This is a genomic window from Novacetimonas cocois (assembly GCF_003311635.1).
Lineage (GTDB): Bacteria > Pseudomonadota > Alphaproteobacteria > Acetobacterales > Acetobacteraceae > Novacetimonas > Novacetimonas cocois.
Genome location: NZ_QEXL01000014.1, coordinates 1 through 57,671 on the forward strand (window position 1 = coordinate 1; position 57,671 = coordinate 57,671).

At 61.5% G+C, this 57,671-nt stretch carries 43 protein-coding genes, 1 tRNA gene and 1 riboswitch (1 of these 45 running past the window's edge); of the genes, 20 read left to right on the plus strand and 24 right to left on the minus strand.

The genetic code is table 11. The features are described from left to right. The first annotated feature begins 1,177 nt into the window (after positions 1-1,177). From rfbB to rfbD, 4 genes are read left to right on the plus strand one after another with little or no spacing between them, the layout of a single operon-like run. The gene (gene rfbB / locus NJLHNGOC_RS10955; RefSeq protein WP_113596398.1) at positions 1,178-2,233 is read left to right on the plus strand and encodes a dTDP-glucose 4,6-dehydratase; all 1,056 of its coding nucleotides are present in this window, start codon (positions 1,178-1,180) and stop codon (positions 2,231-2,233) included. Then, positions 2,233-3,120 carry a glucose-1-phosphate thymidylyltransferase RfbA gene (gene rfbA / locus NJLHNGOC_RS10960; protein WP_113596399.1) on the plus strand — a complete coding sequence of 296 codons (888 nt, stop codon included), beginning with the start codon at positions 2,233-2,235 and terminating at the stop codon, positions 3,118-3,120. Before rfbB ends, rfbA begins: the two co-directional genes overlap by 1 nt. A gap of 33 nt (positions 3,121-3,153) precedes the next feature. Beyond that, positions 3,154-3,714 carry a dTDP-4-dehydrorhamnose 3,5-epimerase gene (rfbC, locus tag NJLHNGOC_RS10965; RefSeq protein ID WP_113596400.1) on the plus strand — a complete coding sequence of 187 codons (561 nt, stop codon included), beginning with the start codon at positions 3,154-3,156 and terminating at the stop codon, positions 3,712-3,714. Continuing rightward, complete coding sequence (gene rfbD, locus NJLHNGOC_RS10970; protein WP_113596401.1) at positions 3,707-4,606, plus strand: dTDP-4-dehydrorhamnose reductase; 900 nt, start codon at positions 3,707-3,709, stop codon at positions 4,604-4,606. Before rfbC ends, rfbD begins: the two co-directional genes overlap by 8 nt. Before the next feature lie 118 nt (positions 4,607-4,724). On the opposite strand, the gene NJLHNGOC_RS10975 is transcribed toward rfbD, so the two are convergent. The 3 genes from NJLHNGOC_RS10975 to NJLHNGOC_RS10985 form a co-directional block, all read right to left on the minus strand. Continuing rightward, the gene (locus NJLHNGOC_RS10975) at positions 4,725-5,219 is read right to left on the minus strand and encodes a hypothetical protein (RefSeq protein WP_133258733.1); all 495 of its coding nucleotides are present in this window, start codon (positions 5,217-5,219) and stop codon (positions 4,725-4,727) included. 411 nt (positions 5,220-5,630) lie between these two features. Beyond that, positions 5,631-8,729, minus strand: a complete 3,099-nt coding sequence (locus NJLHNGOC_RS10980; RefSeq protein ID WP_113596403.1) for a type III restriction-modification system endonuclease — start codon at positions 8,727-8,729, stop codon at positions 5,631-5,633. Positions 8,730-8,737: 8 nt separating this feature from the next. After that, positions 8,738-10,675: a site-specific DNA-methyltransferase gene (locus tag NJLHNGOC_RS10985; protein WP_113596404.1), complete on the minus strand. Its 1,938-nt coding sequence runs from the start codon at positions 10,673-10,675 to the stop codon at positions 8,738-8,740. 704 nt (positions 10,676-11,379) lie between these two features. On the opposite strand from NJLHNGOC_RS10985, the gene NJLHNGOC_RS10990 reads away from it, so the two are divergent. After that, positions 11,380-12,072: a glycosyltransferase gene (locus NJLHNGOC_RS10990; protein WP_113596405.1), complete on the plus strand. Its 693-nt coding sequence runs from the start codon at positions 11,380-11,382 to the stop codon at positions 12,070-12,072. A 201-nt stretch (positions 12,073-12,273) separates the two neighbouring features. Here the strand turns inward: NJLHNGOC_RS10990 and NJLHNGOC_RS10995 are convergent, their stop codons facing one another. The 5 genes from NJLHNGOC_RS10995 to NJLHNGOC_RS11015 all read right to left on the minus strand — a co-directional run bounded on the left by NJLHNGOC_RS10995 (position 12,274) and on the right by NJLHNGOC_RS11015 (position 22,723). After that, positions 12,274-15,252, minus strand: a complete 2,979-nt coding sequence (locus NJLHNGOC_RS10995; protein ID WP_113596406.1) for a glycosyltransferase — start codon at positions 15,250-15,252, stop codon at positions 12,274-12,276. Positions 15,253-15,277: 25 nt separating this feature from the next. Beyond that, positions 15,278-18,130, minus strand: a complete 2,853-nt coding sequence (locus NJLHNGOC_RS11000) for a glycosyltransferase (RefSeq protein WP_165837923.1) — start codon at positions 18,128-18,130, stop codon at positions 15,278-15,280. A 220-nt stretch (positions 18,131-18,350) separates the two neighbouring features. Then, the gene (locus NJLHNGOC_RS11005; protein WP_113596408.1) at positions 18,351-18,788 is read right to left on the minus strand and encodes a hypothetical protein; all 438 of its coding nucleotides are present in this window, start codon (positions 18,786-18,788) and stop codon (positions 18,351-18,353) included. A 500-nt stretch (positions 18,789-19,288) separates the two neighbouring features. Then, positions 19,289-19,365 (minus strand) — tRNA-Arg (locus NJLHNGOC_RS11010). A gap of 58 nt (positions 19,366-19,423) precedes the next feature. Next, complete coding sequence (locus NJLHNGOC_RS11015) at positions 19,424-22,723, minus strand: efflux RND transporter permease subunit (RefSeq protein WP_113596409.1); 3,300 nt, start codon at positions 22,721-22,723, stop codon at positions 19,424-19,426. A gap of 175 nt (positions 22,724-22,898) precedes the next feature. Between NJLHNGOC_RS11015 and gmk the strand changes: the two genes are divergently transcribed. Together gmk and NJLHNGOC_RS11025 are read left to right on the plus strand one after the other, a co-directional pair. After that, entirely contained in the window at positions 22,899-23,558 is a 660-nt protein-coding gene (gene gmk, locus NJLHNGOC_RS11020) for a guanylate kinase (protein ID WP_113596410.1), read from the plus strand. 51 nt (positions 23,559-23,609) lie between these two features. Beyond that, positions 23,610-25,133, plus strand: a complete 1,524-nt coding sequence (locus NJLHNGOC_RS11025) for a replicative DNA helicase (protein WP_113596411.1) — start codon at positions 23,610-23,612, stop codon at positions 25,131-25,133. Positions 25,134-25,251: 118 nt separating this feature from the next. On the opposite strand, the gene NJLHNGOC_RS11030 is transcribed toward NJLHNGOC_RS11025, so the two are convergent. The 5 genes from NJLHNGOC_RS11030 to NJLHNGOC_RS11055 all read right to left on the minus strand — a co-directional run bounded on the left by NJLHNGOC_RS11030 (position 25,252) and on the right by NJLHNGOC_RS11055 (position 30,589). Further along, entirely contained in the window at positions 25,252-25,833 is a 582-nt protein-coding gene (locus tag NJLHNGOC_RS11030) for an IMPACT family protein (protein WP_113596466.1), read from the minus strand. Between the two features lie 42 nt (positions 25,834-25,875). Next, the gene (gene radA, locus NJLHNGOC_RS11035) at positions 25,876-27,270 is read right to left on the minus strand and encodes a DNA repair protein RadA (protein ID WP_113596412.1); all 1,395 of its coding nucleotides are present in this window, start codon (positions 27,268-27,270) and stop codon (positions 25,876-25,878) included. Between the two features lie 220 nt (positions 27,271-27,490). After that, positions 27,491-28,282: an ABC transporter ATP-binding protein gene (locus NJLHNGOC_RS11040; RefSeq protein WP_113596413.1), complete on the minus strand. Its 792-nt coding sequence runs from the start codon at positions 28,280-28,282 to the stop codon at positions 27,491-27,493. Continuing rightward, positions 28,279-29,064: an MlaE family ABC transporter permease gene (locus NJLHNGOC_RS11045; RefSeq protein ID WP_113596467.1), complete on the minus strand. Its 786-nt coding sequence runs from the start codon at positions 29,062-29,064 to the stop codon at positions 28,279-28,281. The genes NJLHNGOC_RS11040 and NJLHNGOC_RS11045 overlap by 4 nt, the downstream gene beginning before the upstream one ends. 250 nt (positions 29,065-29,314) lie before the next feature. Continuing rightward, complete coding sequence (locus NJLHNGOC_RS11055) at positions 29,315-30,589, minus strand: multidrug effflux MFS transporter (RefSeq protein ID WP_113596468.1); 1,275 nt, start codon at positions 30,587-30,589, stop codon at positions 29,315-29,317. Between the two features lie 257 nt (positions 30,590-30,846). On the opposite strand from NJLHNGOC_RS11055, the gene NJLHNGOC_RS11060 reads away from it, so the two are divergent. Next, positions 30,847-31,083 carry a DUF3297 family protein gene (locus tag NJLHNGOC_RS11060; protein ID WP_113596415.1) on the plus strand — a complete coding sequence of 79 codons (237 nt, stop codon included), beginning with the start codon at positions 30,847-30,849 and terminating at the stop codon, positions 31,081-31,083. Between the two features lie 202 nt (positions 31,084-31,285). On the opposite strand, the gene NJLHNGOC_RS11065 is transcribed toward NJLHNGOC_RS11060, so the two are convergent. The 7 genes from NJLHNGOC_RS11065 to NJLHNGOC_RS11100 form a co-directional block, all read right to left on the minus strand. Then, positions 31,286-33,880, minus strand: a complete 2,595-nt coding sequence (locus tag NJLHNGOC_RS11065) for an MMPL family transporter (RefSeq protein WP_113596416.1) — start codon at positions 33,878-33,880, stop codon at positions 31,286-31,288. Between the two features lie 209 nt (positions 33,881-34,089). Then, on the minus strand, positions 34,090-35,106 hold the full coding sequence (locus NJLHNGOC_RS11075; protein WP_113596418.1) for a lysylphosphatidylglycerol synthase domain-containing protein: 1,017 nt from the start codon (positions 35,104-35,106) through the stop codon (positions 34,090-34,092). Positions 35,107-35,174: 68 nt separating this feature from the next. After that, the gene (ribH, locus tag NJLHNGOC_RS11080) at positions 35,175-35,660 is read right to left on the minus strand and encodes a 6,7-dimethyl-8-ribityllumazine synthase (RefSeq protein ID WP_110530626.1); all 486 of its coding nucleotides are present in this window, start codon (positions 35,658-35,660) and stop codon (positions 35,175-35,177) included. 21 nt (positions 35,661-35,681) lie between these two features. Then, positions 35,682-36,950 (minus strand): 3,4-dihydroxy-2-butanone-4-phosphate synthase, encoded by a 1,269-nt coding sequence (gene ribB / locus NJLHNGOC_RS11085; RefSeq protein WP_113596419.1) that lies wholly within the window; start codon positions 36,948-36,950, stop codon positions 35,682-35,684. Next, complete coding sequence (locus NJLHNGOC_RS11090) at positions 36,950-37,564, minus strand: riboflavin synthase (protein WP_113596420.1); 615 nt, start codon at positions 37,562-37,564, stop codon at positions 36,950-36,952. The genes ribB and NJLHNGOC_RS11090 overlap by 1 nt, the downstream gene beginning before the upstream one ends. Then, complete coding sequence (gene ribD / locus NJLHNGOC_RS11095; protein WP_113596469.1) at positions 37,546-38,619, minus strand: bifunctional diaminohydroxyphosphoribosylaminopyrimidine deaminase/5-amino-6-(5-phosphoribosylamino)uracil reductase RibD; 1,074 nt, start codon at positions 38,617-38,619, stop codon at positions 37,546-37,548. The genes NJLHNGOC_RS11090 and ribD overlap by 19 nt, the downstream gene beginning before the upstream one ends. A 91-nt stretch (positions 38,620-38,710) precedes the next feature. Continuing rightward, a riboswitch (FMN riboswitch) is annotated at positions 38,711-38,873 on the minus strand. 103 nt (positions 38,874-38,976) lie between these two features. Further along, the gene (locus tag NJLHNGOC_RS11100; RefSeq protein ID WP_113596470.1) at positions 38,977-39,876 is read right to left on the minus strand and encodes an MIP/aquaporin family protein; all 900 of its coding nucleotides are present in this window, start codon (positions 39,874-39,876) and stop codon (positions 38,977-38,979) included. Positions 39,877-40,195: 319 nt separating this feature from the next. Here NJLHNGOC_RS11100 and NJLHNGOC_RS11105 point away from each other — a divergent pair, with 319 nt between their 5' ends. After that, positions 40,196-42,067: a hypothetical protein gene (locus NJLHNGOC_RS11105; RefSeq protein WP_408890834.1), complete on the plus strand. Its 1,872-nt coding sequence runs from the start codon at positions 40,196-40,198 to the stop codon at positions 42,065-42,067. Here the strand turns inward: NJLHNGOC_RS11105 and NJLHNGOC_RS11110 are convergent. Next, positions 42,039-42,593 (minus strand): hypothetical protein, encoded by a 555-nt coding sequence (locus tag NJLHNGOC_RS11110; RefSeq protein ID WP_239021486.1) that lies wholly within the window; start codon positions 42,591-42,593, stop codon positions 42,039-42,041. The genes NJLHNGOC_RS11105 and NJLHNGOC_RS11110 overlap by 29 nt on opposite strands. Before the next feature lie 275 nt (positions 42,594-42,868). On the opposite strand from NJLHNGOC_RS11110, the gene NJLHNGOC_RS11115 reads away from it, so the two are divergent. Beyond that, the gene (locus NJLHNGOC_RS11115) at positions 42,869-43,096 is read left to right on the plus strand and encodes a DUF3126 family protein (protein WP_110095138.1); all 228 of its coding nucleotides are present in this window, start codon (positions 42,869-42,871) and stop codon (positions 43,094-43,096) included. Between the two features lie 79 nt (positions 43,097-43,175). Here the strand turns inward: NJLHNGOC_RS11115 and NJLHNGOC_RS11120 are convergent, their stop codons facing one another. Then, positions 43,176-43,799, minus strand: coding sequence for a DUF2939 domain-containing protein (locus tag NJLHNGOC_RS11120; protein ID WP_110530674.1), 624 nt, complete (start codon positions 43,797-43,799; stop codon positions 43,176-43,178). Between the two features lie 163 nt (positions 43,800-43,962). Here NJLHNGOC_RS11120 and NJLHNGOC_RS11125 point away from each other — a divergent pair, with 163 nt between their 5' ends. The 4 genes from NJLHNGOC_RS11125 (at position 43,963) to pyk (ending at position 47,881) form a co-directional block, all read left to right on the plus strand. Beyond that, complete coding sequence (locus NJLHNGOC_RS11125) at positions 43,963-44,796, plus strand: HesA/MoeB/ThiF family protein (RefSeq protein ID WP_113596422.1); 834 nt, start codon at positions 43,963-43,965, stop codon at positions 44,794-44,796. Beyond that, the gene (locus NJLHNGOC_RS11130) at positions 44,793-45,215 is read left to right on the plus strand and encodes a DsrE family protein (RefSeq protein WP_113596423.1); all 423 of its coding nucleotides are present in this window, start codon (positions 44,793-44,795) and stop codon (positions 45,213-45,215) included. Before NJLHNGOC_RS11125 ends, NJLHNGOC_RS11130 begins: the two co-directional genes overlap by 4 nt. 17 nt (positions 45,216-45,232) lie before the next feature. Continuing rightward, complete coding sequence (locus tag NJLHNGOC_RS11135) at positions 45,233-46,297, plus strand: SH3 domain-containing protein (RefSeq protein WP_113596424.1); 1,065 nt, start codon at positions 45,233-45,235, stop codon at positions 46,295-46,297. Positions 46,298-46,438: 141 nt separating this feature from the next. Continuing rightward, positions 46,439-47,881, plus strand: coding sequence for a pyruvate kinase (gene pyk / locus NJLHNGOC_RS11140; RefSeq protein WP_113596472.1), 1,443 nt, complete (start codon positions 46,439-46,441; stop codon positions 47,879-47,881). Positions 47,882-48,056: 175 nt separating this feature from the next. Here the strand turns inward: pyk and NJLHNGOC_RS11145 are convergent, their stop codons facing one another. Beyond that, the gene (locus tag NJLHNGOC_RS11145) at positions 48,057-48,965 is read right to left on the minus strand and encodes a prephenate dehydrogenase/arogenate dehydrogenase family protein (protein ID WP_113596425.1); all 909 of its coding nucleotides are present in this window, start codon (positions 48,963-48,965) and stop codon (positions 48,057-48,059) included. Positions 48,966-49,037: 72 nt separating this feature from the next. After that, entirely contained in the window at positions 49,038-50,108 is a 1,071-nt protein-coding gene (locus NJLHNGOC_RS11150) for a lysylphosphatidylglycerol synthase domain-containing protein (RefSeq protein ID WP_239021487.1), read from the minus strand. A gap of 188 nt (positions 50,109-50,296) precedes the next feature. On the opposite strand from NJLHNGOC_RS11150, the gene hpnA reads away from it, so the two are divergent. The 6 genes from hpnA to shc all read left to right on the plus strand — a co-directional run. Next, entirely contained in the window at positions 50,297-51,292 is a 996-nt protein-coding gene (hpnA, locus tag NJLHNGOC_RS11155) for a hopanoid-associated sugar epimerase (RefSeq protein ID WP_113596426.1), read from the plus strand. Between the two features lie 9 nt (positions 51,293-51,301). Further along, positions 51,302-52,537, plus strand: a complete 1,236-nt coding sequence (locus NJLHNGOC_RS11160) for a glycosyltransferase (protein WP_113596427.1) — start codon at positions 51,302-51,304, stop codon at positions 52,535-52,537. Continuing rightward, positions 52,534-53,400 (plus strand): squalene synthase HpnC, encoded by an 867-nt coding sequence (gene hpnC, locus NJLHNGOC_RS11165; protein WP_113596428.1) that lies wholly within the window; start codon positions 52,534-52,536, stop codon positions 53,398-53,400. The genes NJLHNGOC_RS11160 and hpnC overlap by 4 nt, the downstream gene beginning before the upstream one ends. 96 nt (positions 53,401-53,496) lie before the next feature. After that, positions 53,497-54,378, plus strand: coding sequence for a presqualene diphosphate synthase HpnD (gene hpnD, locus NJLHNGOC_RS11170; RefSeq protein ID WP_113596429.1), 882 nt, complete (start codon positions 53,497-53,499; stop codon positions 54,376-54,378). Between the two features lie 20 nt (positions 54,379-54,398). Beyond that, positions 54,399-55,700 carry a hydroxysqualene dehydroxylase HpnE gene (gene hpnE, locus NJLHNGOC_RS11175; protein ID WP_113596473.1) on the plus strand — a complete coding sequence of 434 codons (1,302 nt, stop codon included), beginning with the start codon at positions 54,399-54,401 and terminating at the stop codon, positions 55,698-55,700. A 75-nt stretch (positions 55,701-55,775) separates the two neighbouring features. Continuing rightward, positions 55,776-57,671, plus strand: the 5' portion of a protein-coding gene (gene shc, locus NJLHNGOC_RS11180; protein WP_113596430.1) for a squalene--hopene cyclase. Its footprint extends 135 nt past the window's final position; only the first 1,896 of its 2,031 coding nucleotides appear in the window; its start codon is at positions 55,776-55,778; its stop codon lies beyond the right edge, outside the window.

Genomic DNA, 57,671 nt, shown 5'->3' on the forward strand with positions numbered 1-57,671 from the left:
TACACTGCACAGACAGGCCGCATAATCAAGGCGGCCCAGAGCGGCCGGTTACCGTTCAAGCCATGCGACGGCTCGTGAAGGAATGATACAGCAAAAGAGTCTATCATGATCAAGAATCTGTAAGGCATCTAAAAAATTCGAGAAAAAAGTATAAGCGTAATAGGCATGATGCATTACGATACGGTGTCTGTCTCTAAAGACTTGTCGAAGAATACAAACCGAAATCCCATGTAAGAATCATATAAATTGATCTTGTTGGTGATCTCAGGATCCTCTTCATGTGGTAAACCTCATGCACGAGATATCAATGGTTGGAGGGGATTATCTGCTTATGGCACGGTATAGGCAGTCTGCTCATTCAAACTCTCCATGGAAAAACAGGAAATGTCTGGCATAGCTAAGCGAATAAAGTATTTATATTTTGCATGAAAGCACGTTACCTGCTTGTCAGCTTCCAAAAATACTTCCTGGATACTCTGTCGCAAGTGCGCTTGCATGCATTACGCCGGAACTTGTGAGAATCAATAGCAATACGGCGCCGCTATTTTATCGCAAGTTACGCGAGACGATCGCAGAACAGATTGCCCATGAAGCTTGTGAAGACCCTCACCCAATGGGTTAACCTGCCACCAGAACATTTTAGATAAATCGCTTACCTACGCCAGTTTCAACAGGAATTACATAGGAAACATGTCGTAAAGAAGTCAGATTTCGAGAATCAGCTTTGTAATAGGTGTTGAGTGGGCTTCCAGGCGAACTCTCGCAAGTTGTGACGTTTGGCTTTCAGCCTGATCCAGAACTGGCCCGACTGGCCTCATCGACGAAACCAGCATCTCGACAAAAATAATCTGACGGTTGTTCCTGCCATTCCATCAAAAGCATTTTTGGCAAAATGAAGTCTTGGCTCAGGTGAATGATCCGTCGAATCCTTGGTGCTTTGTAGGATGTGGTGCGCATTGCAATAGATGCTGCAGTCAAACAGGCGCTTGCTTTGCCAACATGGGATATGAACCTGATCACTCAGTTCATGCTTTAGTATATTGGTAAAACATTACGTACATAGTCTGCCTCACAACAGGAGGATGTTTTTGTAAATTTTTTCTGACCTTATTCGTGGAAGGCAAAACTATAATATGCCTGAGCAAAGTTGGCCCTATGTGCTAAGGAGATAAAATATATGCGGATTTTATTGACGGGTGGCTGCGGCTTCATAGGGTCGGCTGTCGTTCGCCATCTCATCCGTCATACCGGGCATAGAGTGCTGAATGTCGATTGCATGACCTATGCGGCGTCCGAGGCAACAGTTGCCGAAGTAGCAGGGGATGAACGCTATCGTTTTGCAAACGCCAGCATTGTCGACAATGCCGACATGCGACGCCTGTTCGATGCGTATCAGCCCGACGCCGTCATGCACCTTGCCGCGGAAAGTCATGTCGACCGTTCGATCGATGGTCCCGGCGTCTTCATCCAGACGAACGTGGTCGGAACCTATTCCCTTCTTGAGGCCGCGCGCTCCTACTGGAACGGCCTGTCCCCGGAGCGCCGGAAGGACTTCCGTTTCCATCACATCTCCACGGACGAGGTCTTTGGCCATCTTGGTCCGTCTGACCCGCCGTTTACGGAAACCACGCCGTACGATCCCCGCAGCCCCTATTCCGCCTCCAAGGCGTCGTCCGATCATCTTGTCCGTGCCTGGCATCATACATATGGCCTGCCGACCTTTGTCACGAATACGACGAACAATTACGGAATCTGGCATTTTCCAGAAAAGCTCATTCCGCTGGTGACGATCAACGCCATCGAAGGCAAGGAGCTGCCGGTTTACGGCAAGGGAGAAAATATCCGCGACTGGCTGTTTGTCGAGGATCATGCGGAAGCGCTCGTCCGTGCTGTCGAATGTGGCCAGCCGGGTGAAACCTACGCCATTGGCGCACGACAGCCGCGCACCAACCTGCAGGTCGTCAGGACCATCTGCGCCACGCTTGATGAACTGCGTCCCGATCCGGCGGGCCCCCGTGAACGGCTGATCCGCTTCGTGACGGATCGTCCGGGACATGACTTCCGCTACGAGATTGATCCCCTGCATGCCGAAACGGCGCTGGGCTGGAAAGCGCGGCATGGTTTCGAGGATGGAATTCGCAGGACGGTGCAGTGGTACCTCGATCACCGTTCATGGTGGGAAGAAATCCGCGCCTGCCGCCATGCGGGACAGAGACTGGGAACAAAAGCCTGATGTCTACAAATTTCACGACGCCCATGAAGGGCATCATCCTGGCCGGTGGGGCGGGCACCCGCCTGCACCCCATGACGCTGGCGAGTTCCAAGCAGCTTCTTCCGGTTTACGACAAGCCGATGATCTACTACCCGCTCTCCACCCTGATGCTGGCGGGGATCCGTGACATCCTGATCATTACCACCCCCCACGACATGGCGCAGTTCCAGCGCCTGCTGGGTGACGGGACGCAGTTCGGGGTGCGGTTCACCTACAGGGTCCAGCCCTCTCCCGACGGGCTGGCGCAGGCGTTCCTGATCGGGGAGGACTGGCTGGACGGGACGCCAAGCGCGCTGGCGCTGGGAGACAACCTCATCTTCGCCGATCATCTGAGCGTCATGCTGCGGGCCGCCGCCCAGCGTGAACATGGCGCGACGGTGTTCGCCTATCCCGTGCGCGATCCCGAACGCTATGGCGTCGTCACGTTTGATGGGCGGGGGAAGGTTCTCGATATTGTCGAAAAACCGGAAAAGCCGACCTCCAACCTCGCGGTGACGGGGCTTTATTTTTACGACCATCGTGTCGTGGAATTCGCCCGCAAGGTGAAGCCCAGCGCACGTGGCGAACTGGAGATCACCGCGCTGAACCGGATGTATCTTGAGGAAGGAAGCCTGCGGGTGGAACGGCTTGGGCGTGGTTGCGCCTGGCTGGACGCGGGCATGCCCGACAGCCTGATGCAGGCCGGCATGTTTGTGCAGACCATTCAGTCCCGTCAGGGAATGCTTGTCGGATCGCCCGAAGAGGTCGCCTATCGCATGGGATATATCGATGCGGCGCAGTTGCAGGAACTGGCGCGGCGCGTGGGCAAGACGGACCTTGGCCGGATGCTTCTGCAACTTGTGAAATAGGAATGCCGCAGGCATCGGATTTGGGAATAACGGATGAAAGTCGAACGTCTTGCCATTCCAGACGTGATTCTGGTAACGCCGCCCCGCTTTGGCGACAATCGTGGTTTTTTTTCCGAAACCTATAACCTGCACCGGATGACCGGGGCAGGGATCGACGCGACGTTCGTGCAGGACAACCAGAGCCTGTCGCGACAGAAAGGCGTCGTGCGCGGGCTGCATTGCCAGCTCGCACCCTATGAACAGGGAAAGCTGGTACGGTGCAGCAGGGGCGCGATCTGGGATGTCGCCGTGGACGCACGCACCGGCTCGCCAACATATGGGCAATGGGTGGCGGCCGAACTGTCAGAGGAAAACTGGTCGCAGCTGTGGCTGCCGCCGGGGTTCCTGCATGGCTTCGTCACGCTGACCGAGAATGCGGAAGTGCAATATAAGTGCACGAATCTGTATGATAAGACATCGGAACGGGCGGTGATATGGAACTGTCCCGAACTGAAGATCGACTGGCCCATTGCCCCGGAAGAGGCGATCCTGTCGGACAAGGACAGGATCGCGCCGAACTTTTCAGCAGCGGCGGGATGGTTTGCATATGAATGAGGATGCGACCGGCGGCCGGATTCTTGTAACGGGCGGCAATGGTCAGCTTGCCGTGTCGCTTGCAGCCGCGGGCGGGCCACGTGTCGTAAAGACAGGTCGTCCCGAATTCGATTTTGACCGGCCCGAGACAATTGCCGCAGCGGTTGCCCGTCATAAGCCCGCTTTCGTTGTGAACGCGGCCGCGTGGACGGCCGTTGATGCGGCGGAAAATGAAGTCGAGGCCGCGCGACGGGCCAACGAGACGGGGCCGGGGATTCTCGCGATGGCCTGCGCGGCGCAGGATATTCCCTTGATCCATATTTCCACGGATTACGTGTTTTCCGGGGACAAGGGGGCTCCTTACGTGGAAACGGACCCGATTTCACCGCAGACGGTGTATGGCGCGACCAAGGCTGCGGGCGAAAAAGCTGTTCTTGCCGCCAGTCCCAGGGCCATTATCCTGCGGACCGCATGGGTGTATTCGGCCCATGGCAGGAATTTCGTCAAGACGATGATCGCGGCAGGCGCCAAAAACCCGAAGCTGCGTGTCGTGGGCGATCAGCATGGAAATCCGACCAGTTCGGATGACCTGGCGGATGCCATTCTCGCCATTCTCGCGCGGATCGGGCAGACCGGCTGGCTGCCTGGGTATGCCGGCATTTATCATGCAACGGCGCAGGGCGAGACGACCTGGTATGGGCTGGCGGTTGCGGCACTGGAAGAAGCCGCCCGTCATGGTCGGTCCATGCCGCAGATTGAGGCCATCCGGACCGAGGACTGGCCAACCCCCGCGAAGAGGCCAAAGGATTCCCGTCTGGAATGTGGGAAGCTGAAGCAGGTTTTTGGCGTTCAGCTTCCGCACTGGCAGCCAGCAGTCGTGCGCACGGTCGATAAAATCATTTCCACGGACTGATGGAAGATGCCGTCAATCCAGTGGACGTCGTAGAGAAGGTTTTGGTGAAGCTTTTTTCAAAAAGCTTCGAAGAATGCTGCTTTCCTGATAATCCAGTTGCCGGAACATCTTTCATCCGTCACCTTACATATGAAGCGACAGTCGTGCCCTTGGGGATATGATCAGAGGGTGCGGTTAGATGGAAAGACAGGCGGGAAACCTGCCCCGACAGCTGTGCGCCACGGGTATTCGCATGCAGGTGTATGTCAACACCCCGGGCATTTTCCATGACGATACCTGCGGTTCCGTGATGGATCGTCGCCGTTCCCCCCACGGTCCAGTAAGTGCCATTGAAATCCTGCAATCGCGCCAGATTACGCGCGCATCCCTGACCGGACAGGGTCATGCCGCCAAGGCTCAGCATCCCTCCTCCACGCACGGTGAAGCGATAAGTCTGCCCTCCTTCCGAAAGGGTGCCATGTCCCCACAGATATCCGACCCCTACCCCGATCTGGCGCGCGGACAGGGTCAGTCGTACGTCAGGACTGGCACAGGCTTCACGTGCCTGAACCGTGCCATGAACAAGCAGGAAACCCATCAGGAAACAGAGGCCGATGCTTCTGGAAAAAATCATTGCGTGCCGGATCCTGACCGGCACCGTGCGTGTCAGCAAGGCTGCCGGTCCGATAAAAGTCTGAATGTCGGGTTTCGTTGTTGCTAAACGATCCCGTATCGTTCATTATGTGCATAAAAGTACGATGTCAACATGAAATAAATGACTGTCATGCCTGATGGATGGAGAGAGGCCATGACGTCATGGGGAGGAGAGGATTATTCCCGGTCCGCGATGGCATATAGCGTTGCCAACCTGAGAGACTGTTTCAGAAGCAACCTGTTGATAAAAGTTTTTGGGTGCCGCCTTTTTTTAAAAAGGCGGCGTTCCCTGAAGCTTTTTGCAAAAAGCTTCACCAAAAACTTTTTTGGATTTAGAAAAAGATGTTTGAAACAGTTTGTGACGCAGCATGGGCGTCAGGGTTGGGAATGCTCAGTCCTGTTTCATGGAAGAGACAATATCCATCAGTTGTGAATAGTCTGTCACGACATCGTATCTGATTTCATCTTTCCTGATGTTTTTCCCAATTTTCCTGAAAAACTTCCGCGCGCATTCGATTTTTGTTTTTTCGATTTCGCGCAGCTTCATGCTGGACATCGACCCTTTTGTTTCCGCTATGAAGTAAATATGCCTGACATCCCTGGATTTGAACGAAATCGCCCAGTCGGGATTGTAATCCCCCACCGGGGTCGGGATCTGGAAACCCCGTGGCAGCTTGGCATAGACGGCGACTTCCTCGCTTATGTCCAGTTCCTTGACGAATTCCGCTTCTATTCGGGAGTCCGTGATGGCGTAGTCATAAATATGGTTTCTGAGCTTTCTGCTGACCCGTGAAAAGTCCTGGCCCATCTGGGCCGCGGTGAAAATATCGGTATCGTATCGCGCGCTGGTTTCATCGTAGGTCAGATGTTCGATCACCATCGTGGCCTTCTGTTCGGCAATAAGGCGCGATGTCTCTGAAATAAAATGCTCCGGATTGATGGTGAACTGTCGGAAAATGACCGGTTCAAGTTGTGACAGGATCCGCGCGATTGTCTCCCGGGTCAGCTGCGCGCTTTCCGCCACCTTGCCGATCAGGTCATATTTTACCAGGGAATGGATTGATCCCCCCTGTTCCGTCCGGGTCCCTGTCGCGGAAAAACCGGTCCCGCCATGAAGTTCTCCATGGGTAAGGTTTTCTTTCTGCATCCCGACCTGAACCGTGTATTGCAGCGGCGTGACGCGGAGATTCCTGTTCAGGGCATCGATAGATTTCCGTACCAGTTCATCTGAATCGAATTCAACGCGATAAATGGCTTTCCTGTTGATGCGGGACCATAGTTCCTGAAATTCCTTCTTCATGAAATTGGCGTTCAGGGGATTGGTCCTGTCCTTTCGTCCGTCTTCTGGCCGGGGGAACTGTCCGTCAGTGAATATATTGTCGATCAATTCGAATATCTGATCGGCATACGGTGCCAGTTCCGCAGGCAATGCGGATAATGTCCCGGCACTCCTCGCCTGATGATAGGTTGGCGAAATCCGGTCATTTTCGTCGATATAGTCAGATTTTATCAGATATTTATGGATCTGTTTCGCCATGTCGGCGGTGATTTCGACGTTGTTCGTATCGGTAAAGAGCATCTTGCCCGTGAAGTAATCCTGGCTTGCTTCCTGCGGGCGTGAAGACAGGGTTTCCGTGATCTCTTTCTGAAGCCCGGCGACAAAATCCCGATAGCTTTCACTCGCGATCACCGTCAGCACATTGATGTCGTGTACGGTAAGTGGATTGTTCATGCGCTCGCCATGCTGGTCCACGCTCAGCCGCAGCCCACGTCCCACTTCCTGCCGACGCGAAATGGCGCTGCTGGCGTGCTTGAGCATGCACATCACGAAAATATTCGGATTGTCCCATCCCTCCCGCAATGCGGAATGAGAGAAGATGAAGCGGGTCGGCTCCGCGAAGGAAAGCAGCCGCTCCTTGTCCTTCAGGATCAGGTCATAGGCATCCGCATCGTCGGAAGCCGTGCTGCGCGCGCCAACATGCGGGTTCCTGAAACGATGGGTTTTCCGGTCCATCGCGAAATAGCCATTATGCGTCCGGGATGCGGAAATCCCGGCAAGGTAATCGCGATAGGCCGCATTATCAATCGGCAGACCGGTCAGGTATTCATCCTTCAGCAGGGCATACTGCTCTTCAAAGATGCGGGCATATTCGCCTTTTTCATCAGGCCGGTCGTAATCGCGATACTTTGCCACCTCGTCTATGAAGAACAGGGACAGAACCTTGATCCCCTGGGAAAAAAGCTGCTTTTCCTTGTCCAGATGCGCCTTGACCGTTTCACGGATCTGGATGCGCCTGATATCGGAATCGGAAACATCGCCGTTCGCTTCACCTGATTTCAGGATAATGCCATTCGTGAATTCGATCGTGTTGGTGTTATAATCAACCTCGCTGATGGTAAAGCCACGATACTGCTCCAGCCCGCCGGAGGCTTTGAACAGGTCGTCGCGGCATTTCCGGCGCTGGAACTGTCGCCTGATCTCGCCAGATTTCAGTTTTACTTCCAGCTCGATCCGCGCCATAGGCGTCTTTTGTGAAATATCAATCCCTTCGAGATAGAGATAGGCGCCGGTTCCCGCCAGTCCGCGTGTCTGGATGCCCCGCACCGCGATCCGCTTCACCAGCTTCTGGTTATAGGCATCAAGCGCATCAAGCCTGAAGACGCGCTTGTGCTGCGTCTTGTGCGTGGCCGAATAACGCAGGATCATCAGCGGGTAGAACTTTGGCAGGGCTTCCTGCGTGGCCGCCCCCATTTTCTGCGGTTCGTCAAGGATCAGGATGGGACGGTTCGCGGCAATGATGTCGATTGGCCTGCGGGACTGGAAATCATCCAGCTTTTCGTAAATCCGGAGATTATCCATGCTTCGTGAGTTGAAGCTCTGGATGTTGATCACCATCACATTGATCCCGGCATCCGAAGAAAAGCTTTCCAGTTCATGGAGGCGCTTCGAATTGTAAATGAAGAACCGGGCTTTTTTCCCATAGCTTTCGGCGAAATGGTCCGCCGTGATCCCGAGCGTTTTGCAGACACCTTCGCGAATGGCGATCGAAGGGACCATGATGATGAACTTCGACCAGCCATAAAGCTTGTTCATCTCGAAAATGGTCTTGATATAGCAATAGGTTTTGCCCGTTCCCGTTTCCATCTCCACATCCAGGTGGATACGGGTCGCAGCCAGTGCATGCTTCCGGTAGGCTGCGCTGACAGGCACGGTTGCGCCGTGCCCGTTCACGGTGGTGAAATCCGTCAGCGACTGCGAAACGGGCAGATTCCGGCGACGCTGGACCTGCTGGACATTATGGAGGATCCGGGCCTCATCCAGCACAAGGCTGGCATTGCCAACCCCGTCCTCAAAGGTGCTGGCCTGCGCCGTTCTGCCCCGGTCAATGCGATAGGACAGGCTATCTTCCTTCGGCTGTCCCATAAAGCAGTCAATGACAGAGGAGACCGCCTCTGCCTGATAAGGCTGGTTCCTGAATTTCAGCTTCATGACAGGCCTCAGATTGCCCGGACTTCGGTTGAGGGGGAGAATTGCCGGAAAATCTGTTCGGCATTGATCCTGACCGCATCGGATACAAATCCGTTGTCGCGGAAAACGATACGCTGGGGTTTATGCCGGGCAAGCGCCTTGACCAGATCCTCCGTAATGCCCCGATCGAAACAGGCGATGAAGGCCCCGTCATCAACGAAGAAGACGGACTTGCCTTTCACGGTCTCGCATCTGACGGGCAATGTCAGGTCCATCCCCCAGTCAACCAGCACCTGAAACAGCAGGTCCTCGGCCGTGCGACCTTTCTTGACGTTATCCACCATGTCGAGCAGGTCGGACTGCTTCAGTTCATCGGGGCGGTAATAGACATCCTTCATGTTGGAGGTATCGATCCGGAATACCCGGAAACCGATGTCGCGGTTCCATTCAGGATGACATTTCCCTTCGGAAATCTGTTGTCCTGCCCTGCGAATACGCTCTTTCGTGATTTCGGAGACGGTCGCGTAACCGGCCCTGCGTGCTACGGAATCTTCCGGCGTGGGTTCCGCGATCTGGACCATCATGAATTTACGCATCCCGCCATCAGCGGCATTCTGCGCCAGAACCGCATGGGCTGTCGTTCCGGATCCGGCAAAGAAATCCAGAATGGTGGACTCCCTGTCCGTCGCCATCCGGAGCAGTTCGCGTAATGTATCGACCGACTTGGGGGACTGGAAATATTTTTCGCGGCTCTGGAAAAGTTCGTTGAACGCTGCCTGACCTTTCTCAGTATGGAATGACCTGTCGGTCCAGATGGATTTCACCTGTTTCGTCGCCTTGCCGTCGGCATCCGTGGCATAATTCTTGCGAAAGATTTTCCATGCCCCTTTTACCTTCCGGGCGACCACGTCATTCAGCTGGGTCCGGGCCTTGTCCTCTCCCCATGTCCAGCATCCCTTAAAACCATCGTCCCAGTCGGGATGGATCGCAAGATATCCCCGTTTAGGTTCAAGTGAAATCTGGCCTTTGCCATTCACGTAAAAAGGATAATAGAGGTTGGGGCGATTATGTTTCCCGAACTCCCGATGGGTATTGCGAAGTTCCAGTTCACGATATGACCCGCGATCATCCGACAGCCGGTAATTTTCCGAAATCTCATCATCGTCCTTCGGGACGTTTAGAGCCCCCTTCGGAAGCTGCCTTTTGGCATATCCCACCAGATATTCATGGCAGTTTGCAACATATCTGTCCTGTGACCTTCCCTTGGGATTGCACAGGAGGGTGATCTGAAACAGCATGTTTTCTTCGCCAAAGATTTCATCAAAAACCTTTCGCAGATTAGAAATTTCGTTTTCATCAATGGATGCGACAATGATCCCGTCATCGGCCAGCAGATTCCGGGCAAGCTTGATGCGCGGATAAATCATATCGAGCCAGTCGGAATGGAAACGGCCGCTACTGTCAGGATTTGCGACAAGACGTTCCCGTGCCCCGTCCATCTGGTTTGTCCGGATCAGGTAATTCTCGACCGTTTCTGAAAAATCATCATTATAAACAAAGTCGTTCCCTGTATTGTAAGGAGGATCTATGTAAATGAAGTCAATCCGTCCAAGATAGGTTTCCTGCAGAAGCTTGAGCACCTCCAGGTTGTCGCCTTCCAGGAACAGGTTTCCGGTGGACTCGAATTCCTCACGTTTTTCCCGGCATGGCCTGAAGGTCCGGGCGATGGGCGCATTCGCCAATGCCAATGCCGCGCGTTTTCCCGGCCAGTCCAGTCGATACCGCTCCTGCGGTCCTTCGACGATGTGTTCACTCAGTTCCTGCTTCAACTGGTCGAAATCAATCATCAGGCGCAACTGGCCTGTTGTGCTGTCATGTGCCTCGGTCACGCAATCGGGGAACAGGTCACGGATTCTGGCGATATTGTGCTGGCTCAGGTCGGGACTGTGCATCTTCAGCTTTTTCATTCTTGTCCTCTTTGTTTTTTGCACCAATGTCAGAAACCGGAATTACCGATTGTCACCGTCCGGGCACCTGAGATGTTTCAGAGAGCATCCGAAAAATAATATAGAAATATCATGTGGTTGTGCTTCGTGGGGCTACAGACGTGGATGAGATCCTGATGGATTGAAATCGACGGCGCACAGTATCGACACGAGGGCCGGGGATACGCAACCCACCCTGATGGATGATGCGGTATGGATGCAGGTTGCCTCGGCTCCTTCCGGGGATGCGTCCACTTTGTGGGTCAGCCCTGAAGGACCCCATGCCGGGCGGTTGCGTGAGGTCACGATTGTTGCGGGGATATGCGGGCGGCCGTGGAAGCATGCCTGCAGGTCAGGGGGTAGCGGATAGGCCCGTTATAACAGGCACACGGGATGACAGTCTGAAAAGCGATCAGGGCCGCCGAAGGAAGGCATGGGAAAAGAAAGAAGCGTACGGCTTCGTCGGGTCGCTACGGACCTGACGCCAGACAGGCCTGTCCTGTGGGAGGTCACCCAAGGGAATGTCTGCTTCCCATATGCGGGGCTTGCGCTGAGCATGGAACCAGCATCTCGATCAGGTCCGAAAAAAGGCGCCTGAGGCCGTCCACCTTTTATCAACAGAATCCGGGGATGATGGTACGGTCTTTATAATTCTGATCGTAAAATGAAGCCTGACGGGGGACGAAATGCTTTTCACATACTGGACGCATCCGGAAGAAAAAACACCGCCTTCCTGGGATGAGTGGAAGGATGCCTATCCATATTATAAAATATTTGGCGATGATGAAGTTCTTGAGATTATGAATGATGAAGAGTTAAAATTCTACTATACAAGAATTACGTTGCCTGCGGCGAAATCTGATATCGCCAGACTTGTCCTCCTGCGCGAATTTGGTGGACTGTATATGGACGCCCATACGTGTCCAGCGCGGATGGTCGATCTGGTCCATACGCTTGATTACTCCAATTCATACGAGATGACCCTTTTCGGGAAAAAGTGGGAATTCAAATATCCCAACGACTTCAACCTGATGAATACCGTTATCCTGTGCCGGAAAAATAGTAACCTTCTGGATTTGTTGTTGGGATTGATCAGGGAAAACCTGAAAAAACAGTATGAAAAAGAGAAAGCCATAGGTGGGTACGCGGATTATGACATACATTTCGTCACGGGGACGTACTGTTTTGTGTCCATTTTCTTTGACGAATCACCGTATCCACCCAGGCTGAAAGAAAAGTTCATCGGCAAAATCAATGTCGACATGCTGGAACGCGCCGATAGTGCGGGATTCCACATCTATAAAAATTATACATATCGGAAAGAAAAGTCACATTGGAGCGAACGTCAAAAGGTTGAGACCTTGTTTAATCACGCCTGAAAAATATCATGTGCTTTTGGATGTGATGGAGTTCACTAAGGAACCAAAAGCACGATATTGCGCAATCTGGCAAACAGACTGTCGCAATCGCCTGACATGCCTGCAGGGGGAGGGATATCGCTCTGTCTCCGGATTGCGGAGCCCGGTTCCATATGGCCGTCGGTACTATCGACCCCTCATGCCGCACGCATGCATCATGTTTTACGATGGTTCAGCCACGATGGCATTCCCCGTTTCCTTCTGTCGTGGCATCAGAATTTCAAGGATCCTGTTCTTGTAATCATCAGGCCGGTTTTCAAGGAATATCCGGTGCAGGGCATTACGGCGCAGCCGTGTCCACGATTTTTCGTCCGTATAGATCCGGTGCATTTCGCCGGCGAAAGCCATTGGCTGTGTCTGTGGGACGCAGGCAAGGTCGGAGCCAGCTTCCCACCCGACCTGTTCGGAAAGCAGATCCGTGGCGACAATCGGAAGGCCGTGGGCGGCGGCTTCATGGAGTTTGTACGGTATTCCCGCCGCGAAACGCGAGGGGGCGATGAAAACGCGATGTGTTTCGTATAGGGAAGCAAGGTCGGAGACTGCCCCCAGCAGTTCGAAACGGGGATGCGTCAGGATCCGTGACAGATCGATGTCCGTGCCGAGATACCCCGCGACCCGGATACGGATATCCGTCGGCAGGAAATTATCCAGATACGGCACCACATGGTCATTCAGCCATGCCAGCGCGTCCCAGTTGGGGGATTCCAGATTCTGGATGGCACCGACAAAAAGAAAATGCCTGCGTTCCGTAAAGGAAAGCCCCCCGGGACGGGGTGTTTTCATGTGGCCGAGGACAAACACATCCTGCCGGGTAATTGACGATATGAGGTCTGCCTCCATCTTGCGAACCGCAACAAAACGATCCACGAAATCGGTGGCATGAAATTCATGCCGTAACATGTCCGCCTGCGCGGGAATGTCCGCCTCTTCCATGATGCGCATGCGACCGTGCTGGCGCAGCGTTGCGATGGCTTCCGTGTCCAGAATGATCCTGCATCCCGTCAGGTCCGGCTGGCATGCATTGATGACGGGTCGAAGACGCGCTGCATTATGAATCCTGCCGATCCATATGACATCGTAATAGCCACTGCGCGCGCGAAGAAATGCCTCCAGTTCCCCGAGGCCCCGGTCCCAGATGATTTCCGCCCGATCGGGAAAGTCGCGATAACGTTCCATGGGGGCCGATCGTGGCGGAAAAATCGGATAAACCGTTACGTGCAGACCCAGCCCATCCACCATCGCATGTACGATATCGTTGGACCGTGGGAAGCCCGCCCCGATATGGGGCTGTGGCAGGTAATCCTCGATAAACAGCACGCGTTTCTGTTCCCGCCGGCTGGAGCGTGCCCTGATGAGGTTTTGCCCGGTTTTTTCGTATCTGGTTGCGACATATTCCCGGTTCTTATGAAAAAACTTTCCGATGTTGCGACCGATCACCGCATCGATATTTCCCTGATTCCCACTACCGAATTCATAATGAAGAATGACAACGTCCGGGTCATAGACGATATCGTATCCACGTTCGCGTATCTGAACGCATAAATCCGTTTCTTCATAATATGCAGGGGAGAAGAGAGGATCAAAGCCGCCGATTTCCTTGACGATCTCCGTGCGCAGCATAAGGAATGCGCCAGAACAGAAATCAACCGAACGCACGAAATTCGCTTCTGGCAGGTGGGGGGACGCATCCCGCAGATACCCCGATGTCGTGCCGTCATTCCAGATGATGCTGCCTGCTTCCTGCAGGACGCCTGTCGTGCGCACCAGCTTCGCGCCGACCGCCCCGGTACGTTCTTCAAGGCGCAGACGACGCAGGGCCGCGTCAATTGCGCCCGGCATAAGCTCCACATCGTTATTCAGGAACAGGACGTAAGGGGCCGCGACCTTGTCCAGACCAAGATTGGATCCGATAAGGAAACCGGAATTTTCCGGCAGCTGAAGGACCTCGATCCCCATGACATGGTCTTCGATCCGGGTGGTTTCATCCGTGGAGGCGCCATCGACAAGAATAAGCTGGATCGCCCCCGGATACGTGGCGCGCAGGGACGCAAGTACCGTCATGGTGAACGCGAACTGGTCATGGACAACCATGACGACACTCAGATCCGGCACATCACATGAAAAATCCAGTGATGTGTTCAGGATTGCCGATGTGCGGACCTCTGCCAGATGGCGATATGCGCGCTTGCATATCAGTTCGGGATTCCTGTCCTGATTTTCTGATTCCGGAAGTTTCCCGTACAGGACTGCATACGCGGCAAAAGGGCTTGGGTAACGGGATTTCCCGATGGCATCCGTGATGGCAGGGTCCGTGGCATATGTTTCCAGATCGACCTTGGGGCTGGGCCGCCTGAACTCATATTGTCCGTATTTCACGAAATGTTCGTAAGTATTCCTGTAATATCCGTCATGGACGACAGTTTCCACGTCCGGGTTGGTCCGGGCATAGAATTTCTCGCTGAAAAACGGATTGGGATCAAAAGCGGTTGGTGTCTGATTGATCAGGTAATGTCGTAACGGATGCTGCCACGCATCCATATGTTCCGAAACCTCGGGGTAGGCCCTGATATACCAGGCCGGGTCGAAATACGGCGATGTCCGGCGATCGATGCAGCCAGGATCCATGAAGTTTTCAAGGAATGCGACAAAAACCCCCTTGTCCCGGTCGTAAAGGAAGTCCGGATTTTCGCGCAGGAACAGTTTTATGGAATAAAACAGCGAAGCATCACGCCCTTCCTGCGCGCCATAACGCAGGTAATGATCATATCCGTTACGCAATCCATGCGGTGCCAGTTCCTCGCACGACATGCAGAGTTCCGTCTGGCAGTAGAATTTTTCATCGAAAAAGCAGTTCGGATTGCGATCCCTGAAGCCGGTTGCGCAATAATGTTCGAATCCGGACCTGAATTCGCCCGAACCAATCAGGAGAAGAATGTCAGGATAGACCGCCCTGTACCAGTCCTCGTCAAAGAACATGTTGGGGGAATGTCCAAGACTTTCACCAAATTCCCTGTAAAAATCGAATATTTCCCCGTCATGATGAATGCCGAGGAGGCCGGGGACAAAGGCATAACGTTTTTTGTACCATGCCGCGTCAAAGCACGACCAGTCAGGTTTCAAATCGGAATTTTCAGCGGACATGGTCAGTACCCATCGCCATATATTATCATTGCCGCGCCCCGAACTGGGCCGGGTTCATCAGCACTGCGGCAAGGGACGCGACCGGAAGATGAAGCGGCACAACCAGCCCCCCGCCTGCGGTCCGGATGCGTTCGGCAGGGGCCCCGATGTCGAATGTCACCACGGGCATTTTCTGACGCCAGAATTCGGTCAGCACATAGGACCAGGTTTCAGGCCATAAGGCCGGAAGGAAGCCCCAGTCGCAATTCTGCGCCTGAACCAGTGATGTCAGTTCGCCCTCGCCATAACGGCCAGTAATGGTGACAACGCCTGTTTCAAGAAGCCGGTGATCGTCGCATGTAAAACCGACAATCGAAAAACGGAGCGGCAATCCGGCGGATGCGACATGCCGCGCCAGTTTCAGGAGGATATTATATCCTTTTTCAATGCTGATCGCACCGATCAGCAGGACACGCCTGACATCTTGACTGTCCTTTTCCCTGAAAACGACATCCTGTGTCGTAACCGGTGGCTCCCATTGGCCCGGAACCGTGGGTACGTTGATATGGCGCCGGTACCGTGTTGCCACGTCATCGCATGACGTGATCACGGCAACTGCCCGCTGGAAAATATCGGCGCTTAACTCACGCAGCCGGGGCAGCGTGGTGTCGTCATCATTGGCCGTGCCACGATCCATGATGCAGGACTGACAGACATCCGCTTCGGGTTCGCCGCAATAGACATCGTTGTAGGACACAAGGGTAATCTGGGGACAGAACCAGGAATAATCATGAATATATATGCAATATTCAATCCCGAAGAGGGATATCCAGTGGATGTCCCGGATCCCCGCGCCGATATAGCTGTGGATTTCCATCCTGTCGCAGTTGAGGTTCAGGAGAAAATCCCGCAGTTCCGACCCGCGTCTTGAAAGAAGGATATTGGGATAATCCTCCATAAGGTAGGGCACGATTTTCCAGCGTGGATAGGCATCTTCCGTCGCGGCGGGACAGGGCGAGATCACAAGGGGGACAAACCCCTCCTCCGAAAGGGCAAGGGCACGTTCCTGCACGAAGCGGTGGACGCCCCCTTCACGATCATGGGTCACCAGCGCGACGCAGCGATGCGGTCCGACGGCCTGTGACAGGCGGCGGATGTCCATATCCCGCCGGAATTCCCCCAAGGGATCGTGTTTCTGCCATTCATTGACCAGACGGTGATAACCCGGATGAAGCCCGTCGAGCAGTTCCAGATTCCGCCGGATCAGATCGCCCTTGAACGCGCTGAAGGACTGTCCTTCCGCATGGCCGATGAATGTGCCGAGACAGACAACATGGCGCCATCCCAGGGAGGCGGCGCGCCGGCTGAAATCGTTTTCCTCGCCATAGCCCTGCGCGAAGACGTCTTCACGCAGGACCCCGGTCTGATGCAGGCATTCCGCGCGGATATACATGCAGAACCCATGCGCCGTCGGAACCTCCACGATCCTGCTGCTGTCCATTTCCGCGAGAAGCGAAGACATCTCGACAACTTCGTCATAGGAAGGAATGGGATTGTTGCCGTCATTGCGGGGATAGCTGAAAATTGTCGCGGCATTGGACAGGGGGGTCGCCGTGCCGATGTCGGGCTGGCGGTAAACGCTTTCCTGCAGCCTGCCGATCCAGCCGGGGGGCAGGATCGTATCGCTGTTGAGCAGGATCGCGTCCTCGTCCCGGCGCACCTGCCGCAGGCCACGATTGGCGGAACAGGTAAAGCCCCGGTTCCGTTCGTTGCTGATGATTGCAATGCCTTCCTGATCCTCGAATGTTCCGAGGAAATCCACGATGCGTGGGTCAGGCGAAAAATCATTGATGACGACGATACGGTCCGTGGGACGACGCCACCGAAGGGCAAGTTCAATACATTCCCTGGTAACCTCGTACCCCTTATAGACAGGAATGATGACGGCGACAGGCCGGGTGGCGGGTCCTGTCCCTGCCGGGACTTCCGGTTCCCTGAAATCCGGCGTGTACAGCGCGGGAAAGGGCTGGTTGAAGGTGGGCAGGGGCGTTTTTGTGGGACAGGCGCTGGGAAACTTCGTCGCGACCCATTGTGCCTGCGCGCGTGCATATCTGGCCCCGGCAAGGGCATCGAGGGGACTTCCGTAAAACTCCTGCCCGAAGCGGTCGGTCACGCGCACGGCCGGCGTCTGTGACCCGCGCAGGTCATCCCATTTGATCAGGAACGGTGTCCGGGCCTTTTCAACGACCAGACTGTCGGGAATGTTCCTTGATACCGTCGCATCAAGGATAGGCGTGTTGTCCGCGACCGAATGCACCCGGACATGGTCATCCGCCGCAAGGTTGTTGGGATAGCGGCACCAGCCTTTCAGCCCTTCGGCACTGCCTTCGACAAATCCCTCGCAGCGCCAGATCGCCCTGCTGTCGATGCCACTGCCGAGCATGTCCCGGCCGTCATGAAGAAGGTGGATTTTGGGAAGGTGGGCCGGAAGCGTGAAACCCTCGATCCCGTAAAGGTTGAACCCCCGGACAGACCCCATTGGCCGGAGTGTCGGGGCATATTCCGCTTCATCATCGCGCAGGATGATGTCGGTGCCCCTGCCGTCCCTGATGCCCAGCACAGGTTGCCCGTCCGGCAGCATCGCGCACCAGCCGACACAGCGGTTTGCATCGCAGATGGCGCTGAAAACATGGAACGCCACGTCGTCAAAGATGACGGCGACTTCCCGCAGGAACGCGCGCAGTTCGGTAAAGGCGCGGTCATTCGCCCCAAACCACAGGCGCGTCAGCAACAGGAAGAAACGCGCGGTTGGCGAAATGACGAGCGAGGACAGCAACTCGAACGGTTCGGATGCACGCGGTTCGCCAATCGCCAGACGGCAGAGCCCGATACCCAGCATGATATCATGCGCGCTGGGATACGAACGCTGGAGATATTCAAGCCGTCCCAGAACATGCGGGAAATCATCAGGAATGTTCTGAAGCTCATCATATTGCGAGATCAGGAAAGCAATATAGTGCCGTGTGGATCTTATTATAAATGCACCTATATCTTCATCCATTCTCACAGGCGACCTTACGACAGGAATAAAAAATCAATGCTGGGATGGGGATGTTTTCTTAATCGTTCCGTTTTGTGTTGTCCGGCGACAGAAAGGCACGCCACGTATCATATATGGCGACGAACGCCTTTGACGGCGCCCTGAATTCGGCGCGTCCGACCATCTGCCAGTGATCCTTGCCACTGACCCAGTCGCCACGGCGGACGGAGGCCGCTACGTCAGGGTTGTTCTTGAGATACCATTTTTCATCGAATTCGCTGCCGCCGGTGTCCCGTCCTTCGAAAAAACCGACATTGACGAAGTGATCCTCGCTGCTGTCCAGTTCGCCCCGATGGATTGCCGCGTCCACATCCGGGTTGGCAGCCAGATAGGCCTGCTCGTCAAAGGGAAGGGACCTCAGATATCCCGAAAGCAGCAGTCGGAAAAGTTTCCTTGATATGACGACGTTTTCCCTGTCGTCCTCCACGAACTGCGAAATGATGGAATATGGCAACATGACAACGATCAACCTTGCAGAGAAATTGGCTAATAGTTAATGGAACACTAACTAAACAGGCACATTCTATATCTACAGGGTAAACATGAACGGTTAAGGAGACATAAATACGCCAAAAGCGTGGTCTCATGATTTTCAGTCATGGCATATGTTACTGCCATATTAATGGCAGTAGGGTTGTTTTCCGGGGAGGGATAATAATGGCTGACCCAGACCATGTTTTTATTATCCTCTCACCATAAGAAAGTTTTTGGCGAAGCTTTTTTCAAAAAGCTTCAGAAAGAAAGCCGCCTTTTTGGAAAAAGGCGGCGCCCAAAAACGTTTAATACTTATCTATGAATTATTTTCAGGCAGTCTTTGGAAAAACGCCACGGATGCCTGTCCGGACGACATGTAAGGGATTGCGCCAGCGTACGGTCATGCATGCGCCCAGACACGCAAAAACCCACAGCCAGAGTTTTGCAACCCCTGATCCGACAGCCATCATGTTTTTTGAGAAGTGGCGCACCCGAAAGGACTCGAACCTCTAACCCCCAGATTCGTAGTCTGGTGCTCTATCCAGTTGAGCTACGGGTGCGCTGTGAGGCGGCTTTTAACCCGCCCCGTTGGCGTCGGCAACCCCCTTTTTTCATTTTTTAGGCTTCAAGGGGATTATTTTTTCGCATCAGCCGCATGGCCTTGAGTTTGCTCCACGCCCGCAGCCGGTCGAGATAGATGTAGATGACCGGCGTGGTATAGAGCGTCAGAAGCTGGCTCATGGCCAGACCACCCACGACCGCGATTCCCAGCGGGCGACGCAGTTCGATCCCGTACCCATCGCTGATGATCAGCGGAACGGCGCCAAAGGCCGCCGCCATCGTCGTCATGATGATGGGACGGAATCGTTTGACGCACGCCTCCCGGATGGCCTGTTCGGGCGACATGCCGCCGTCGCGTTCGGCATGCAGGGCGAAATCCACCATCAGGATCGCATTCTTCTTCACGATGCCCACCAGCAGGATCATGCCGATCATTGCAATCAGCGAGAATTCCTGCCCCGTCAGCCACAGCGCCAGCACCGCCCCCACCGCAGCGGAGGGCAGGGTGGACAGGATCGTCAGCGGATGGATGTAGCTTTCATACAGGATGCCCAGCGTGACATACATGGTCGCAAGGGCCGCGACGAACACCAGCAGTTCGTTCACGATGGCTTTCTGGAACTGCGCCGCCTGTCCCGAAAATCCCCCCTGGATGGAGGGCGGAACCCCCATTTTGACCATGGTCGTGCGGATTTCGTCGCTGGCGTCGCTCAGCGCCTTGCCCGGCGCAAGGTTGAAGGAAATCGCCGCCGAGACGAATCCGTCGCGATGCGACACCGTGATGGACGTCGGGTGGCGTTCCAGGTTGGCGACGACCGACAGGGGGACCATCGTCTCGCTGCTGGAGGAAACGGCGGAACCGTTCGATGCGCCATTGCCGCCCGCCAGCCTGTTTGCGATGGAGTTTCGGAACGACTGCTGGCTCAACTGCGTGAACTGGCTGCTGGTGTCGGTCGGGTTGGGCACGCGGATCGTGTTTGAAACCGTGCCGCCGCCCGCGCTCCCGCCCGAGGTGGACAGCCGGAAGGCGGACAGGATGTCCGGCGTGGTGCGGAAACGGTCCTCCACCTGCATGACGACGTGATAGGTCGTAAGGGAGGTGGAGATGTTTGACGCCGAACGCTGTCCGAAGGCATCGTACAGCGTATTGCTGACCAACTGCGGGGTGATCAGGTAGCGCGCGGCGGCGTCACGCACGATGCTGGCGTGAACGGCCGCGCCATTGTTCATGACATCGGTGGTGACATCGCGCAGAACCGGGTCATTGCGCAGCGTCGCGGTCAGGCGTGGGACCCAGACATAGATGTCATCGGCGTTGTCGCTGGTCAGGATATAGCGATAGGCGCCCTGCTTCTGCCGGCCGCCGCCGCCACTGATGTCGCCTGCCGAAAACATCGACAGGTCCAGCCCCGTCACGTTGCGCAGGCGCTTGTGGATGCGCGCGATCATTTCGTCAGGGCCGTCGCGGCGCTTCGTCCGGTCGATCATCTGGGCGAATGCCTGTCCTTCGATGTTGGAATCGCCCGAAAATGCAAGGACTTCCTGCGTATCCTGATCCTCTGTCATGGCCTGGCTGATCTGGCGGATCTTGCTGGTCATGACGGGAAATGACGTGGTCTGGTCGGCGCGGAAGAAACTCATGATCAGGGCGACGTCTTCCTTGGGCAGGATCCCCTTGGGCATGATGACCAGGATGCCGATCATGAGGAAAAAGCTGAGCGGCAGCGTCAGCGCCGTCAGGACATGATGGCGCAGCGCCCATTCAAGGGAGCGGCTGTAAATCCGCAGCACCATGGCGAACAGGTGTTCGAATCCGTCCGAACAGGCCCGCATGCCGCGCTGCCACAGCGGGGCGTCCGGCGGCAGGGGGGCGTCATGGTTCACCTCCAGCAGCAGGCTGCACATCATCGGCGTCAGGCTGAGCGAAAGGAACAGCGACATGACCACCGTGATGGCCAGCGTCATGGAGAATTCGAAAAAGATCTTCCCGGCCGTCCCCCCCATCAGCAGCAGCGGCAGGAACACCGCGACCAGCGAGATGGTGATCGACAGCACCGTAAAGGCGATTTCGCGCGATCCCAGCAGCGTCGCCTGCATGCGGCCCATCCCCGCCTCCATATGGCGGGCGATGTTTTCCAGCACCACGATGGCGTCATCCACGACGAACCCGGTGGCGATCGTCAGCGCCATCAGCGACAGGATGTCGAGCGAGAAGCCGAACACGTACATGACCGCCAGCGTCCCCGCCAGAGAGATGGGCACCGTGATTGCGGGAATGAGGGTGGAACGCGGCGTGCGCAGGAAAAACAGCACCACCAGCACCACCAGCGCCACCGATATGACCAGCGTCCATTGCGTATCGGCCAGCGACGCGCGGATCGTGACCGAACGGTCCATCACGGGCGTCAGGGTGATGCCCTTTGGCAGGGCCGCGCGCAGGGTGGGGACACGTTCCTTGATCTGGTCGATCACGCGGATGACGTTCGCCCCCGCCTTTGGCCGCACGATGGCCATGACGGCGGGATGACCGTTGAAGAAACCGGCCTTGTGGTCGTTTTCCACCCCGTCATGCACGCTCGCCACGTCCGACAGGCGCACCGGACGGCCGCTGCGGTAGCCGATGATAAGGTTGCGGTACTGCGCCGCGTCGCGCGCCTGGTCATTGGTCGCCAGCGTGTAGCGGGTCGGCCCGTCCTGGATGAAGCCCTTGGGCGTGTTGGCGTTGGCCGAGGCCAGGGCGGAGCGGATGTCCTCGAACCCCAGGCCGTACTTGAACAGGGGGAAGGGATTGATGTCCACGCGCACGGCGGGGGCGGAACTGCCTTCGATATCGATCCAGCCCACCCCCTGCACCTGCGACAGCAGGGGCTGCAGGCGGGTCTTGGCGATATCGTACAGGTGGGACACCGGCTGGGTGTCCGATGTCAGGGTCAGGATGATGATCGGGTTGTCCGACGGATTGGCCTTCCAGTACTGCGGCTGTGACTGCAGTGTCGCGGGCATGTCGCTGCGCGCGGCCTGCAACGCCGCCTCCACGTCGTTCGCGGCGGCGTCGATGTTCACTGAATCATCGAAGGTCAGCAGGATGAACGCGGAATCCTGGCTGGAATCGGATTCGATTTCGTTGACGCCGGCAATCTGTCCCAGCCTGCGTTCAAGGGGCGTCGTGACGGAACTCGCCATCTGCTGTGGCGAGGCACCCGGCTGTGACGCCACCACATAAATAATGGGAACGGAGATGTTCGGCAGGTCCCCCACCGGCAGCACGCGATAGGCAAAGACACCGGCCAGCAGCAATGCCAGCGAGACCAGTGTCGTGGCAACGGGACGCATGATAAAGACACGGCACAGGTTCATGCGGCGCCTGCCCGGCCGGAAAGGGCGGTTTCATGACCGGCACTGGACGCAGGGGCAGCTTCGCGTCGCATAGAAATGGGTTTCATATTCGCAGAATACTCTCCGCCTGATAAAACATCGCGAATCCGGCCCCGTATCGGCCCGGACCAAAGACCATCGAGCAAGGATTCAAACAATGACCACGACGCGCGCGCCAGTGTCTTCATCCTGTCCCCCAGTGCCGCGTCGTGGGGTATGCCTCGTCATTTCCGCGCCTTCCGGGGCAGGAAAATCAACCATTGCCAATGCGTTACGAGCATCAGAGCCCCAGCTGCTGCATTCCGTTTCCGTCACGACCCGCCAGCCCCGACCCGGCGAAACCGATGGCGTTCATTACCACTTTCGCACCATGGAACGTTTCACGCAAATGGCGAACGCCGGCGAACTTCTGGAATGGGCGACCGTTTTCGGTCGGGGGTACGGAACGCCCCGCGCGCCGGTGGAACAGGCCCTGGCGCAGGGGCGTGACATGGTGTTCGACATCGACTGGCAGGGGCATCGCCAGATCCGTGCGGCGCTGCCCGACGACGTGGTGGGCCTGTTCGTGCTTCCCCCCTCGATCGAGGAGCTGGAGCGCCGCCTGCACGGTCGTGGCTCGGACGAGAAGGCGGAGATCGAACGCCGCATGCAGGCCGCCCGGGACGAGATTTCGCACTGGAACGAGTTCGATCATGTCATCGTCAATGCCGATCTGGACTGCGCCATCGCTCAGGCGCGCGCCATCCTGACCGCGGCCCGGCTGCAACGCCACCGCCAGTTCGGGCTGGCGGACCTTGTCGCAAGTTTCGGGGTCTGATGCGTCCGCGCGTCCTGACCCTCCTCCTGTACAGTCATGATGTCGGATAGAATGGATACCGTGAATACGATCAATCCCACCCCCGACGAGCCCCGTGCCTCCGGCTCCCTGATCGGGATTTCCCAGCGCACGCCCCCCGCCAACATCCAGGCGGAACAGGCGCTGCTTGGCGCCATCCTGACGAACAACCGCGCCTATGACCGCGTGTCGGACTTCCTGACCGGCGCCCATTTCGCCAACGAGGTGAACGGCGTCATCTTTGACGCCATTTCCCGACGGATCGAGGCCGGGCTGCTGGCCGACCCGGTGACGCTGCGTTCGGAGTTCGAGAATTCCGACGCGCTGAGCGCGGTTGGGGGGGCAGGGTACCTGGTGAAGCTGCTTGGCGCGATGGTGGGCATCATCAACGCCGCCGATTACGGGCGCGCCATCCATGACGCATGGGTGCGTCGCCAGCTGATCGAGATCGGGGAGGATGTCGTCAACACCGCGTTCGGATCCAGCACCGGCATGACCGGCGTGGACCAGATCGAGGCGGGGGAGGAGGCACTGTTCCGCCTTGCCACCGAAAAGGGGCAGGATGGTGGTTTCCTCGCCTTTGACCGGGCGCTGGCGGAGGCGCTGGAGGTGGCGCAGCAGGCTTTCAGCCGCGCCGGCGACGTGGTGGGCCTGACCACCGGGCTGCGGGATCTGGACAAGAAAACGGGCGGACTGCACCCGTCTGACCTGCTGATCCTTGCCGGACGGCCCGCGATGGGCAAGACGGCGCTGGCGACCAAGATCGCCTTCAGCGCCGCGCGCGCCCTGATGCGCGAGGCACGGGAAGCCGCCCCCGGCACCCAGCCCAAGGGATCGGTTGCCATCTTCTCCCTCGAAATGTCGGCCGAGCAGCTGGCCACCCGTATCCTGTCCGAACAGGCCAGCGTATCGGGCGAGCGGATCCGCCGGGGCGAAATCGGACAGAAGGAGTTCGACCGTTTCGTGCAGGTCAGCCGCGAGCTGGCGCAGCTGCCGCTGCATATCGACGATACGCCCGCCATCTCGCTGTCGGCCATGCGCACGCGCTGCCGCCGGCTGGCGCGCACCAAGGGCCTTAGCCTCGTGGTGGTGGATTACCTTCAGCTGATGCGGCCATCCGTGGGGACGCGCCCGGAAAACCGCGTGCTCGAAATCTCCATGATCACGCAGGGCCTCAAGGCGCTGGCCAAGGAACTGTCGGTGCCGGTCATCGCGCTGTCGCAGCTGTCGCGCCAGGTCGAAAGCCGCGAGGACAAGCGCCCGATGCTGTCGGACCTGCGTGAATCCGGCTCGATCGAGCAGGACGCCGACGCGGTCATGTTCGTCTATCGCGACCAGTATTACCTCCAGCAGCGCCAGCCCAAGGAAACGTCCTTCGATTCACAGGACAAGTACCAGACCGCGCTGGAGGAATGGCAGCGCAAGATGGACCTTGCCCATAACCGCGCGGAACTGATCCTTGAAAAGCAGCGCCATGGCCCGACCGGCACGGTGCATCTGTTCTTCGAGGGCGAATTTACGCGGTTCGCGGATCTCGACATGGTTCATGACGCCTGATTAAAAAAACCGTTCATTACCCGTTCATTAAAGGTAATGAAAATTTCATGGTGCCGACTTTTTTGAAAAAAGTCGCGATGGTTACAAATCTTTTTGAAAAAAGCTTCACCAGAAACTTTTAATGGTTTTCAGGATCTAGGTCTTCCATGACCCGAATGACGGCCTGTCCACGCGTGATGTCGGTGATGCGCGCGCGGGCTTCGTCTTCGCGTGCCTGTGGCAGGGTGATGCGCAGGTCAACGCCATCCGCGCCAAAGGTTTCCGCCTCTATCGTCGCGTCCATCGCCAGCAGGCGGGCACGCATCAGGGCATGTTCGGAAAAGCCGCAATGGAAGGTCAGGCCGCACATCGGCACGAGGGGACGTGACGGGGCGGTACGCAGGCATTCCGCCGCCGTCCCGCCATAGGCACGGACCAGTCCCCCCGCCCCCAGCTTGATCCCCCCGAACCAGCGTGTCACCACGACGACGGTCCGGTCGAATCCCTGTCCCTCGATCACCTGCAGGATGGGGCGGCCGGCGGTGCCCCCCGGTTCGCCATCATCGTCGCTGCGATAGGACTGTCCAATGCGATAGGCCCAGCAGTTGTGGGTGGCGTCGGGATCGCTGACCTCCGCAATGAAGGCCAGCGCTGCCTCCGCCGAAGAGACGGGGGCGGCCTGTGCCAGAAAGAGGCTCTTGCGGATTTCGCGTTCCAGCATGACCTGCTGCGTCAGGATCAGGGGCGTCTCGCTCACGCCGGATCACTCCTCCTCCGTGGCGAACAGGCTGACAAGGTCGCCAAGATGCCCGATTTCATGCAACTGCATGCCGTCCGGCGCGCTGGGGCGGCGGTTGCCGCGCGCGATGCGTCGCGGCAGGTAGGCGCTCTCGAACCCCAGCTTGTACGCCTCCTTCAGGCGCGTATCGGCCAGCGAGACCTGGCGCACCTCCCCTGACAGGCCGACTTCGCCGAAATAGACCGCGCCCGCATGCGTCGGCTGTCCGGTCGCGGCCGAAATCAGGGCGGCCGCGACCGCAAGGTCGGCTGCGGGTTCCATCACCCGCAGCCCGCCCGCGATGTTCAGGTGGACATCCATCGCGTTCAGCTTCATCCCGCATCGCGATTCCAGCACGGCGAGCAGCATGTTCAGCCGCGCCGTCTCCCACCCCACCACGGCGCGGCGCGGGGCGCCGTCACCCGCCTTGGGCGACAGCAGTGCCTGTATCTCCAGCAGCACGGGGCGCGTGCCCTCCATCCCCGCGAAAACCGCCGACCCCGCGATATGCCCGCGCCGTTCGGCAAGGAACAGGGCGGAGGGATTGGGCACCTCCACCAGTCCCTGATCGGTCATGGCAAAGACACCGATTTCGTCCGTTGCGCCGAAACGGTTCTTTGCCGCGCGCAGGATGCGGAACTGATGGCCGCGATCACCTTCGAAATACATGACGGCATCGACCATATGTTCCAGCACGCGCGGACCGGCCAGCGCGCCTTCCTTGGTGACATGGCCGACCAGCATCAGGCAGAAGCCGCGCTGTTTCGCCAGGCGGATCAGCTCAAACGCGGAGGAACGGACCTGGCTTACGGTGCCCGGCGCGCTTTCGACGGTTTCCATCCACATCGTCTGGATCGAATCGATGACCACAAGCGCCACGTCACGCTCGTTTTCCAGCGTGGCCGTAATGTCCGCGACATTGATCGCCGCCGCCAGTTCCAGCGCCGGCGCGTCCAGCCCCAGCCTGCGCGCGCGCAGGCGGATCTGGTCCACCGCTTCTTCACCGGAAATATACATGACCTTGCGCCCCATGCCCGCCAGCGCGCAGGCCCCCTGAAGCAGCAGGGTTGATTTGCCGATGCCCGGATCCCCGCCCACCAGCACGACGGAGGCCGGCACCATCCCCCCGCCCAGAACCCGATCCAGTTCGCTGATCCGCGTTTCTATGCGCTCAGGCGGCGGCGTGTCGCCCGCCAGCCCGACCAGTTCGATGCGCTTGCCCCGGCTGCGGCGTGGCGCGACCGCGCCCCCGGCCGTGGGTTCGACCGTTTCCTCCACGATGCTGTTCCATGCGCCGCAGGCATCGCACCGGCCCGACCATTTCGGAAAGACCGCGCCACAGGACTGACAGACAAAGCGGTTGGCGGGACGGCGGGCCATCTTGGTTCCCCAGCTATGGTGTGAAAGGACGCGACATCGCGCATGTGAAAAAGGCAGCAGGCCTGCCGTCCAGAGCTTGTCATAAAGGATCGGCCCGACAATGCCCTGAAATCATAAAAGTTTTTGGTGAAGCTTTTTGCAAAAAGCTTCGAAGAACGTCGCCGTTCTGAAAAAAGGCAACACCCGAAAACTTTTCAGGAAGGTCGTTTCAAACAGCCTCTCAGACGCGGACATCCACCTTGATCGGCCCCTCGCGCCGGCCATGCGTGAACTGGTCAACGATCGGGTTGCCACTGTCCAGAAGCGAGGTCGCCGGTCCCTGCCAGATGAGCCTGCCTTCATACAGCATGGCCGCCTGGTCGCCGATCCGCTGGGCGGAGGCCATGTCATGCGTGATGGCGATGGCGGTCGATCCCAGCTTGCGCACGCAATCGACGATCAGCCCGTCAATGACGGCCCCCATGATGGGGTCGAGGCCGGTGGTCGGTTCGTCAAAGAACAGGATTTCCGGCCGCGCCGCGATCGCGCGTGCCAGTCCGACGCGTTTTTGCATGCCCCCCGACAGTTCGGCGGGCGAAAGTGCGCCCACCGCCGGATCCATCCCCACCTGCTCCAGCAGTTCGCCCGCGCGTTTCTTCGCATCGGCGCGGCTGATCCGGTGTTTGTGCTGCCGTCCTGCCGCCATCAGACCGAACGCGACATTTTCCCAGACCGTCAGGCTGTCGAACAGCGCGGCGTTCTGGAACAGCATCCCGATCTTTTCCATATAGGGTTCGCGATGGCGCGGTGACAGGGTTGTCACGTCCACGCCGTCGATTTCGATCGTTCCCGCATCCGGCGTCACCAGCCCGAGGATGCAGCGCAGCAGCACCGACTTGCCCGTGCCCGATCCCCCGATGATGACGAACGACGTGCCCGTCATGACGTCGAGGTCCACCCCGTTGAGCACCACTTTCGGGCCAAAGGATTTGCACAGGCCGCGAATGCGGATTTTCGGCGTCTGTCCGGTCATTGCGAAAAGAACACATCCGTCAGGAGGTAATCAAAGGTCAGCAGCAGGATCGAGGCCGCGACGACCGCCGCCGTCGTGGCCGCCCCCACGCCTTCCGCCCCGCCGCGGCTGTGATAGCCGTGATAGCAGCCCATCAGCGCGATCAGGAAACCGAAGATCGCGGCCTTGGCCAGCCCCACGGTCACGTCCATCATCTTGAACGAAGACAGCGTCGCGGAAATATAGGCCTGCGGCACGAAGTTGAGCTTCATGACACAGACGATGAAGCCCCCCATGACGCCAAGGATGTCGGCCACGATCACCAGGAACGGCAGCGCCAGCGTCCCCGCCAGCAGGCGCGGGGTGACAAGGTATTTGACCGGGTTGGTCGAAAGCGTGCTGAGCGCGTCGATCTGGTTGGTGACCCGCATCGTGCCGATTTCCGCCGACATCGCCGCCCCCACGCGACCCGCCACCATCAGGCCCGCCAGCACGGGGCCGAGTTCGCGCGTGACCGCAAGGATGACGATGCCCGCGATCGCGCTCTGCGCATGGTACTGCGCAAATCCGGTATAGGACTGCAGCGCGATCACCCCCCCCGAAAACAGCGCCGTCAGCGCGACGACCGGCAGGGAGAAATAGCCGATTTCAATCAGCGATCCCCAGAATGTCCGCCAGTAGAAGGGAGGGCGTACCAGATGGGACACCGCCAGCAGGCCGAACAGCGTCACCTGTCCCGCCATGCGCACCATGTCGAGGAGCGTGCGGCCGATGCCCGCGATGAAATCCAGGATTTTATCCACGCGCATCCCCCATGGGGATCAGCGGCGTGGAGGGGAAAGTTGGGTCGGACATGTTCCTGCCGTAGCGCGGGATGATGCCGGCGTCAAAGCCAAAGCGCGTGACCCGAACCGCATGTTCGCAGGAAAATTCTCGAAGTCCCAAAAAAAGGCGGCGTCGTGAGACGCCGCCGGAGTTTAGGGAGGAAACGTCCATGAAGCGCACACGTCATGCGGCTTCGTCCATGAGGATGGGAAAAGCGCATGACTGGTGTCAAGCGGAAGTGCCAGAAAGGGCGGCGGCTGATACTTTTTTGTCACATATATGCCGCCACACATTGCATCCCGTCATGGCGGTCACGCCTACCATGATCGTGACCGCCAGCGGCGTGGGACTGTGGAAGGTCACATGCCCCAGCACGAATCCGCTGAATGCCGCGAGCGAGAACTGGATGGTCCCCATAAGGGCCGATGCACTTCCGGCCTGATGTCCGTGATGCGTGAACGCCAGCACCATCGCGTTCGGCCCGATAAAGCCCAGCGTGCCGGTAATGCCCATGATCAGCGCGCAGATCACCGCCGGATGCCTCGGCCCGGCAAAACCGGAGAGCGACAGCCCGAGGCACAGCATGCTGATGCACAGGCAGACGAGGATGCCCAGGTTCAGCAGCCGCGTCAGGGGATGGCGATGGACCAGCCAGCCGTTGATCTGCGCCCCCGTGATGAAGAACGCCGCGTTGAGCCCGAAGAACACCCCGAACTGCGCGGGGGTGAAGTGAAGCAGCTTTTCAAACAGGATCGGCGACGCCGTGAGGTAGGCGAACATCACGAAGGAGGCAAAGCTGGTGATAAGGGCGCTCGACATGAAAACCGGTTCGCGCACCAGCCCGATATACCGTGTCGCGATGCCCGACAGCGACAGCGCGATGCGCCTGTCGCGCGGCATCGTGTCAGGCAGCATGGATGCCGTCCATGCAAGCCCAACCACGGCATAGATCACCGCGACCCAGAAAATCCACCGCCAGTGCCCGACCGAAAGCACGAGGCTCCCCAGCGAGGGGGCGAGGATGGGCATCAGGCCGAACACCAGCGTCAGCTGCGACATGATCTTCGCCCCCTGCCGTCCCGTGGCGACGTCGCGCACGATGGCGCGTGGCACCACGCTGCAGGCGGATCCGCCAAGTGCCGCGACAAACCGGCACAGGCAGAACAGGTCCAGCGTGGTGGCGCACGCACATCCGATGGAGGCCACGAGGAAAATCGCCAGCCCCCCGATCAGGGGCGTGCGCCGGCCCAGCCGGTCCGAAAGGGGTCCCATGCTGAACTGTCCCACCGCCAGTCCGGCGAACCACGCGGCCAGCGTGATCTGGCTGGCGCCGTTGCGGCCATGCGCCAGGTCCTGGTCCAGCACGGGAAAGGCAGGCAGGTACATGTCGGTCGAAAGCGGGCCGATCGCGGTCAGCAGTCCCAGAAGCCCGATCATCCAGAACGGCATGAGCGGCGGCAGCGTGGAGGAGGCGGTGCGGGTGGTCGTGGTGGCGATGGACATGGGGGATACGGCTTCTGCGCGGGGATGCGGCCCGGGATATGACGGCGCGGGGCGGGCGGGGATGAAACGGGGTTTCATATCCGTGGTTTCGGGGGTGTTTGTCCATGTTTTCGTGACGCGATGCCCCGGCGTTCCCACATGACGGAGGGGCGTCGCGCGCATACCGTCATGGCGGCGACTCCGCTGCTTGGATTACATCGGTGGAGCCGCTATGTCAGGCATGCTCCGGATTACCCGCAACCACGAAGAGATCGCACATGACCGATACACCGCCCGACCGCCTGTCCGCCAATCCCTCCAGCCCGTTTTACAACGAGGCCCTGCTGGAACGCGGCATTGGCGTCAAATTCAAGGGTGTTGAGAAAAACAATGTCGAGGAATACTGCATCAGCGAAGGCTGGGTCCGTCTTGCCGTGGGCAAGAGCATGGATCGTCACGGCAACCCGATGACCATGATGGTGCGCGGCCCGGTCGAGGTCTGGATCAAGGGCTGAGACCCGTCGCACAAATGCGACGGGACGACCTGAATATAAGATAACAGAAGTTTTTGGGTGCCGCCTTTTTTCAAAAAGGCGGCGTTCCTTTGAAGCTTTTTGCAAAAAGCTTCACCAAAAACTTTTTGGAATTTACAGGATTTCTCAAGGGCGCGTTTTCCGTCAGGTCAGGGGCCGCGGGCACCCTGACCTGACTACGGGCTCATTCCTCGTCAATCGCGCGCTTGGGCAGCAGGGCCGGCACGAAGACCAGCGTCGCCATCAGCGTGCAGGCCAGCGACAGCAGCAGCAGCCGGCCCATGCTGGCCGTTCCGGGATGGTGCGACGCGGCGAGCGACCCGAACGCCGTGCCTGTCGTCAGCGCGGAAAACAGCACCGCGCGCGCCGTGGGACTCGACAGCGGCATCTTCACGCCCGCGCGCCAGTTCATGACGAAATAGATGTTGAACGACACGCCCACCCCGAGCAGCAGCGGCAGGGCGATGATGTTGGCGAAATTCAGCTGTTCCGGCACCACCACGATCAGGATCACGGTCATCAGCGCCGACAGCAGCAGCGGCGCCAGCACCAGCGCGGAATCCAGCAGGCGGCGCAGCGCGATCGACAGGATGATCGCGATCATCACGATCGCGGCGCACGCGGCCATGACAAAGGCATGGACCATCGTGGCGGCACTTTCGACGATGTCGATGGCACTGCCCGCCGCCGTCGGCGCGACCTTGCGGATGCTGTCGACATAACGGTGCAGGGCGGTATTGCCGGTCATCTGCTTGGTGGGATGCACCTCCACCAGCGCGCGTCCGTCAGGCAGCAGGTAATCGTTGGCCAGGATGGGCGGCACGTCGGATATCGAAACCGGCTTGGCCTGCAGCATGGTCCGCAGCATATCCAGCTGCATCGGCAGGAAATGGACCAGTGCCTCGTTCGCGTTCATCACGGTCTGGTCATCCGCCTGCGACAGGCGCGTCAGCGCCGACTGGATCTGGCGCAGGGGATCATTGGCCGCCAGCTTGTCCAGCACCCCGCCCAGGTCGGCGGCCGTCTTTGCCGCAGCCTCGCGCAGGGCGGCTGCGTCCGGCGCGGGCTTGGGGTTGGGCACGATCAGGGTCGGCAGCATGATGTTGGCCGCGTCCTGGATCATCGGCAGCTTGGTCTTCTGGTCTGCCGGCACCAGCGATCCCAGCCACAGCGCGTCATGCACCAGCGGCAGTTGCGACAGCTTGTCCGACATCGCATGCGCCTGATCCAGGCTGGGCATCAGCACATCGACCGAATAGGGCGAATACTGCGGTTCCGACATCAGCATGCCCAGCGTGACCATCCCTTCGGACTTCGGGTTCTTGGTATGCAGCGGGTCGGCATCGAATGTCAGGGTCGGGATCAGCCCCGCGCCCACCAGCGCAAGGCAGGCGAACACACCAAGGATGATCCTGCGATGGTGGCGGATGGCGATGTCGATGGGGCGCGCGAACGCGAACCCGACCGAGCCATGGCCCGCTGTCGGGCGGAAAATCCGCAGCAGCGCGGGCAGCAGCGTCAGCGTGCAGACAAAGGCGAAAATCATGCCAAAGCCCGCGATCAGGCCCAGCTGTGCCACGCCGACAAACGCGGTGGGCGTAAAGGCAAGGAAGCCGGCGGAGGTCGCGGTCGCCGCCACCAGGATCTGGTGGCCGGTTTCGTTGCCCGTGCGCTCCAGCGCGTCATGCAGGCTGGGCACGACCCCGTTGGGCAGGGACTGCGCGCGGAAACGCACGCAGAACTGGATGGCGAAATCCACCGCGATGCCGACGAACAGGATGGCGAACGCCACGGAAATCAGGTTCAGCTTGCCCACCGCCAGCGCGGCGAACCCGGTGGTCAGCAGCAGTCCCGTCACCAGCGTGATGATGATCGGCGCGATCAGGCGCCACGTATGGACCGCAAGGACCAGCCACAGCGTCACCAGCACCAGCGACCCCAGCAGGCCGGCCACCATGCCTTCGGCCACGGTGGCGAATTCCTCGTCCGCGATCTGGATATCGCCAGTAATGTGGATATGCGCCTGTCCCGATTTGACGAACGGCAGGTCGCGCGCCGCCGCGCGCATGGCGTCGGCGGCCGCTCCGCCGGGCTGGAATGAATCGTAATCAAGCTTGGGCTGCGTCACGACGAACTGGTACTTGCCGCCCATGTCGGCAAGGTCGCCCGCCAGCAGGCGTTCCCACGACATGGTTTCGGGATGGCCCTGCGCCGCGTGATCCAGGGTCGCGGCAAAACCCGACAGCGCGGAGGCAAACCCCTTGAGGTCGCCTTCGCCATGCTGGATGCCCAGCGCGATCATCGACAACGCGCCAAACAGGCCGCGTCCCGACGGGTCCGCCGCCAGCTGCCCCAGGAACGGCTGCGCGGTGATGGTGGTGTCCAGCACGTTCTCCAGCGCCTTGGGGTCAAGGAACATCAGCCCGTTGCGCACCAGATAGGGATCGGTCTGTGGCGTGGTGACGTAATTGAAATGCGCGTGATCGCCCTTGAGCCTTGCGGCAAGGTCGATCGCCGTCTGCTGTGCCTCCTCCGGCAGGGCCGCGTCGATTACCGCGACCAGCTGGTCCTGTTTTTGCGGAAACAGCCGTCCCATTTCGTCCGAGCGCTGCTTCCACGGCAGATCGGACGAGAACATGGTGCCCGTGTCGGTGGTGACGCCCAGCCGGGTATAGCTTGCGAACGTCGCCCCCCCGGCCAGCACGGCAAAGAGCAGGACCACCGCAATGGCCTGTTTGGAACAGAACGCGACAAGACGCCCAAGGGGTACCGATAGCATGACGAGTTATTCAGCCCTTCAGAAACCGTTGCCGATGCGTATTTCGTCCTGGCACCGGATGGAAGAGCCTCGGTTTGGCCCATGAAGCCCCGGTGATGCAAGGCGGTTCTTTGTTACCGTGCCCGTGGCGCATGGCATGAACATGGCGCGCGAGGGGGGATGTGGCGCACGCGTGCGCGCCACGCCCCTTTGGGCGGCGGGCGCGATTTTCATGACTGTTCCGGAACTTCCCTGACCTGCGCTGATGGTTTTGCATCCGGCGGCGCGATCCAGTGCAGTTCCATCCACTGCCACCCCACGAGGGAGGGCAGGCCCCATGCGATTTCACGTAATCGTTTGATGAGCGACAGGGCGATCGCGATCTGCGGGGAGACGCCAAACAGGCCCGCGATGATGATGTACCCGCCCTCCGACACGCCGAGCGCGCCGGGCACGGCAAAGCCCGCCGATTTTGCCGCCTGTCCCACGCTTTCGATCACAAGGCACTGCGGCAGGGACAGCGGATGGCCCACGCCATGCAGGATGATGCTGACCTCGAACGTGCCGAGCGACCATCCCAGCAGTTGCAGGGCACCCGCGCGCAGCGAACTGCCGCGCGTCTTGTACAGCGTGATGATTTCGTGGTGCAGCCCGCGGATGTCCTCCATCCCGCCCCATCCCAGATGGTCGGCGATGCGCATCAGCAGCCCTTCGATCAGCGAGACCGCGCCCAGGTACTGGCTGCCGAAAAAGACCGCGCCCAGCAGCAGCGCCGCGCCCGCGCTTTCCATCAGTTCGTCCGTCACGGCGGAACGGTTGACCAGGCAGAACAGCACCCCCAGCCCGATCAGGGTGAATGTCACCTGGCTGAGCAGTTCGATCGTCAGGTCGCAGATGGTTGCGGCGGCGGCGCGGCGCAGGCCCACGCCATGCCGGCGTGACAGCAGGCGGGCCGAAATCACCTCGCCCCCCACCTGGGCCACCGGCAGCAGGTTGTTGATCCCCTCGCGCGCGCAGCGCAGGGCAAGGAAATCGCCCAGCGGAAGCGGCCTGCGATGGCTTTCGGTCAGGATTTTCCATGCCAGCGCGGAGGCGCAGACCTGCGTTGCGTGAAACACGATCACGGCGGCGACGCTCCACCCCCCCGTGGCGATCAGGCCAAGGATGTCATGCAGGCCGAAACGGGAGAGCATCCATATCGTCAGCCCGATCCCGAATGTTCCGGCGATGAAAGTGATCAGCCTCATCCGCCGTCCTTCTGTCGCGCCAGTATCCCTGTCCGCGCGCGGATGTCGCGCGCGGGTATGTCACAACCTTAACAGCCTCTTATTTTCTGTATCAATGCAAGACTTTCGACACAGGCGGCCACGGCCTCGCGTCCCTTGTTGTGGATGTCGTCGCGCGAACGTACCACGGCCTGTTCATCGGTATAGGTGGTCAGGACGCCGAACGCGACCGGGACCTCGGTCGAAAGCGAGGCCTGCATCAGGCCTACGGCCGCGCCAAGGCTGATGAATTCGAAATGCGCGGTATCGCCCTTGATGACGCAGCCAAGGCAGACCACGCCGTCATAACGGCCGGTTTTCGCCAGCGTCTGCGCCAGCAGCGGCAGTTCGTACGCGCCGGGGGCATACAGGATATCGTCGTCGCGCATGGTGATGTCATGTTCACGCAGCCACGCCAGCGCGCCGTCACGCAGCCCGTGCGTCACGGTTTCGTTGAAGCGGCTCACCACGATGGCCAGGCGCGGCGGCCGGGCAAATGTCAGGTCCACGGTGGTGGAGGGGATGTTTGTGCTCATCAACTGGTTCCTGAAGGGGCCTTATTCCTCGACCGGCGCGGTCGCGGGCAGGCAGAGCTTGTGGCCCATGCGGGTGCGCTTGGCATCCAGATAGGCGCGGTTGAACGGGTTGGGCGCGATATCCAGCGCGACGCGCCTGCGGACATCGAAACCATGCCGCGTCAGGGCGCTGACCTTGTCGGGGTTGTTGGTCATCAGGTCCAGCGTCCCGATCCCCAGCGCGCGCAGGATGTCGGCCGCGACGTTCCAGTCCCGCGCATCGGTGTCGAAGCCGAGGCGGTGGTTGGCGTCCACGGTGTCGAGTCCCATGTCCTGCAGCGCATAGGCGCGGATCTTGTTCGCCAGCCCGATTCCGCGTCCCTCGTGCCCCTGCAGATAGACAAGCACACCCGCGTCGGCGCGGTCGATGCGTTCAAGTGCCGCCTGCAGCTGCGCGCCGCAGTCGCAGCGCAGCGATCCCAGCGCGTCGCCCGTCACGCATTCCGAATGCAGCCGCACCAGCGGCACCGTGCCCTTCGCGTCGGGCTTTCCCTTGACCATCGCGACATGTTCCGTCCCGTCCGGGGCGCGGAAGGCATGGATGATCATGTCCTCGCCGCCAAAGCGGCTGGGCAGTCGCGCCTGTGCCACCTGTTCGACGCGGGGGAAGGGGGATGCGGGCTCGCCCGGTGTAGCCGCGGCCTGCGCGCGCGTGCGCAGCCACGCCGCGAGTTCGGCGATGGAAAGGATCGGCAGCCCGTGTTTTTTTGCGAAGGGACGCAGGTCGTCCATGCGCGACATGGTGCCGTCCTCGTTCGTGATTTCGCAGATCACGGCCGCCGGGATCAGACCGGCCAGACGCGCAAGGTCGATCGAGGCCTCGGTATGCCCGTCGCGTTCCAGCGTCCCGCCCGGCTTCGCGCGCAGCGGAAAGATATGCCCCGGCGAGACGAGGTCCGACGGCCGCGCGTCCGGGGCCACGGCCGCAAGGATGGTGCGCGCGCGGTCGGCGGCGGAAATGCCGGTGGTCACGCCCTCGCGCGCCTCGATCGAGACGGTGAACGCCGTGCCGCGCGGACACGTGTTGACCTGCGTCATCATCGGCAGGCCCAGCTGCGTCACGATGGCCGGGGCCAGCGGCATGCACACAAGGCCACGGGCATGGGTGATCATGAAATTGATCGCCTCTGGCGTGACCAGCTCGGCCGCCATCACCAGGTCGCCCTCGTTCTCGCGGTCCTCGTCATCGACAAGGATGACCATGCCGCCACGCCGGATGGTCGCGACCGCCTCTTCCAGCCGGGGGGGCATCAACGGTACTGGCATAATGTCTCCACGTATTTTGCGATGACATCCACTTCCACATTGACTGTCGCGCCGGGCGTCAGCGTGCCCAGCGTGGTGTGGTCCCATGTATGGGGGATGATCATGAGTTCGATGCGGAATTCGTCGGGATCGCCATCCGCCCCCGGCGCGCCCACAGCATTCAGCGTCAGGCTGATGCCATCAAGGGTGATCGACCCCTTGTCCACCAGATAGCGCCGCAGCCGTGCGGGCACGGCAAAGGCGATGTGGCGTGCCTCCCCATCCGGGGTGATGGACAGCAGCCGCGCCGTGGCGTCCACGTGTCCCTGCACGATATGGCCCGACAGGCGGGTGGCGGGCGTCACCGCGCGTTCAAGGTTGACGCGGCGTCCGGGCGCAAGCTGGCGCAGGGAGGTACATTCCAGCGTTTCGGGACTGATGAAGAACGCGGCATTGCCCGCCGCGTCGAACGCCGTCACCGTCAGGCACACGCCGTTGACCGCGATGCTTTCTCCCAGCGAAAGGTCCGTGATGCCCGTATCCACCCGGATTTCAAGGTCGCGTCCGCCCGGGCGCGTGGCGGTGACGGTTCCCAGATGTTCTATGATCCCTGAAAACATGCCGTTCCTTTCGGGGTGTTCAGTTCGCGAAACAGGCGCAGCGGCGTGTCCGTGCCCGTGCGGATGGCGACATCCAGCGTCTCCGTTCCGTCAGGGCGCACGCCGATCGTCAGCCAGTCATCCCAGATGTCATGTTCGCGCAGCGCGGCGAGCAGGCCCGGCCCGGCCTCCACCAGTGCCCACATCGCCCCGGCCTGTCCCAGAAGTTCGGGCAGGTCGCGCACGTCGGCGCAGGTCCGCACGTCAAAGCCACGGGCCCGCGCGGCGTCCGCATATTCCCCGTCCACCTGCCCGCGCGTGGTGCAGATCGCCAGCAGGCGCGGCATGCGGTCCGGATGGTCGGGAATGCGCCGCACATCAAGGCCGGGGCGGTCCGTGGCGATGGTGCCGGTGGCCGTGACCACCGCGTCGGTCGCGCGACGCAGACGGTGGGCCAGGTCCAGCGCCGTCGCCGATGTAAAGGTCGTGCGCCCGGCAGGCGGGATCATCGAGCCGGTGGCGTCAAGGGCCTGCTTGACCGTGATCCATGCCTTCCCCGTGCGCGTCAGGCGGGCGAAGGGCACGATCAGGCTGCGGCACTGCTGTGCCAGCCATCGGGCATCGGGGGTGTCGTATCCGGACAGGAACCGCACGTCGCACCCCGCATTGCGGAGGTAGTCGGCACCGCCGCCGACGATGTTGGGATTGGGGTCGGCGGCCCCGATCCAGACCGTGCGGATGGGGGTATGCATGATCGCCTGCGAACACGGGCCGGTGCGGCCGGTGTGGTTGCATGGCTCCAGCGTCACGACGATGGTGCGGGCGCGTTCGATCAGGCCGAGTTCACGGCACAGCGCGATGGCCCGGGCCTCGGCATGGGGGGTGCCGGCGCGGTGATGCGCACCGACGCACAGGATTTCCCCGACGTCATCAAGGATCGCGCATCCCACGGGCGGATTGGGGGCCGTCGCGCCGACATGACGGGCGGCCTCCTCCACCGCTGCGTGGAAGGCGCGGTCTATAAAGGGGGGAAGCCCGGTCGCCCTTGTCCCCGTGCGTGCATGTCCGACTGACATGTCCACGACGATACTCTCCATCCCATGCGGACGGACCCAGGGCGCACGACGCCTGCATGCCGCCCCCGTGGGCGGGGACGGGCATCCTGACATGCGTTCTCTATCATCCGGACTGTAACCGTCGGTTCCGGGGTCTCACCGGATCTGCTGACCCTGCTGGCGAATGCCGGCAGGCGCTCGCGGACTGATGACACAACCACTGGATCGCGCCAAACACCGCCGGTGGGGAATTGCGCCCCGCCCCGAGAACGTCTGCGGGCCGGTTCCCATGAACCAGCCCATCAACTGCGCTATAGTTTGGGAAGATCGGAACGCGATTGCAAGTCCCGGCCGCGATCACATTCCCTTATGACATCCCTATGACCGTGGGGCAGGTGCCTTGCGCGTGGGATGCCACAGGGAGGGGACGCGCCCGTGATGGCCGAAATTCACCAGCCGCGCCTCCTCGACCTCCATCCGGCCAAAGACATGCGTGCGGATCGCCAGCACCGACAGCGACGCCCCCGCGAACGGCCCGATGGCATAGATCCAGAACGACGCCCACTGTCCGGAAAAGATGGCGGGCGCGAAGCTGCGCGCGAGGTTGGAGCTGTTGCCCGACAGCCATGCCGACACGGGGTTGAGCAGCAGGAAGAACAGGCCCCCCGCCCACGGCGTCAGTTCCTTGAAGCGGGGATGTCCCGCCAGCCAGTACAGCATCAGGATCAGCAGGCCGGTCAGAACCAGTTCGGTGACCAGCGGCCACAGGATCGGGACGGAGGCGGCAGGCACCGTCGCGGCATAGCCGGCCGCCGTCACGATATGCCCCCATGACGGAAACATCCCCGCGACGCATGCCAGAAGCCACGTCCCCAGGCACGCCCCGATGATCTGGGCCACGACATAGCCGCACAGGTCGATCCATCCCAGCTTCCCCGCCAGCGCGAACGCCAGGGAGACCGACGGGTTCACATGCGCGCCACTTACTTTCCCGAACGGGGTCATTGCCGCCACCGTTCCCGACAGGCCGAAGAACAGGCCGCATAATGCCGTCTGGATGATGGGATGTGGGGCCAGCCATATCCCGACCGGCGTCTGTGGCACCGTCAGGATGGCAACCGAAATGATGCCGCAGATCATCAGGACGGCCGTCGCCACCATCTCGCACCCGTACAGGGTCCAGTGCAGGGGATGGTCGGGATGGGCCGCGCCGGAAAGGGGGCGGTCATCCACCGGGGCCTGGGAAACCGGGGGGTGGGAAGGGGGTGTCGTGTTCATGCCGCCGTGCTTCCATGCAGTGAAATCCAGTGCCCGAAATGGACGCGCGACCACGAATATAGGAAGAAATATTACGAAATATATATAATCATGCGAATATAAGCTGCTGAATTAAATAATAACCAAATATCTGTTTTTCAAATTTTTACTGATGAGCCACGATGCGACAAAGTGTATGCGAAAAAACATCATCGTGACATGAAATACTTGTGTGCCTGCGTGCGGTGCGCGCCGGAACCACCTCTCCGCCCATCGGGTGATGTTGTTACACATGCGATGATGTCTTTTGTATTTACTTGAAGGACTGCGTGCCTGACTGATGTGCTGTTGGCGGAATCTGCCTGACCCTGCCTGCGATCGCCGCAGCACGCGCGCGTGGCGGCGGCTGGCGCGTGGCGCGGGGGCGATGCTGCCGGGGGTCCTCGTGATCTGCGCCGCCCTGCCGGCCCGGGCGGATGATCTGGCGGAAATCCAGGCCATCCGCGAGGAGATGCGCCGGCTGGAGGCCAAGGTCGAACGGCTGGAGGCCCATCACGCGCATGCGCCGGGGAACGGCATGCATGCCTCCATCAGCCACGGCGTGCGCCAGAACCAGCTGTCGGGTGGTGGGGCGACGGGGGTTTCGTCGCATCCGATCGACCCGCATGCCGTGCCCGACCTGCGGCACCTGTCGATCGGGGGGGCGGCGGTCTCACCCGATGCCCAGACCGCGGCGGAGGAAGCCAACGAATCCGTTCAGGACAACGACAACCAGCAGCAGCCGCAGCTGAACATGGATTCCTCCAGCCCGCTGTCGATCACGCAGACGGGCGTGGACAGCCTGCCGCCGGTGTTCCGCATTGGCGGCGTGTCGGTGCGCCTGGGCGGCTTCATCGATTTTTCCAACATCTACCGCAGCAAGAACCTGACCAGCGGCCCTGCGACCAGCTGGGGCAGCTTCCCCTATGCCAACAGTCCCAACGCCCATACCGGCGAGTACCGTCCCTCGGCGCAGCTGACGCGACTGAGCGTGCTGCTGCAGGGAACGCCGACGGACCATCAGGTGCTGTCGGCCTATATCGAAACCGATTTCGGCGGCGCGGCGGGCACGGCCAACAGTTACCAGACCAACAGCTATACCCCGCGTATCCGGCAGGCCTACATGACCTTCAGCGATACGAAATGGGGGTTCCATGTCCTTGCGGGGCAGGCGTGGAGCCTGACGACGGGCTATACGCAGGGGCTGCTGTCGCGGCATGAGCAGCTGCCGCCGGTGGTCGACAACAACCAGATCCCCGGCATCGTCTTTACCCGCGTGCCCCAGATCCGCTTCATCAAGGATTTCGGGCGCAAATGGTGGGTCGGCCTGTCGTTCGAGGCCCCGCAGGTCGCCTTTGCCGAATCGGATGGCATGCTGAACGACGGCACGCTGGAACCGGGCGTGGGCATGCGTGGCGGCACCGACATCCTGTATAACAACAGCGGTTCGGGCATGCTGAACCCCAATGCCAAATACAGCATGGACGTGGCCCCGGACATCGTGCTCAAGGGCGCGCTGGATACCCATCTCGCGCATTACGAGGTGTACGGCCTGGCACGGTGGTTCAAATCGCTGGCGAAAACCTATGGCAGCAATTCGATCCGTGAACGCGTATCGTTCGCCGGCGGCGTGGGGGGGGACATCACCGTCCATGCCATTCCCAAATTCCTGCAGGTCACGGGCAACGTGCTGGCGGGCAAGGGCATCGGGCGATATGGCCCGTCGATGATTTCGGACGCCACGTTCAAGCCTGACGGCACGCCCGCGCCCATTCCCGAACTGATCGGCAGCCTGGGCCTGATCGGCCATCCGACCAACAACGTGCTGCTGTATCTGTATGGCGGGATCGAGACGGCGGGCCGCCGCACCTATCGCGGGCTGGATGGCATGCAGTACGGGTACGGCGTCAGCGACCTCGACCTCGAATCGTGCAATATCGAGGAAATCACGTCGAGCACATGCAACGCGCAGACCCGCACCATCGCCGACATGACGGTGGGCGGATGGTGGCATGTGCTTCAGGGACGCTATGGCGCGGTGATGACCGGCGTGCAGTACACCTACGTCCACAAGATCGCCTTCAGCGGCAATAACGGGGCCGGCCGGTCGGTCGACCCGACCACGGGCGGCAATACGATTTACGTCACTTTCCGCTATCTGCCGTTTCAGTAAGCGGGGCGTGAAGCGCCGTCAGGCAGTCGGTGACCTGATGATTGAGGTGGATGTCGTGCACCCCCTGCACGCCGCGGATGACATCCGTGCGCCAGCGCTTTGGCATCCTTGTGTCCACGCAGATCGTCCCCCCGCCCAGAAGCGGCCCGTTGCCGGGGTCAAGGACCTGCAGCACGGCATGCGGGTTGCGCACCATTGCGCGTCGTAACGCCCCCTGCAACGCCGTGACGTGGGTTTTGTCGGTATTGGCGATCAGGTCGGGCACCAGCGCGATCCACCCGCCCCACCCCGAGGATACGGCACGGATCACATGGGGCCATGTCTGCTGCCGGTCCAGTTGCGCCACGCTGGCGTGCGCGCCGTTTTCCGCGATCCGTGCGGCCAGCGCCCGCGCCGTCAGGACGCGCGTGGCCTCCACCGGGGCGCCGGGCGTGGGCTGGGTGCTGGCCGCAAGCGCCGTCAGCCCGATGGGGAGCGCCAGAAGCAGCCACAGCAGCACAAGACGGGTGACGGAGCGTATCCGCAAACTTTTTTCCTATCGCGCTGTTGATGAACCTTAAGTGGCAAAAGACCGGGACTTCGTGGCGATCGCGGGGCAGGGATGGGGAAAATCGGGGGCACGCGGCTGTTGCGGGGGGCACGCCATGTGCCTATAGCGTGCGGCAATATCCGTATTTCACTCTGGCGCCGGATCCGATCCGGCAGGCAGGGACGCGCGCGCCCCGGGTTTTTCACATGGCCCCTTCCTCCCCGCGGGTTCGCGATTGCGCCACACGCCATCCTTCAAGGAGAACAGGAACGATGACCGCCATTTCCACTTCCGAGATCTCGCGCCTCCAGACCTGCCTGCGCCGCCTGCTGGGATCGCCCGGCCTGACCGTCAATGCGCCGCCGCGCGCGGGGCTGTCGGTCGAACTGGCGGTCAATGGCGAAGTGGTCGGCACCATCCATCGTGACGAGGACGAAGGCGAAGTGTCCTATGCCGTGCACATGACGGTTCTGGAGGAAGACCTGCCCCCCGCGCGCTGAATGCGCGACGCGCCATCCCCACGACGCCGTGGGGACCGGCCCGCGCCTGCGTTCATGCGAAAGGGTCGGGAGGGCGGCGTCAGTGCCGGGTGATGGCGGGCGGCTGTGCCTGCGTGGCGGAGGCCTCCATCAGCGGCTGACGTGCCGTCGGCAGGTCGATGCGATGGATTTTCCACTGGAACGCATGGATGCGCATCTGAAGGCGCAGCGGCGTTTCATTTTCATGCCCGGGCATGACGATGCTGGTTTCAAACAGCCCCGGCTTGACGAAACGCGCATGCATGCGCTGCAGGAACATGATGGGCGAAACCGTGTTCGTGCCCTGTCCCTGCGGGACGAGGTGATCGACGATTTCCCCGAGATTGTCTTCGTTCACATGAACGTCGATGGCGTTGGACACGGCGGTGGAGGCAAAGGACGAGCCGAATTCCGGCAGGTCGTCATCCGCCGGCTTTTCACCGATCAGTTCGTCGATGGCCTGCGTCTTGAGGCTGTCGCGCACCGAATTCCAGCGCAGCGTCTGCCCCAATCCGTGCATGTCATGGCTCTGGATGGCGGAAGAAATCGACCACAATGTGACGAACGGTGACGCGGCATACAGCGATGTTGCCGCAGCAAACGTCCCGGCACATATCCAGCGTGCCTGCTGGCGCCGCATTTCGCACAGCGAGAACGGGATTTTCATGCGGGAAAGAGAAGACATTGTTTTATATTCCCCCATGTGTGGTTTGTGACATGATTCATCTTATACGGGAAACATATCCGGCATGCATTGGTTTCATGAAATGAAGCTCATGGGATCACGAAAACGTGATAATAATGCGACGCCCGCAGGCTTTGCAATAACAGCGGGCAGGGGATGAAGGGTGGATTTTTCCGAAGAAGAGATACAGCGCTATGCCCGGCACATCCTCCTGCCGGAGGTGGGCGGCACGGGACAGGAAGCCCTGCTCGGGGCCAGCGTTCTCATTGTCGGGGCTGGCGGACTGGGCTCTCCGCTGGCGCTGTACCTTGCCGCGGCGGGGGTGGGGCGCATCGGGCTGGTCGATGACGACGTGGTGGACCTGTCGAACCTGCAGCGCCAGATCGCCCATGTGACGGCGCGGGTCGGCCATGCAAAAGTCGAATCGGCGGCGGCGGCGATGCGGGCCATAAATCCGGGCGTCAGGGTCGATTGTCATAACATCCGGTTGGGTCCTGACAATGTGCGCGAACTGGTCCGCGCCTATGACATCGTGTGCGACGGATGCGACAATTTCGCCACCCGCTACCTGCTGGCCGATGCCTGCGCGCTGGAACGCCGGACGCTGGTTTCCGCCGCGGTCCTGCGGTTCGAGGGGCAGCTTTCGACCTTCCGCCCGCATGAAGGCGGCCCCTGCTATCGCTGCCTGTATCCGTCCGCGCCGCCTGCCGGCATGGTGCCGTCCTGCGCCGAAGCCGGGGTGTTCGGGGCGGTGACCGGCGTGATGGGCACGTTGCAGGCGACGGAAGTGCTCAAGGAAATCCTGGGAATCGGGGAGGGGCTGTCAGGAAGGCTGCTGATATGGGATGCACTGGCGATGCGGTTCCATACCATCACCCTGCCCGCCGATCCGGATTGCCGCCTGTGCGGACCCCATGCCACCATCCGTGACCTTTCCGCGCATCGCGCCCACACGCATGGCCCGGCCTGCGCCCATGACGCGGGCGGCGTGTCGTGACGGGCGCGCTATCGGGAGATGCGGGACATGACGGGGTGACGGGGGGCGGCGATCTTGCGATCCTGCTGCTCGACGGCGGGTATGAACGGGCACATTATGCGCTTGTCCTCGCGGCTTCGGCACTTGCGCTGGGGCGTTCCGTCGTGCTGTTCGCGGCGGGGGGCGGGGTTCATGCGCTGGCGCGTGACTGGCGCGGGCTGCGCGATTCGGCGCAGGATGCGGACATGGCCGCGCGTGGTGTTGCGACATTCGCGACCCTGCGTGACGCGGTGGTCGAACTGGAATGCGGGCTGCTGGCGTGCGAGGCGGGACTGAGGGTATGTGATCTGCGCCATGACGCGCTTTTGCCATCGGTGCGTGTCGTGGGGGTACCGACATTTCTGGATGCCGCCCGTGGGCGACAGGTCATCACATTATAAAAGGACTGAGGAACGCGATGGCGCAAGGCACGCGGCATGTTTTCACCCCGCATGTTTCCCCCCCCGCGCGGACGGCGGAAAAACGGGCGGTTCCCTTCATCGGGGGGCGATCGCGTCATCTGTGGGGCGTCGCATGCGTGGCGACCGTGCTGATGCCCCTCTGGCATGGCGGCGCGGCGCTGGCGGCCACGACGCCCGCCAGCACGGGCTCGACCACCACGGCCACCCATCACCACCATCACGGTGCCCATCATCACAAGGGCGAGACGGCGGAAAAGGCGGCGCAGGGCAAGGCGGCATCGGGCAAAAAGGCCCATGCCGGGCACAAGGCAAAGGGTGCCGCCGCCCATCAGCATGAACATGCCGCCTCTTCCGCTGCTGCCCCCGCGCATCACCATGCGCATCCCGCCGTCGCCGCGCCGGTCGCTGCGGGCGCCGCGGCCGCGACGGCTGCTGCCGCCACGGGTGGTAATGCCGCCGCGCCGCCCGCGCCGGGCGTGCCCCCCGGCGCGCCGGACAAGGGAAGTGTCACGGGCCTGCCGCTGCCGCGCTTTGCCGCGTTCCGCGCGGACGAGGTGAACCTGCGCGCCGGGCCGGGACAGCGTTACCCGATCGAGTGGGTGTACCATCGCCGGGGGCTGCCGGTGAAAATCGAACGTGAATTCGATGTCTGGCGTCTGGTGGAGGATGCGGACGGACAGAAAGGCTGGGTGCATCAGGCAACCCTGGTGGGGACGCGCACGTTCGTCATCCCGGGACAGCCAGTGCAGGGCGATGCGCGGCAGGCCGGGCAACCGTCTGAAAAGGAAACGGATGTCATCGGCCGCGCCGACAGCCGCATCATCGGGCACGTGGCTGACGCGGCGCAGGCGGCAGCCATTCCGGGGGCCATCATGCTGCGGGCGAAGGCTGATCCCGCGTCCCCGGTCGTCGCGGTGCTCAAACCCGGCGTGGTGGGGACGTTGCGCCAGTGCCAGGCCGGTTCGACCTGGTGCCAGGTAACGGTCAAGCAGTATTCCGGCTGGCTGGAACGACAGTCGCTGTGGGGACTGCTGCCACAGGAAGTCATCTCGCCGTCCTGACCGATGCTGGGCGCGCGCGATGGCAGGGCGTTCCCTGCGGTCGCATGCGCGGGGAATGCCGGTTCAGGCAATCGCCGGAACCGTGTCGAGCCGCGCGGCATGTTTCCTCGCGCTTGTCCGGTCCGGCAAAGAGGATTCCCGATGGACGCTTCATTCGCGCATAACCAGCGACGGACCAAGATCGTGGCGACGCTGGGCCCGGCTACTTCCAGTTATGGGATCATACGCGCGCTGGCGGATGCCGGCGTGGATGTGTTCCGCCTCAACTTCTCCCACGGCCTGCATGCCGAACATGCGCAGCGGCATGCCACCATCCGCGCGGTGGAGGCTGAAATACAGCGTCCACTGGCGATCCTTGCGGACCTGCAGGGGCCAAAGCTGCGGATCGGTACCTTCGCGGGGGGAAGCGTCACGCTGCGTCCCGGCGCGATGTTCCGCCTCGACCTCGATCACCGGCCGGGGGACGAGACGCGGGTCCACCTGCCCCATCCCGAAATCGTGGAATCCGCCGCAACGGGCAGCAACCTGCTGCTTGATGACGGGCGGCTGAAGCTGGTGGTGCGTGAAAAGGGGGCGGACCACCTCCTGACGCAGGTCGTGATCGGCGGCGTGCTGTCGGATCGCAAGGGGGTGAACGTCCCCGATGTGGTCCTGCCGATTCCCGCGATCACTAGGAAGGACCGCAGCGACCTTGCCTTCGCGCTGGAACTGGGGGTGGAATATGTCGGCCTCTCCTTTGTCCAGCGCCCGCAGGACGTGCGCGACGCGCGCGAACTGGTGGGGGGACAGGCATGGATCCTGACCAAGCTGGAAAAGCCTCAGGCGATCGACAATCTGGACGAAATCATGGCCCTGTCGGATGTCGTGATGGTCGCGCGCGGCGATCTGGGGGTGGAACTGCCGCCCGAACAGGTGCCGGTCGCGCAGAAACGCATCATCCGCGTCGCGCGGCGCATGGGGCGTCCCGTGATCGTGGCGACGCAGATGCTCGAAAGCATGGTCCATGCCCCGACCCCCACCCGGGCGGAGGCATCCGACGTGGCGACGGCGGTGTTCGACGGCGCGGACGCGGTCATGCTGTCGGCGGAAACCGCCGTGGGCGATTATCCGCGCGCGGCGGTGGAGATCATGGACCGCATCGTGCGCAGCGTCGAAGGCGACGCGGGATGGACCCTGACGATGCAGGCCGCCACCCCGCCCCCCGCCGACAGCAGCGTGGCCGACGCGATCGCGGCGGCGACCCGGCAGGTGGCGGTTTCTGTGGATGCGCCGGTAATCGTGGCCTTTACGCTGGGCGGGCGCACGGCGCTGCGCATTTCACGCGAACGGCCTGACTGCGCCATCATCGGCCTGACCCCCACCGACGAAATCGCGCGGCGGCTGTGTGTTGCATGGGGGGTCATCGCCCTGTCGGCCGGGCAGGAGGTGCCGGTCTATGGCATCGAAACCGTGGTCGATCAGGCGCTGGAGGCCGCGACGCTGAGCCGGTGCGCGGGCGTGGGGGACGCCGTGGTCATCGCGGCGGGCCTGCCCTTTGGCGTGACCGGCAGTACCAATACCCTGCGCGTGGCGCGGGTGAAATGATCCCCGCCGGGCCGGGCGCACATTGCGTGTCTGGCCCGGTGTTTTCCTCAGGGGGCTGAAAATGATCCACTGACAAATAAAAGTTTTTGGGTGTCGCCTTTTTTCAAAAAGACGACGTCTTTCAAAGCTTTGTGCAAAAAGCTTTACCAAAAACTTTTATGATTTCAGGGTTTTGTCAGGCCTGGCGGTTTTCGATCAGGGTGCGCCGGATGGCGCGGCCACGGGTGATGCGATTGACGATGACCGTATCATCACCCTCCCGGATGGCCTTGGCCATGGCGTGCGCGTCGGCCATGAAGCGATCCAGCATTTCCAGAAGCGCCTCGCGGTTGTTGAGGAAGATGTCGCGCCACATGGTCGGGTCCGAGGCCGCGATGCGGGTGAAATCGCGAAAGCCCGACGCCGCGAAATCCAGCACTTCGGAACGTGTCTCCCCCGCAAGGTCATCGGCGGTGCCGCAGATGGTGAAGGCCAGCAGGTGCGGCAGGTGGCTGACAATGGCGCAGACCCGGTCGTGGTGTTCCGCCGTCATGGTGCGTATGTGCGCCCCCATGGCCTGCCACAGCGCGGTGATGCGCGCCACCGCGTCGGGGGGCGTTCCCTCCGGCGGGGTCAGCAGGCACCAGCGGTTTTCAAACAGGCTGGGGAAACCGGCATCGGGGCCGGAATATTCCGTGCCCGCCATCGGGTGGCTGGGCACGAAGGCGATGTCGGGCCGCGATGCCAGCGCGGGCAGGACGCCAGTGATGACCGATACCTTGGTCGATCCCACCTCGCTCAGGATCGCGCCGTGTTTCATCGCGGGCACGACCTGTGCCGCGACCGCGCCGATCGCCCCGACAGGCACGCACAGGATCACGCAGTCCGCGTCCACTACCGCGCGGGCGGGGTCGGCCTCCACCCGGTCGGCAATGCCCAGTTCGCGCACGCGGGCGCAGACGCCGGCGTCGATGTCGCTGGCCACCAGTTCGCGCGCGATGGCGCGGTTTTCATGCGCCCGACGCAGGATGGAGGACCCGATCAGGCCGGGGCCGATGATGACCAGCCTGTCAAACAAGGGGGCGGATGGCGTGGGGGCGGTCATGGCTGCACCGGGCGGAAACCGTATGGGACGGGAAGGCGGCGGTCGGTTGGCATGTGGGGCGCGTGTCGCATGTCACGAGGACTGCTCGCCCGACGGGGGGGCGGTCACGGGCGCGGGGGAGGACGCCTCGGGTTCCTGCTGATCTGGCGCATTGCGGCGCAGGCTGCGCATTTCCATGGCCTGCCAGCCTAGCAGCATCGGAATCCCGATGACCAGTTCGCGCCCGCGCCGCAGCAGCGACAGTCCCAGCGACACCGAAGGCGCGATGCCGAAGGCGGAGCCGAGCGCGATATAGGCGGCTTCCTGCACGCCAAGGCCCGCAGGCACCAGGAACGAGACGGACATGATGCCGCAGGCCACCCCCTCGATCGCGACGGCGCCGCTGAAGCTGAGCTTCGCGCCAAGGAAATAATAGGCCACCCAGATCGTCCCCGCGCTGCCCAGCCAGCCGAGATAGTGCATGAACGCCGCCTCCGCGATGCGGCGGGGGTGCGACCAGATCGCGTCGAAACGTTCCTGCAGGCTGTCGGCGCTGCTCATCATAGCATCCTGCCACTGGGTCGCCATGTTGTGACCCAGCATGCGCCCCGCGCGCTTGAGCAGCGAGCCGCCATGCTGCTGCGTCCAGATGAAGCCCCCGATTCCCAGCGTCAGCAGCACAAGCCCGATGATGACCGGCTTGGCAAAGGGGCTGGACTGCTGGTGGGCGACCAGGCACAGCACGGCGGTCAGGATGAACAGGATCTGGCCCATCACTTCGGTCGTGATGTCGACCAGGTTGGCGCATGCCGCCTCCGGCCCGCTGATGGTGCGTCCGCGACGTCCGGCGAAAAGGTGGCTTGAACAGGTCGCGCGGATGCCGATCACCATTCCCCCTAGCTGGGAGAAGGGCAGGCATGACGCAGCCGCATCGCGGATCATGCGCGAAACCAGCAGTTGCCAGAACGGAATGTCGCGACAAGCCGCGTGCCAGGCAAGACCCAGTATTGCATCGACTGCAAGCTGCGCCAGCACGGTCGCCATGAATCCGACGAAGCCGATCGACACGATCGCCTTCATGACCGAGCCCGCGCCAAGCCACGCCGTGCAACCGGTAAGAAGGGCCAGGCCCAGGAAGGCCAGCAGGATGGTAAGCTTTCTCAAGAAAGATCCGTAATGCGTCTGTTAAGCCGAAAAGCGGTCGCAATGCCGCCCGAAGTGACAGTGCGGGCCTGACTTACACCACGACAGGGTCTGGCGCCACTGCGAGGTGTCGGGATAAATGGTACTTCTTGCTGGTTGCGAGTCCGTATCGCAATCTTGAATTCTGTTACGGAGTGCTAGTTCAGGTCATGACTGCCCCAACGCTCGTTACCGGTGCAACCGGTTTTGTCGGCTCCGCTGTTGCCCGCAACCTGCTGGAGCGTGGTCATTCGCTCCGCCTGATGGTGCGTAAGGGCAGTGACCTTACCAACCTGCGGGATATTCCGTGCGAACTGGTGGAGGGGGACCTTTCCACCCCGTCCACCTTTGACGCGGCGGTGCGCGGATGCCGCTATGTCTTTCATGTCGCGGCGGATTACCGCCTGTGGGTGCCCGATCCGGTGCCGATGATGATCGCCAATGTCGAAGGCACGCGCGAACTCATGCTCGCGGCACAGCGCGCCGGGGTGGAACGGATCGTTTACTGTTCCTCGGTCGCCGCGCTGGGCCTGATCGGTGACGGGACGGTCTGTGACGAGGAAACGCCCGTTCATGAACATGGCGTGATCGGGATCTACAAACGCTCCAAATACCGTGCGGAGCAGGAGGTCCTGCGCCTTGTCCATGAACGCGCGCTGCCTGCCGTCATCGTCAATCCGTCCACTCCCGTCGGCCCGCGCGACATCAAGCCCACGCCAACGGGGCAGATGATCCTCGACTGCGCGGCGGGGCGCATGCCCGCCTATGTCGATACGGGCGTGAACATCGTGCATGTCGATGACGTGGCCGAAGGGCACGCACTGGCGCTGGAACGTGGCCGTCTGGGGGAAAAATATATCCTGGGCGGTCAGAATTACCTGCTGCGCGACCTCTTCGCCATGACGGCGGAACTGGCTGGCGTGGCGCCGCCGCGCATCCGCCTGCCGCAGGCGGTGATCTGGCCGATCGCGATCATCAGCGAATGGCTGTCGCGCATGTTCGGCATCGCCCCGCGCGTCACGCGCGAAATGCTGGCGATGTCGCACAAGAAGATGTTCTTCTCCTCCGACAAGGCGATCCGCGAACTGGGGTATTCCCCCCGTCCCGCGCGTGAGGCCGTCAAGGACGCCATCGACTGGTTCCGCCAGCACGGCATGCTGGATTGAGGTCCGGTCATGTTCCTTATCGCCCTTTCATGTCTGGCGCTGGCCATATGGGGATGGCTGATCTTTTTTCACGGGCATTTCTGGCAGGCGGGCCCGATTCTGGGCCCCGTGGACGGCAGGAAGCTTGATCGCGCGCTATGCCCGGATGTCTGCGTCGTGGTGCCCGCGCGTGACGAGGCACCCTCGATCGGCAAATGCGTCGCCTCCCTCCTGGCGCAGGATTATCCGGGGCGGATGCATGTCATCGTGGTTGACGATGGCAGCACCGACGGGACCGGCCGTCTGGCGCGCAAGGTGCCCGACCCCCGCAAACGCCTGACGGTCGTGACGGGCAAGCCCCGCCCCCCGGGATGGAGCGGCAAGCTGTGGGCCGTAAGCCAGGGCGAGGCCGAGGCCCGGCGCCTGTGCCCCGCCGATGACGGCTTCATCCTGCTGACCGATGCCGACATCACCCACGATCCCCGCCATGTCTCCACCCTTGTAGCCAAGGCGCAGGCATCGCGGCTGGACCAGGTGTCGGAAATGGTGGAGCTGAACTGTGTCAGCCCGGCCGAGCGCATGCTGGTCCCGGCTTTCGTCTTTTTCTTTGCCCTGCTGTATCCCTTCGCCAGCGTCAACAACCCGCGCAGCAGGACGGCCGGGGCGGCGGGGGGCACCATCCTGATCCGGCGCACAGCCCTGACGCGCATCGGCGGAATCGCCAGCCTGCGTGGCGCGCTGATCGATGACTGCACGCTGGCGGCGCTGGTCAAGCATAGTGGCGGCGGCATCTATCTGGGGCACAGCTGCCTTGCGCGTTCGATCCGTCCCTATCCCCACCCGCACGACATCTGGCGCATGGTGGCCCGCACGGCCTATGTGCAGCTGGGATATTCGCCGCTGATGCTGCTGGGGACGGTTGTGGGCATGATCGTGGTGTGGATCGCGCCGATGGAACTGGCGCTGTTCACCCACGGCGCCGCGTGCCTGCTGGGGGCGGGGGCGTGGGTCATGTCGATGGCGTCCTATACCCCCACGCTGCGCCGTTTCAACCTGTCGCCCGCATGGGCGCTGCTGCTGCCGGCCGTGGCCGGGTTCTATACGCTGGCGACCATCGGTTCGGCCATCAATCACCATCGGGGACGCGGCGTGGTCTGGAAAAGCCGCGCCTATACCGATACCGATGGTGCGATTTCGACCTATATCCAGCAAAAGGGCAATGGTGTGGTCATGAACAGGACGATGACGGGGGATGACCTGGGGTGAATACAGCCGAACATGACGTCTGGGGCAGCGAGGACGTATCGTCGGGCAAGGGCGCGGGGGACGAGAATTTTCCCGTCGGATCCCTGCTCATCAGCCGTCAGATGCGTCCTTACGTCCATGCCTATTACGATTTCGCGCGCGTCATCGACGATATCGTCGATACCGACAGGCTGGACCCGCAGGCGAAGATCGCGCGCCTGAACGCGATGGAAGAGGTCGTGCGCGGCACAAGGACCGCGTCGCAGCGTCCCGATGCGCAGACGGCGGCAAGGGTGCGCGAGATGTTCGCGCGCACCGGCGTGCCGGTGGAAACCGCCACCGACCTGATCGTCGCGTTCCGTCAGGACGCGGTCAAGAACCGGTACGGGACATGGGACGAACTGGTCGAATACTGCCGGTATTCCGCCAATCCCGTTGGGCGCTTCCTGCTGGACCTGCATGGGGAGGGGCCGCAGACGGCGGGGCCTTCGGATGCGCTGTGCACCGCGCTTCAGGTCATCAACCACCTGCAGGACTGCGCCGACGACCTGCGCAAGCTCGATCGCTGCTACCTCCCGCGGGAATGGATGGAGCGCGAGGGCGCGCGACTGGAGGATCTGTACGGTCCGTTCGCCCTGCCGGCGCTGCGCCGGGTGTTCGACGCCATGCTGGACGAGGTCGATCGCCTCAATGACGAAGCCTCCCGCCTGCCCGCCCTGGTACGCGACCGGCGCATGCGCATGGAATGCGCGGTGATCGTCGGGCTGTCGAAGCGCCTTGCCGCGCGCCTGCGGCGCGAGGACCCGGTGGCGGGGCGGGTCAAGCTGTCGCGTGGCGACGTGCTGGCGGCGATGGCCGGCGCGTTGCGCGTGATCGGCGGATGACCTGAACGGCGCCCGATTTTGCCGTTGCGGCGATTGCCGTTAAAGAACGTCCGGCAACAGACACTGTGAACCTTGGATTGAACGGAAAAGGCGGGGATGGTTTTTTTGCGTGCGCGGCATGATGGCGGGACGCCACTGGGATGCGATCCCGCGGACCTGGCCGAGGTCGAGGCCGTGGTCAGGGATTCGGGTACGTCCTTTGGCAAGGGCATGCAGATCCTGCCGCCCGACCGCCGTTACGGGATGTATGCCGTCTATGCCTTCTGCCGGCTGGTGGATGACGTGGCCGACGACGATGGCACGCCTCAGGACAAGTGCCAGCGGCTGGATGCGTGGCGCGAGCGTATCGGCCGCCTGTACGCGGGGGAGGCGCAGGACGCGCTGGATCGCGTGCTGCTGGCGACCATCCGGACGTTCGGCCTGCGGCAGGAGGATTTCAATGCCGTGATCGACGGCATGGAAATGGACGCGCGTGGCCCCATCGTCGCCCCGGACGAAGCGACGTTCGACCTGTACTGCGACCGTGTCGCCTCTGCCGTGGGGCGGCTGTCGGTGCGGGTGTTCGGCGATTCCTCCGCCGCTGCCGACAGGGTGGCCTTCCACCTTGGCCGTGCGCTGCAGATCACGAACATCCTGCGTGACGTGGCGGAGGACGCGCAGCGCGGGCGGCTGTACCTCCCGGCGGAGCTTCTGGCGCGTTTCGACGTGCCGCTGACCCCGCAGGGCGCGTGCCATGCGGAGGGGCTGGAGTCGGTCGGGCGGATCCTGGCGGGCCGGGCGCATGACCATTTCCGCGCCGCAGCCGCCGCGATGCGCCAGTGCGACCGTCGCGCCATGCGTCCCGCCCGCGTGATGGGCGCGACCTATGCCGCGATCCTGGCGGCGCAGGAACGGCAGGGATGGCGTCATCCCGAATGCCGCGTGTCCCTGTCGCGGCCGCGCAAGCTGCTGATCGCCGCGCGCGCGCTGGTGTCGTGACGGCCGGCATGGGCAATGGCATGAGCGGGCATATCCATATCGTCGGCGGTGGCCTGGCGGGCCTGTCGGCCGCGGTCGAACTGGCGGGGGCGGGGGAACGCGTTTCGGTCCACGAGGCCGGGCCGGCCTGTGGCGGACGGGCGCGTTCATACGTGGACCGGCATCTGGGCTGCCGCATCGACAACGGCAATCATCTGCTGCTGTCGGGCAATCGCGCGGTCAACCGCTATCTCGGCCTGATCGGGGCGCAGCAGACGCTGACGGGGCCGACGCGTCCCGTTTTCCCCTTCATGGATCTTGGCGATGGCGCGCGCTGGACGCTGGACCTGTCGCGCGGGAAGCTGCCGCTGTGGGTGCTGTCGCGCCGCCGTCGCGTGCCGGGTATGCGGCTGGGCGAACTGCGTAGCCTGCTGCGCCTGATGGAGGCGGACCCCGATGCCGTGGTGTCCGACTGCCTGCAGCCCGGCGCGCTGTCGTCGCGGCTGCTGGAGCCGTTCGCGATTTCCGTCCTCAACACCATGCCCGACGTGGGCAGCGCCGCGCTGCTGGGCGCGGTCGTGCGCGAAAGCCTGGCGCAGGGCGGACGCCACTGCCTGCCGCGCTTCCCGCGGGAGGGACTGTCGGAAAGCTTCGTCGATCCGGCGCTGGCCCACCTGTCGGTCATGAAGGCGCAGGTCCATACCGGCAGCCGCATCAGCGCGGTGGAGGTCGGGGACGGGCGCGTGACGATGCTGCGCGGCACCGGGCAGGATGTGATCGCCATCGGGCCGGACGATGCCGTGATCATGGCGGTTCCCGCGCCCGTCGCGTCCTCCCTCCTGGCGGACCGCGTGCCGGGTTTCAACGCGCCGGACGCGTTCGAGGCCATCGTGAACGCGCATTTCGCGCTTCCCTACGCCCCCGTGGCGACGGGGGGACTGGCGCAGGCGCGCTTCATCGGGCTGGTGGGCGGCATCAGCGAATGGGTCTTCATCAAGGATCATATCCTGTCGGTCACCGTCAGCGCGGCCAACCGCTATGCCACGTATGATCCCGATGCGCTGGCCCGCCATATCTGGAACGAGGTGCGCGCGGCGCTGGACCCGGCCCTGACGGTTCCCCTGCCGGTGCAGATGCCACCCATGCGCATCGTGCGTGAGAAGCGCGCGACCTTTGCCGCGACCCCGGCGCAGGACCGCATGCGGCCGGGCACGCGCACGATGCTGCCCAACCTGATGCTGGCCGGGGACTGGACGGAAACGGGTTTGCCCGCCACAATCGAGGGCGCGATCAGGTCTGGCGCCGCCGCAGCGCGGGCCATCCGCGAACGTCATGGCGCATAGGCCGGACATGTCGCGAACACATAACATGCATGGATTTGGAACAGGCCCCCGTCATGGGGCGGGGAACATGGAATAATGGCGAAAAAACCCGAAACGACAACCAGTACAGCCCGCAAGGCCACCACGACGCGCAGGACACCCGCCGCCACGCGGACGGTGAAGCTGGACGCGCCCCTGCCGGCGGCGGAACTCGATACGGCTGTCACCCGCGCGCAGGCCGCGCTGGGGCAGCGGCAGAACGAGGACGGGCACTGGGTTTTCGATCTGGAGGCCGATGCCACCATCCCCGCGGAATATGTCCTGCTGGAACACTTCCTCGACCGGATCAACCCTGAGCTGGAGGGGCGGATCGGCGTCTATCTGCGTCGCATCCAGGGCGCGCATGGCGGATGGCCCCTGTATGAAAACGGGAAATTCGACCTTTCCGCCTCCGTGAAGGCGTATTTCGCGCTCAAGGCCCTGGGCGATGACATCAACGCGCCGCACATGGTCCGCGCGCGGCAGGCGATCCTTGATCATGGCGGCGCGGAACGGACCAACGTCTTCACCCGCCTCCAGCTTGCGCTGTTTGGCGACGTTCCGTGGCATGCCGCGCCGGCCATGCCGGTCGAACTGATGCTGATGCCCAAGAAGGCGCTGTTTTCGGTGTGGAACATGTCGTACTGGTCGCGCACGGTCATCGCACCGCTGCTGGTGCTGGGGGCATTGCGCCCGTGCGCGCTCAACCCGCGCGGCGTGCATGTGCCCGAACTGTTCGTCACGCCGCCGGACAAGGTGCGCGACTGGATCCGTGGACCGTACCGCTCGCCCTGGGGCTACGTGTTCCAGTATCTCGACAAGATCCTGCATCCGGCGGAACGCTTTTTCCCGAAAAAGACGCGCCGTCGCGCGATTCGCGTGGCCGTGGACTTTGTCGAGGCGCGGCTCAACGGTGTGGACGGGCTGGGCGCGATCTATCCCGCGATGGCCAATACCGTCATGATGTTCCGTGCGCTCGGCGTGCCGGACACTGATCCGCGCGCCGTCGCCGCGTGGGAAGCGGTGCAGCGCCTGCTGGTCAACCAGGGCAAGGAAACCTATTGCCAGCCCTGCGTCTCGCCCATCTGGGATACCGGCCTGGCCGGGCATGCCATGATCGAGGCGGCCTCCGGTCCCGATGGCATCGCGACCGAGGAAACGAAGCAGAAGCTGGACAAGGCGGCCCAGTGGCTGCGTGAGCGCCAGATCCTCAACGTCAAGGGCGACTGGGCGCTGAACTGCCCTGACGTGAAGCCGGGCGGGTGGGCGTTCCAGTACAACAACGACTATTACCCCGACGTGGATGATACGGCGGTCGTGGGCATGCTGCTGCATCGGCAGAACGATCCCGCCAATGAAGAGGCGCTGGAACGCGCGCGCCACTGGATCATCGGCATGCAGAGCACCAATGGTGGCTGGGGCGCGTTCGATATCGACAACAACCTCGATGTCCTGAACCACATTCCCTTTGCCGATCATGGCGCGCTGCTTGACCCGCCGACCGCCGACGTGACGGCGCGCTGCATTTCCTTCCTGGCGCAGCTTGGCCATGGGGTGGACCGGCCCTATATCGAACGCGGGATCGCCTATCTCCGCGCGGAGCAGGAGAAGGATGGATCGTGGTTCGGACGCTGGGGCACGAACTACATCTATGGCACATGGTCGGTGCTGTGCGCGCTGAATGCCGCCGACGTGCCGCATGACGATCCGATGATCATCCGCGCCACCGACTGGCTGCGTCGCAAGCAGCGCGCCGATGGCGGCTGGGGCGAAGGGTGCGAGTCCTATGAAGGCGGGCCGCATGGCGAATACAGCCAGAGCCTGCCGTCACAGACCGCGTGGGCGGTGCTGGGGATGATGGCCGCGGGCCTGAAGAATGACGAGGCGGTGTCGCGTGGCGTGGCCTACCTTGCGCGCACGCAGGGCAAGGATGGCGAATGGGCGGAAGAACCG

Coding starts and splice junctions, on each gene's coding strand:
- gmk (WP_113596410.1), top strand. CDS start 22,899: ATGACCACGACGCGCGCGCCAGTGTCTTCATCCTGTCCCCCAGTGCCG.
- NJLHNGOC_RS10980 (WP_113596403.1), bottom strand. CDS start 8,729: ATGAAGCTGAAATTCAGGAACCAGCCTTATCAGGCAGAGGCGGTCTCC.
- NJLHNGOC_RS11055 (WP_113596468.1), bottom strand. CDS start 30,589: ATGTCCATCGCCACCACGACCACCCGCACCGCCTCCTCCACGCTGCCG.
- radA (WP_113596412.1), bottom strand. CDS start 27,270: ATGGCCCGCCGTCCCGCCAACCGCTTTGTCTGTCAGTCCTGTGGCGCG.
- rfbB (WP_113596398.1), top strand. CDS start 1,178: ATGCGGATTTTATTGACGGGTGGCTGCGGCTTCATAGGGTCGGCTGTC.
- NJLHNGOC_RS11120 (WP_110530674.1), bottom strand. CDS start 43,799: ATGTCTTCTCTTTCCCGCATGAAAATCCCGTTCTCGCTGTGCGAAATG.
- NJLHNGOC_RS11090 (WP_113596420.1), bottom strand. CDS start 37,564: ATGTTTTCAGGGATCATAGAACATCTGGGAACCGTCACCGCCACGCGC.
- NJLHNGOC_RS11025 (WP_113596411.1), top strand. CDS start 23,610: ATGGATACCGTGAATACGATCAATCCCACCCCCGACGAGCCCCGTGCC.
- NJLHNGOC_RS10990 (WP_113596405.1), top strand. CDS start 11,380: ATGCTTTTCACATACTGGACGCATCCGGAAGAAAAAACACCGCCTTCC.
- NJLHNGOC_RS11000 (WP_165837923.1), bottom strand. CDS start 18,130: ATGCTGGGTATCGGGCTCTGCCGTCTGGCGATTGGCGAACCGCGTGCA.
- pyk (WP_113596472.1), top strand. CDS start 46,439: ATGGACGCTTCATTCGCGCATAACCAGCGACGGACCAAGATCGTGGCG.
- rfbA (WP_113596399.1), top strand. CDS start 2,233: ATGTCTACAAATTTCACGACGCCCATGAAGGGCATCATCCTGGCCGGT.
- NJLHNGOC_RS11135 (WP_113596424.1), top strand. CDS start 45,233: ATGGCGCAAGGCACGCGGCATGTTTTCACCCCGCATGTTTCCCCCCCC.
- hpnA (WP_113596426.1), top strand. CDS start 50,297: ATGACTGCCCCAACGCTCGTTACCGGTGCAACCGGTTTTGTCGGCTCC.
- NJLHNGOC_RS11005 (WP_113596408.1), bottom strand. CDS start 18,788: ATGTTGCCATATTCCATCATTTCGCAGTTCGTGGAGGACGACAGGGAA.
- NJLHNGOC_RS10995 (WP_113596406.1), bottom strand. CDS start 15,252: ATGTCCGCTGAAAATTCCGATTTGAAACCTGACTGGTCGTGCTTTGAC.
- rfbC (WP_113596400.1), top strand. CDS start 3,154: ATGAAAGTCGAACGTCTTGCCATTCCAGACGTGATTCTGGTAACGCCG.
- ribB (WP_113596419.1), bottom strand. CDS start 36,950: ATGCCCCCCCGGCTGGAAGAGGCGGTCGCGACCATCCGGCGTGGCGGC.
- NJLHNGOC_RS11115 (WP_110095138.1), top strand. CDS start 42,869: ATGACCGCCATTTCCACTTCCGAGATCTCGCGCCTCCAGACCTGCCTG.
- NJLHNGOC_RS11060 (WP_113596415.1), top strand. CDS start 30,847: ATGACCGATACACCGCCCGACCGCCTGTCCGCCAATCCCTCCAGCCCG.
- NJLHNGOC_RS11030 (WP_113596466.1), bottom strand. CDS start 25,833: ATGCTGGAACGCGAAATCCGCAAGAGCCTCTTTCTGGCACAGGCCGCC.
- NJLHNGOC_RS11075 (WP_113596418.1), bottom strand. CDS start 35,106: ATGAGGCTGATCACTTTCATCGCCGGAACATTCGGGATCGGGCTGACG.
- NJLHNGOC_RS11040 (WP_113596413.1), bottom strand. CDS start 28,282: ATGACCGGACAGACGCCGAAAATCCGCATTCGCGGCCTGTGCAAATCC.
- NJLHNGOC_RS11145 (WP_113596425.1), bottom strand. CDS start 48,965: ATGACCGCCCCCACGCCATCCGCCCCCTTGTTTGACAGGCTGGTCATC.
- rfbD (WP_113596401.1), top strand. CDS start 3,707: ATGAATGAGGATGCGACCGGCGGCCGGATTCTTGTAACGGGCGGCAAT.
- hpnD (WP_113596429.1), top strand. CDS start 53,497: ATGGTTTTTTTGCGTGCGCGGCATGATGGCGGGACGCCACTGGGATGC.
- ribD (WP_113596469.1), bottom strand. CDS start 38,619: ATGTCAGTCGGACATGCACGCACGGGGACAAGGGCGACCGGGCTTCCC.
- NJLHNGOC_RS11105 (WP_408890834.1), top strand. CDS start 40,196: ATGTGCTGTTGGCGGAATCTGCCTGACCCTGCCTGCGATCGCCGCAGC.
- ribH (WP_110530626.1), bottom strand. CDS start 35,660: ATGAGCACAAACATCCCCTCCACCACCGTGGACCTGACATTTGCCCGG.
- NJLHNGOC_RS11100 (WP_113596470.1), bottom strand. CDS start 39,876: ATGAACACGACACCCCCTTCCCACCCCCCGGTTTCCCAGGCCCCGGTG.
- NJLHNGOC_RS11160 (WP_113596427.1), top strand. CDS start 51,302: ATGTTCCTTATCGCCCTTTCATGTCTGGCGCTGGCCATATGGGGATGG.
- hpnE (WP_113596473.1), top strand. CDS start 54,399: ATGAGCGGGCATATCCATATCGTCGGCGGTGGCCTGGCGGGCCTGTCG.
- NJLHNGOC_RS11065 (WP_113596416.1), bottom strand. CDS start 33,880: ATGCTATCGGTACCCCTTGGGCGTCTTGTCGCGTTCTGTTCCAAACAG.
- NJLHNGOC_RS10975 (WP_133258733.1), bottom strand. CDS start 5,219: ATGATTTTTTCCAGAAGCATCGGCCTCTGTTTCCTGATGGGTTTCCTG.
- NJLHNGOC_RS10985 (WP_113596404.1), bottom strand. CDS start 10,675: ATGAAAAAGCTGAAGATGCACAGTCCCGACCTGAGCCAGCACAATATC.
- NJLHNGOC_RS11015 (WP_113596409.1), bottom strand. CDS start 22,723: ATGAACCTGTGCCGTGTCTTTATCATGCGTCCCGTTGCCACGACACTG.